The 47,918-nt window shown below is 65.6% G+C and carries 43 protein-coding genes and 1 tRNA gene (1 of these 44 only partly in view); 30 read left to right on the top strand and 14 right to left on the bottom strand.

What is annotated here, in order from left to right:
- The first annotated feature begins 455 nt into the window (after positions 1 to 455).
- From CXX84_RS14000 to xerD, 9 genes are all read left to right on the top strand, one after another.
- Positions 456 to 2,330 carry a hypothetical protein gene (locus tag CXX84_RS14000; RefSeq protein ID WP_102977322.1) on the top strand — a complete coding sequence of 625 codons (1,875 nt, stop codon included), beginning with the start codon at positions 456 to 458 and terminating at the stop codon, positions 2,328 to 2,330.
- Between the two features lie 3 nt (positions 2,331 to 2,333).
- On the top strand, positions 2,334 to 3,323 hold the full coding sequence (locus CXX84_RS13995; RefSeq protein ID WP_102977321.1) for an HAD-IIA family hydrolase: 990 nt from the start codon (positions 2,334 to 2,336) through the stop codon (positions 3,321 to 3,323).
- Positions 3,324 to 3,332: 9 nt separating this feature from the next.
- Positions 3,333 to 3,632: a hypothetical protein gene (locus tag CXX84_RS13990; protein WP_102977320.1), complete on the top strand. Its 300-nt coding sequence runs from the start codon at positions 3,333 to 3,335 to the stop codon at positions 3,630 to 3,632.
- Positions 3,632 to 4,447, top strand: a complete 816-nt coding sequence (locus CXX84_RS13985; RefSeq protein ID WP_102977319.1) for a TlyA family RNA methyltransferase — start codon at positions 3,632 to 3,634, stop codon at positions 4,445 to 4,447. Before CXX84_RS13990 ends, CXX84_RS13985 begins: the two co-directional genes overlap by 1 nt.
- Positions 4,448 to 4,460: 13 nt before the next feature.
- Positions 4,461 to 5,486: an NAD kinase gene (locus tag CXX84_RS13980; RefSeq protein ID WP_102977318.1), complete on the top strand. Its 1,026-nt coding sequence runs from the start codon at positions 4,461 to 4,463 to the stop codon at positions 5,484 to 5,486.
- Positions 5,487 to 5,490: 4 nt separating this feature from the next.
- Positions 5,491 to 7,230: a DNA repair protein RecN gene (recN, locus tag CXX84_RS13975; RefSeq protein ID WP_102977317.1), complete on the top strand. Its 1,740-nt coding sequence runs from the start codon at positions 5,491 to 5,493 to the stop codon at positions 7,228 to 7,230.
- Between the two features lie 110 nt (positions 7,231 to 7,340).
- On the top strand, positions 7,341 to 9,110 hold the full coding sequence (locus CXX84_RS13970) for a CTP synthase (RefSeq protein ID WP_102977316.1): 1,770 nt from the start codon (positions 7,341 to 7,343) through the stop codon (positions 9,108 to 9,110).
- 22 nt (positions 9,111 to 9,132) lie between these two features.
- Positions 9,133 to 9,795, top strand: a complete 663-nt coding sequence (locus CXX84_RS13965; RefSeq protein WP_102977315.1) for an NUDIX domain-containing protein — start codon at positions 9,133 to 9,135, stop codon at positions 9,793 to 9,795.
- Positions 9,795 to 10,817 carry a site-specific tyrosine recombinase XerD gene (gene xerD / locus CXX84_RS13960; protein ID WP_189337597.1) on the top strand — a complete coding sequence of 341 codons (1,023 nt, stop codon included), beginning with the start codon at positions 9,795 to 9,797 and terminating at the stop codon, positions 10,815 to 10,817. Before CXX84_RS13965 ends, xerD begins: the two co-directional genes overlap by 1 nt.
- A 48-nt stretch (positions 10,818 to 10,865) precedes the next feature.
- Here the strand turns inward: xerD and CXX84_RS19160 are convergent, their stop codons facing one another.
- Complete coding sequence (locus CXX84_RS19160; protein WP_189337600.1) at positions 10,866 to 11,024, bottom strand: hypothetical protein; 159 nt, start codon at positions 11,022 to 11,024, stop codon at positions 10,866 to 10,868.
- Positions 11,025 to 11,099: 75 nt separating this feature from the next.
- Here CXX84_RS19160 and CXX84_RS13955 point away from each other — a divergent pair, with 75 nt between their 5' ends.
- Positions 11,100 to 11,588: an 8-oxo-dGTP diphosphatase gene (locus CXX84_RS13955; RefSeq protein WP_102977313.1), complete on the top strand. Its 489-nt coding sequence runs from the start codon at positions 11,100 to 11,102 to the stop codon at positions 11,586 to 11,588.
- 110 nt (positions 11,589 to 11,698) lie between these two features.
- On the opposite strand, the gene CXX84_RS13950 is transcribed toward CXX84_RS13955, so the two are convergent.
- Genes CXX84_RS13950 through CXX84_RS13935 form a run of 4 tightly spaced genes read right to left on the bottom strand, consistent with a single transcriptional unit; the run spans position 11,699 to position 15,975 of the window.
- Positions 11,699 to 12,838, bottom strand: coding sequence for a bifunctional 2-methylcitrate synthase/citrate synthase (locus CXX84_RS13950; protein WP_102977312.1), 1,140 nt, complete (start codon positions 12,836 to 12,838; stop codon positions 11,699 to 11,701).
- A 59-nt stretch (positions 12,839 to 12,897) separates the two neighbouring features.
- Entirely contained in the window at positions 12,898 to 13,803 is a 906-nt protein-coding gene (gene prpB / locus CXX84_RS13945; protein WP_102977311.1) for a methylisocitrate lyase, read from the bottom strand.
- Complete coding sequence (locus CXX84_RS13940; protein WP_102977310.1) at positions 13,803 to 15,323, bottom strand: MmgE/PrpD family protein; 1,521 nt, start codon at positions 15,321 to 15,323, stop codon at positions 13,803 to 13,805. Before CXX84_RS13940 ends, prpB begins: the two co-directional genes overlap by 1 nt.
- Positions 15,316 to 15,975, bottom strand: a complete 660-nt coding sequence (locus tag CXX84_RS13935) for a GntR family transcriptional regulator (RefSeq protein WP_102977309.1) — start codon at positions 15,973 to 15,975, stop codon at positions 15,316 to 15,318. Before CXX84_RS13935 ends, CXX84_RS13940 begins: the two co-directional genes overlap by 8 nt.
- Before the next feature lie 175 nt (positions 15,976 to 16,150).
- Here CXX84_RS13935 and CXX84_RS13930 point away from each other — a divergent pair, with 175 nt between their 5' ends.
- The gene (locus tag CXX84_RS13930; RefSeq protein ID WP_102977308.1) at positions 16,151 to 18,070 is read left to right on the top strand and encodes an AMP-binding protein; all 1,920 of its coding nucleotides are present in this window, start codon (positions 16,151 to 16,153) and stop codon (positions 18,068 to 18,070) included.
- On the opposite strand, the gene CXX84_RS13925 is transcribed toward CXX84_RS13930, so the two are convergent.
- Both CXX84_RS13925 and CXX84_RS13920 read right to left on the bottom strand, forming a co-directional pair.
- The gene (locus CXX84_RS13925) at positions 18,067 to 18,780 is read right to left on the bottom strand and encodes a response regulator (RefSeq protein ID WP_102977307.1); all 714 of its coding nucleotides are present in this window, start codon (positions 18,778 to 18,780) and stop codon (positions 18,067 to 18,069) included. The two genes, CXX84_RS13930 and CXX84_RS13925, sit on opposite strands and share 4 nt — an antisense overlap.
- Positions 18,777 to 20,411 carry an ATP-binding protein gene (locus CXX84_RS13920; protein WP_102977306.1) on the bottom strand — a complete coding sequence of 545 codons (1,635 nt, stop codon included), beginning with the start codon at positions 20,409 to 20,411 and terminating at the stop codon, positions 18,777 to 18,779. Before CXX84_RS13920 ends, CXX84_RS13925 begins: the two co-directional genes overlap by 4 nt.
- Before the next feature lie 182 nt (positions 20,412 to 20,593).
- On the opposite strand from CXX84_RS13920, the gene CXX84_RS13915 reads away from it, so the two are divergent.
- The 10 genes from CXX84_RS13915 to CXX84_RS13870 all read left to right on the top strand — a co-directional run bounded on the left by CXX84_RS13915 (position 20,594) and on the right by CXX84_RS13870 (position 30,171).
- Positions 20,594 to 21,940: a cation:dicarboxylate symporter family transporter gene (locus CXX84_RS13915; protein ID WP_102977305.1), complete on the top strand. Its 1,347-nt coding sequence runs from the start codon at positions 20,594 to 20,596 to the stop codon at positions 21,938 to 21,940.
- A 226-nt stretch (positions 21,941 to 22,166) separates the two neighbouring features.
- On the top strand, positions 22,167 to 23,066 hold the full coding sequence (locus CXX84_RS13910) for a ParA family protein (RefSeq protein ID WP_102977304.1): 900 nt from the start codon (positions 22,167 to 22,169) through the stop codon (positions 23,064 to 23,066).
- A gap of 7 nt (positions 23,067 to 23,073) precedes the next feature.
- Entirely contained in the window at positions 23,074 to 23,886 is an 813-nt protein-coding gene (locus tag CXX84_RS13905; RefSeq protein WP_102977303.1) for a segregation and condensation protein A, read from the top strand.
- Complete coding sequence (gene scpB, locus CXX84_RS13900; RefSeq protein WP_102977302.1) at positions 23,883 to 24,545, top strand: SMC-Scp complex subunit ScpB; 663 nt, start codon at positions 23,883 to 23,885, stop codon at positions 24,543 to 24,545. Before CXX84_RS13905 ends, scpB begins: the two co-directional genes overlap by 4 nt.
- Positions 24,546 to 24,653: 108 nt before the next feature.
- Positions 24,654 to 25,847, top strand: coding sequence for a pseudouridine synthase (locus CXX84_RS13895; RefSeq protein ID WP_102977301.1), 1,194 nt, complete (start codon positions 24,654 to 24,656; stop codon positions 25,845 to 25,847).
- A gap of 3 nt (positions 25,848 to 25,850) precedes the next feature.
- Positions 25,851 to 26,960, top strand: a complete 1,110-nt coding sequence (locus CXX84_RS13890; protein WP_102977300.1) for a prephenate dehydrogenase — start codon at positions 25,851 to 25,853, stop codon at positions 26,958 to 26,960.
- Complete coding sequence (gene cmk / locus CXX84_RS13885; RefSeq protein WP_102977299.1) at positions 26,960 to 27,673, top strand: (d)CMP kinase; 714 nt, start codon at positions 26,960 to 26,962, stop codon at positions 27,671 to 27,673. The genes CXX84_RS13890 and cmk overlap by 1 nt, the downstream gene beginning before the upstream one ends.
- A 31-nt stretch (positions 27,674 to 27,704) precedes the next feature.
- Complete coding sequence (locus tag CXX84_RS13880) at positions 27,705 to 28,385, top strand: lysophospholipid acyltransferase family protein (RefSeq protein ID WP_189337599.1); 681 nt, start codon at positions 27,705 to 27,707, stop codon at positions 28,383 to 28,385.
- Between the two features lie 10 nt (positions 28,386 to 28,395).
- The gene (gene der / locus CXX84_RS13875) at positions 28,396 to 29,946 is read left to right on the top strand and encodes a ribosome biogenesis GTPase Der (RefSeq protein WP_102977298.1); all 1,551 of its coding nucleotides are present in this window, start codon (positions 28,396 to 28,398) and stop codon (positions 29,944 to 29,946) included.
- 148 nt (positions 29,947 to 30,094) lie between these two features.
- Positions 30,095 to 30,171 (top strand) — tRNA-Pro (locus CXX84_RS13870).
- 49 nt (positions 30,172 to 30,220) lie between these two features.
- On the opposite strand, the gene CXX84_RS13865 is transcribed toward CXX84_RS13870, so the two are convergent.
- On the bottom strand, positions 30,221 to 31,090 hold the full coding sequence (locus CXX84_RS13865) for an Fpg/Nei family DNA glycosylase (protein ID WP_102977297.1): 870 nt from the start codon (positions 31,088 to 31,090) through the stop codon (positions 30,221 to 30,223).
- 164 nt (positions 31,091 to 31,254) lie between these two features.
- On the opposite strand from CXX84_RS13865, the gene gcvH reads away from it, so the two are divergent.
- The 5 genes from gcvH (at position 31,255) to CXX84_RS13840 (ending at position 34,340) form a co-directional block, all read left to right on the top strand.
- Positions 31,255 to 31,641 carry a glycine cleavage system protein GcvH gene (gcvH, locus tag CXX84_RS13860; protein WP_102977296.1) on the top strand — a complete coding sequence of 129 codons (387 nt, stop codon included), beginning with the start codon at positions 31,255 to 31,257 and terminating at the stop codon, positions 31,639 to 31,641.
- 153 nt (positions 31,642 to 31,794) lie between these two features.
- Entirely contained in the window at positions 31,795 to 32,271 is a 477-nt protein-coding gene (locus CXX84_RS13855; RefSeq protein WP_102977295.1) for an FHA domain-containing protein, read from the top strand.
- A 23-nt stretch (positions 32,272 to 32,294) separates the two neighbouring features.
- The gene (locus tag CXX84_RS13850) at positions 32,295 to 33,011 is read left to right on the top strand and encodes a MerR family transcriptional regulator (RefSeq protein ID WP_102977294.1); all 717 of its coding nucleotides are present in this window, start codon (positions 32,295 to 32,297) and stop codon (positions 33,009 to 33,011) included.
- Complete coding sequence (locus CXX84_RS13845; protein ID WP_102977293.1) at positions 33,011 to 33,514, top strand: bifunctional nuclease family protein; 504 nt, start codon at positions 33,011 to 33,013, stop codon at positions 33,512 to 33,514. The genes CXX84_RS13850 and CXX84_RS13845 overlap by 1 nt, the downstream gene beginning before the upstream one ends.
- A 232-nt stretch (positions 33,515 to 33,746) precedes the next feature.
- The gene (locus CXX84_RS13840) at positions 33,747 to 34,340 is read left to right on the top strand and encodes a MerR family transcriptional regulator (protein WP_102977332.1); all 594 of its coding nucleotides are present in this window, start codon (positions 33,747 to 33,749) and stop codon (positions 34,338 to 34,340) included.
- Positions 34,341 to 34,415: 75 nt separating this feature from the next.
- On the opposite strand, the gene CXX84_RS13835 is transcribed toward CXX84_RS13840, so the two are convergent.
- Positions 34,416 to 35,234, bottom strand: coding sequence for a ParA family protein (locus CXX84_RS13835; RefSeq protein WP_102977292.1), 819 nt, complete (start codon positions 35,232 to 35,234; stop codon positions 34,416 to 34,418).
- A gap of 293 nt (positions 35,235 to 35,527) precedes the next feature.
- On the opposite strand from CXX84_RS13835, the gene CXX84_RS13830 reads away from it, so the two are divergent.
- Positions 35,528 to 38,926, top strand: coding sequence for a pyruvate carboxylase (locus tag CXX84_RS13830; RefSeq protein WP_102977291.1), 3,399 nt, complete (start codon positions 35,528 to 35,530; stop codon positions 38,924 to 38,926).
- 199 nt (positions 38,927 to 39,125) lie between these two features.
- On the opposite strand, the gene CXX84_RS13825 is transcribed toward CXX84_RS13830, so the two are convergent.
- Positions 39,126 to 40,934: an AMP-dependent synthetase/ligase gene (locus CXX84_RS13825; RefSeq protein WP_102977290.1), complete on the bottom strand. Its 1,809-nt coding sequence runs from the start codon at positions 40,932 to 40,934 to the stop codon at positions 39,126 to 39,128.
- A gap of 188 nt (positions 40,935 to 41,122) precedes the next feature.
- On the opposite strand from CXX84_RS13825, the gene CXX84_RS13820 reads away from it, so the two are divergent.
- Positions 41,123 to 42,217 (top strand): ROK family glucokinase, encoded by a 1,095-nt coding sequence (locus tag CXX84_RS13820; RefSeq protein WP_102977289.1) that lies wholly within the window; start codon positions 41,123 to 41,125, stop codon positions 42,215 to 42,217.
- 102 nt (positions 42,218 to 42,319) lie between these two features.
- On the opposite strand, the gene CXX84_RS13815 is transcribed toward CXX84_RS13820, so the two are convergent.
- The 3 genes from CXX84_RS13815 to CXX84_RS13805 are packed head-to-tail and all read right to left on the bottom strand — an operon-like array spanning position 42,320 to position 44,479.
- Positions 42,320 to 42,883 carry a hypothetical protein gene (locus CXX84_RS13815; protein ID WP_102977288.1) on the bottom strand — a complete coding sequence of 188 codons (564 nt, stop codon included), beginning with the start codon at positions 42,881 to 42,883 and terminating at the stop codon, positions 42,320 to 42,322.
- Entirely contained in the window at positions 42,870 to 43,694 is an 825-nt protein-coding gene (locus CXX84_RS13810) for an alpha/beta hydrolase (RefSeq protein WP_102977287.1), read from the bottom strand. The genes CXX84_RS13815 and CXX84_RS13810 overlap by 14 nt, the downstream gene beginning before the upstream one ends.
- Positions 43,691 to 44,479 (bottom strand): alpha/beta hydrolase, encoded by a 789-nt coding sequence (locus tag CXX84_RS13805; RefSeq protein WP_102977286.1) that lies wholly within the window; start codon positions 44,477 to 44,479, stop codon positions 43,691 to 43,693. Before CXX84_RS13805 ends, CXX84_RS13810 begins: the two co-directional genes overlap by 4 nt.
- A 111-nt stretch (positions 44,480 to 44,590) precedes the next feature.
- Between CXX84_RS13805 and CXX84_RS13800 the strand changes: the two genes are divergently transcribed.
- Together CXX84_RS13800 and CXX84_RS13795 are read left to right on the top strand one after the other, a co-directional pair.
- Positions 44,591 to 45,424 carry a lysophospholipid acyltransferase family protein gene (locus tag CXX84_RS13800; protein ID WP_102977285.1) on the top strand — a complete coding sequence of 278 codons (834 nt, stop codon included), beginning with the start codon at positions 44,591 to 44,593 and terminating at the stop codon, positions 45,422 to 45,424.
- Between the two features lie 76 nt (positions 45,425 to 45,500).
- The gene (locus tag CXX84_RS13795; RefSeq protein WP_189337596.1) at positions 45,501 to 46,892 is read left to right on the top strand and encodes a class II 3-deoxy-7-phosphoheptulonate synthase; all 1,392 of its coding nucleotides are present in this window, start codon (positions 45,501 to 45,503) and stop codon (positions 46,890 to 46,892) included.
- 41 nt (positions 46,893 to 46,933) lie between these two features.
- Here CXX84_RS13795 and CXX84_RS13790 read toward each other — a convergent pair whose 3' ends face one another.
- Positions 46,934 to 47,918, bottom strand: partial view of a Stk1 family PASTA domain-containing Ser/Thr kinase gene (locus CXX84_RS13790; protein WP_102977283.1) — the 3' end only. Its footprint extends 1,184 nt past the window's final position; 985 of the gene's 2,169 nt are visible here — the last part of the coding sequence; its start codon lies beyond the right edge, outside the window — the gene reads right to left on this strand; its stop codon occupies positions 46,934 to 46,936.

The raw sequence follows: 47,918 nt of genomic DNA, 5'->3' as shown, positions 1-47,918 counted from the left end.
CCCGGGAGGGTGTGGGAGAGTAGGTCACCGCCGGACAACCATTAGGTCGAGGCCCCAACCACACGGTTGGGGCCTCCCACATTTAACACCCACCACCACCAAGGACACCCAACGGCCGAAGATACCGGGCCGTTGGGGATCGCCTGCACCCTGCACAACCTCCCGCGGCAGCACCGCCGTCGAACACCCCTCCAAGACGCCGGCCGTCACGCCACAACCCGCAGGAGCTGACGGGGCGTCACGCCCAAACCCGCAGGAGGTGACGGGGCGTTGTGAATATTCCCACGATGCTGCTCCCTGGCCCTGCCCGGTCCTGCCAGGTTGGGCAACTCCACTAGAATTGATGAAGATGTACGGACTTCGAAGCGCTTGATTTCGGGTTGCGTAGGAAACGAAACACGGATACGAGCGGCTGCAGTTGCGCCAGTGGTCAGCTCACAACAGGAGGAATCCACATGGCTGAGCACAACGGGGGCAACCGCGGCGGAAATGACCGCGGCGGGTTCCGCGGCAACAACAATTCCGGCGGCGACCCCCGCGGATTCCGTTCCCGCCCCAACCGCGACAGCGGCGACACCACCGGACGTGGCTCTGGTGGTGGCGAGCGTAAGCCGTTCGGCGACCGGGACAAGAAGCCGTTCGGTGATCGTCCCCGCCGTGATGGTGAAGGCGACCGTCGTAGTTTCGGTGGCGGGGAGCGCAAGCCGTTCGGTGATCGTGAGCGCAAGCCCTACGGTGACCGGGATAAGTCTTTTGGTGACCGGCCGCGCCGTGACGGCGAAGGCGACCGTCGCGGTTTCGGCGGGGGAGAGCGTAAGCCGTTCGGCGAGCGGGACCGGAAGCCCTTTGCTGGTGGCGGAGAGCGCAAGCCCTACGGTGACCGGGATAAGTCCTTTGGTGACCGGCCGCGCCGTGACGGCGAAGGCGACCGTCGCGGTTTCAGCGGGGGAGAGCGTAAGCCTTTCGGCGACCGGGACCGGAAGCCCTTTGCTGGTGGCGGAGAACGCAAGCCGTTCGGTGGCGGAGAGCGCAAGCCCTACGGTGACCGGGATAAGTCTTTTGGTGACCGTCCGCGCCGTGACGGCGAAGGCGACCGTCGCGGTTTCGGCGGGGGAGAAAACCGGAAGCCCTTCGGAGAGCGCAGCGACCGGCCCGCCCGCAGCGACCGCCCGGACCGCGCACCCCGCAGTTTCGACCGTGGCCCCGGCCGTGGCGACGCAGGTCCCCGCACCTTTGGAAGGGACCGCCAGGAAGACCGGCCCGTTCGCGAACCCAACGTCCGCGACCTCCGCAGCGCCAACCGTCCGGACCGCGAGCGGTCGCCGGAGATCGACGAGGACGTCACGGGCAAAGAGCTTGACCGCGCCACCCAGCACCAAATCAAGACCCTGGAAGCAAAGAGCGCGGAGTGGGTCGCACGCCACCTGGTGATGGCCGGCCGGCTGATCGATGAAGAACCGGAACTCGCCTTCCAGCACGCCCTCGCCGCCAGCCGGAGAGGCGGCAGGCTGGCAGCGGTCCGCGAAGCTGTTGGACTCACTGCCTACGCAGCCGGCCATTATGGCGAAGCCCTCCGGGAATTCCGCACATACCGCCGCATCAGCGGCTCGAACGTCCACCTTCCGGTCATGGCTGACTGTGAGCGCGGGCTGGGACGCCCGGACCGCGCCCTGGACGTGGCACGCTCCGAGGAAGCCCAGGACCTGGACGCCCCCGGCAAAGCCGAACTCGCGATTGTGGCAGCAGGCGCCAGGACCGACCTGGGCCAGCTCGACGCTGCAGTAGCCGAACTGGAAATTCCCCAGCTGGACATCAACCGGGCGTTCTCCTACAGCCCCCGGCTGTTCCGCGCCTACGCTGATGCCCTTGCCGGTGTGGGGCGCGAGCCCGAAGCCGAGAAATGGCGGAAGCAGGCCGTGGTTGCCGAAAACGCACTGGGCCAGGGTGTGGATGAAGAGCCTGACATCATCGACCTCGGCTGGGACGAAGAGGAAGAGGCCAGGGAGGAAGCCGAGCGCCGCCGCCTGCTCGAGCGCGCGTCCCAGGCATCCGACACCGCCCCCAAGGCCGCATCGGCTGTCACTGCGGCTGAGGCCGCGCCCCAAGCCGCCCTGGCCACTGAGCCGCAGGACGGCAGCATAGACGACCAGGAAGCCGACTACTTCGTCTCCGATGACGCCGAATCGGACGAGGACTCGGTGGAGCGCGACGAGCTGGAGTCGTCCGACATGGCCGCAGACAGTGCTGAGGGCGAACAGGATGAAGCATTTGACACCGCGGACGCCGCTGACCACCAGGCCGGGGACCAGCAGGACCGCCGGGAAGACTGACGAATGACGGACGTTGCCCTGATCTCCCGGTTCGACGCACTCCTGGCCGATCTGGACGGCGTGGTCTACGCCGGCCCGCATGCCATCCCCGGTGCCATTGAGTCGCTGAAGCGGCTCTCCGGCGCCGGTATTGGGCTGGGCTACGTGACCAATAATGCGTCCCGTTCCCCGGCCCAGGTAGCGGCCCATCTCAGGGAACTCGGGGCACCTGCCGACGACCACCAGGTGGTGAGTTCCTCGCAGGCCGCCGCGGAACTGTTGGCGTCCATGCTGGTGCCCGGCTCCCGGATCCTGATTACCGGCAGCCCGGCCCTGGCCGCGGAGATCGAACTCGTCGGGCTGGTTCCGGTGTACAGCCAGGACCAGGACCCGGTGGCAGTTGTCCAGGGCTTCAACCCCGAAATTGGGTGGAAAGACCTGGCCGAAGCCACCTACGTTGTGAATGCGGGCGCCCTCTGGGTGGCCACAAACACCGACATGTCCATACCCCAGGCCCGCGGCATTGCCCCTGGAAACGGGACCCTGGTGGCAGCTGTCGCGGCTGCAACCGGCAAGACACCCCGCGTGGCCGGCAAACCCGAGGCTCCGCTCTTCCATTCGGCAGCCAAACGGCTTGGCGCGGAACGGCCCCTGGTGGTGGGTGACCGGCTGGACACTGACATCCTGGGCGGCAACAATGCAGGATTCGCCACGGTGGCGGTACTGACCGGCGTGGATACCCGTCAGACCATCCTGGCCGCCCGTGCTGCTGAACGGCCGGACTACATCATCAACGACCTCGCGGAGCTGCACCGGCCGTACCCGGAAGTGAAGCACGACGACGACACGTACGTGTGCGGCGAGGCTACGGCCCGCGTAGCCAACGGCGCGGTGGGCATCATTGGCAGCCAGGACAACCTCGACTCCTGGCGTGCAGCCTGCGCCGCATGGTGGGCCGCTACCCCTGACGCCCCCACGCCCCAGGCTCCCAAACTGGTATGGCTGGATCACTAGACTGGTCGAATGACTGAGCTGAGCCACCCCGACGAGTCCGCACCAGCCCAGCTTTCCCCGGACTGGCCTGACACCACGGATACGGGAGTCACAGACCCCGTGGTGTTGCATGCCCTGGCGCGGCTGGACGCCTTGCCGAAGGTTCCCGTAAGTGACCACGAAAGTGCCTACAACCGACTCCACGATGAACTGCTGGCCGCACTGAACAGTGTTCCCGCAGACAGTGTTCCCGCAGACAGTGATCCCGCAGACAGTCACCCCACTACTGCTGCCCGCACCGTCAGCAACCCGGCGGGCGGCGCTGCCTGATGCCGGCACGCCTCGACCAGGCCCTTGTTGCCCGCGGCCTCGCAAGGTCCCGCACGCACGCGGCCGCCCTGGTCGCCGAGGGCAAGGTCAGCTCCGCAGGGCAGGTCCTCGCCAAAGCGTCACTCCAGGTGGACGAGGACAGGCCCCTGGAAGTCGACCACGACGAACGGGACACCTACGTAAGCCGGGCAGGGCACAAACTGGCCGGCGCGCTTGACGCCTTCCCGGAGATCACACCGGATGGTAAAAGGTGCCTCGACGCCGGCGCCTCCACCGGCGGCTTCACCGACGTGCTGCTGAGGCGCGGCGCCGCGCAGGTGGTGGCGGTCGACGTCGGACACGGCCAGCTGGTGCCCCAGCTCCGGGACGATCCCCGCGTGGAAGTCCACGAGGGAGTGAACGTCCGCTACATGTCGCCAGCAGATATCGGCGGCACGGCGGAGCTCACCGTGGCTGACCTGTCCTTCATCTCCCTCACCCTGGTGGTCCAGCCGCTGGCACAGTGCACTGAGCCGGGAGGGGACCTGGTGCTGATGGTGAAGCCGCAGTTCGAGATCGGCAAGGACCGCCTGGGCCGCACCGGAGTGGTCACATCGGAGCGGGAACGCCGGATGGCAGTGGAGAAAGTAGCCAGGGCAGCGCTCGACGCCGGGCTGGACCTGTGCGGCCTGGCGGTCAGCCCCCTGCCCGGCCAGGACGGAAACGTTGAATACTTCCTGTGGATAAAACGCAGTATGAGCAAAGACTTGCCTAAGATCGAAGAGCGGGAGGCAGCAGCCGCTGCCTTGCTCGGACGTATCTGGCCGAACCACTAGAGAGCGGAACCTGATGAGCAGGCGTGTACTGGTCCTTGCCCATACCGGCCGCGAGGACTCGCTGAAGGCCGCCTGGGAAGCGTGCGCCCTCCTGCACGCCTCAGGCATCGTGCCGGTGATGCAGGAGTCCGAACTCGACGACATGGAACGGTTTTTCGGACACCTCGCCCAGCCCGTGGAAGTCCTCCACGACCATGTCCAGCTCCCCGACGTGGAACTGGTGATGGTCCTCGGCGGCGACGGAACCATCCTGCGCGCGGCCGAGCTGGTCCGGGAAGTGGACGTGCCGCTGCTGGGCGTCAACCTTGGCCATGTGGGCTTCCTTGCCGAAAGCGAGCGGGCAGACCTGGCACAGACCGTCGATTGGATCGCCAGCCGCGAGTACACCGTGGAAGAGCGCATGACCATCGATGTCCAGGTGTGGGTCCGCGGCCAGAAGATCTGGCACACGTGGGCGCTGAACGAGGCCGCCATCGAGAAGGCCAACCGGGAACGCATGCTCGAAGTGGTCACCGAAGTGGACGAACGACCCCTCACCTCCTTTGGCTGTGACGGCATCGTCCTTGCCACCCCTACAGGTTCCACTGCCTACGGCTTCTCTGCCGGTGGACCTGTCGTCTGGCCTGAGGTGGAGGCGCTGGTAATAGTCCCCATCAGCGCCCATGCGCTCTTCGCCAAACCGCTGGTGGTCTCGCCCCGTTCCCGGCTCGCGGTGGAGGTCCTGAGCCGGACAGAGGCGCAGGGCGTCCTGTGGTGTGACGGCCGGCGGTCCGTGGACCTGCCGCCGGGCGCCAGGGTGGAAGTCACCAAATCCGCCACGCCCGTGCGGCTGGCGCGCACGCACCAGACGCCGTTCTCAGCCCGGCTGGTCCGCAAGTTCGAGCTGCCGATCCACGGCTGGCGCGGCCCCGTGCCCAAGGCAGAAGCTGTCCACACCGGCCCCATACCCATCGTCAGGACACCGCGGCCCATGCCCCCGCTGCAGGTGCCGCCCCCGGGCCGGCCCGAAGCCGATACCGATCCGTCCACCGCAAAGTGAAGCCATGCTTGAAGAACTGAGAATCCGCGACCTTGGCGTCATCACCGACGCAACGCTGCCGCTTGGGCCGGGCCTGAGTGTGGTGACCGGTGAGACCGGTGCCGGCAAGACGATGGTGGTCACCGCCGTCGGACTCCTCCTGGGCGCGCGCTCGGACGCCGGAGCAGTCAGGAGCGGCGCGAAGAGCGCCGCGGCCGAGGCAGTCCTCAGGCTCGACGCCGGCCACCCCGCCATCGCCCGCGCCCTGGAGGCCGGCGCAGAGGCGGAAGAGTTCGACGGCGGAGCAGAGCTGATCCTGGCCCGCCGCCTCGGGTCGGACGGGCGCAGCCGTGCCTACCTGGGCGGCAGGGCAGCGCCCGTGGGAGTCCTCGCCGAAATCGGCGAGACGCTGGTGGTGGTCCACGGCCAGTCGGATCAGATCCGGCTCAAGGGAGCCGCAGCCCAGCGGGGTGCCCTGGACAAGTTCGCCGGGGAGGCGCTTGCCGGTCCGCTTGACGCCTACCAGGATCTTTACAGCCACTGGAAAGCCAGCCAGTCCGAGCTCGATGCACTCCGCAACGCTGCCCGTGACAGGCTGCGGGAAGCGGAATCCCTGCAGACGGCCCTGGCGGAAATCTATGAGGTGGACCCGCAGCCGGGGGAGGACGAACTGCTCAAGGCTGAAGCGGTGAAGCTGGCCAACGTGGAGGAGCTTCGCATCGCCGCCACCACAGCACACCAGGCCCTGATTGCCGAGGACTTTGGCGAAGCCGGGGACGCCACCACCCTTGTGGATGCCGCGAAGCGGACGCTGGAGCATGTTGCCGAACACGACGCGGAACTGGGGTCTGCTGCTTCGCGCCTGGCCGAGGTGGGCTTCCTGCTGAACGATATCGCCACGGAACTGGCAAGCTACCAGGCAGGCCTGGACACCGAAGGGCCGGAACGGCTCGCGGAAATCGAGGACCGGAGGGCGGCCCTGGCAAAGCTCGTCCGCAAGTATGCCCCCACCATCGACGAGGTTCTGGTCTGGGCGGAAAACGCCCGCGTTCGCTTTGACGAACTGCAGGACGACTCAACCCGGATTGAAACGCTGGACGCCGAGGTAGTCCGCGCCGAAGCGGACCTGAAAAAGCAGGCTGCCGCCATCAGCAAGATCAGGGCCAAGGCCGCCAAGGACCTTTCCGCCCGCGTCAGCGCGGAGCTCAAGGCCCTGGCCATGGCTGATGCCACCTTGGTCATCAACCTCGAATCGGGCGGCCAGCTGGGACCGCACGGCGCGGACGACATCAGTTTCCTCCTGCAGCCGCACTCCGGCGCACCCGCCCGGCCGCTGGGCAAAGGTGCCTCCGGCGGCGAGCTCTCCCGCGTCATGCTCGCCATCGAGGTGGTGCTGGCAGCGGTGGATCCCGTTCCCACGTTCGTCTTCGATGAGGTGGACGCGGGCGTGGGCGGCCGCGCCGCCGTCGAGATCGGGCGCAGGCTCGCCATGCTGGCCCGCCACGTCCAGGTGCTGGTGGTGACGCACCTGCCCCAGGTGGCCGCCTTCGCGGACCAGCACATCACCGTGACCAAGACCTCCGTCAGGGGAGCCGACGGCGGAACCGCCACCGGGTTCACCTCGAGTGACGTCCGCCTCCTGGACGGTCCGGAACGGGTCCGGGAACTGGCCCGCATGCTGGCCGGCCAGGAGGACTCCGAGTCGGCGCAGGCCCACGCGCAGGAACTGCTGGACGACGCGAAACTGCTGCCGCAGCGGGCCTGAGAGCCGGCAGGGCGCGGCCTCTTGCCGCATGCGCCCTTGCCCGGCAGGCAGCCGAAGGGCAGACTTGACGGTTTGGGAAGCCAATCAGCGATCCGGGGAAGGCTCAAATGATGATAAGCTCGAATTCCGTGGTGCAGCGATCAAATTCCCGTGTAAATTCCCGGTTCCCGGGCTCATCCAAGACGACCAAACACATCTTCGTAACCGGTGGTGTGGCGTCCTCGCTCGGTAAGGGACTGACGGCTTCAAGCCTCGGTCATCTGCTGCGTGCACGCGGCCTGTCTGTAACTATGCAGAAGCTCGATCCGTACCTGAACGTGGATCCGGGCACCATGAACCCCTTCCAGCACGGCGAAGTCTTCGTCACCGACGACGGCGCTGAGACGGACCTGGACATCGGGCACTACGAGCGCTTCCTGGACGAAAACCTCGAGGGCTCGGCGAACGTGACCACCGGCCAGGTGTACTCCACCGTGATAGCCAAGGAACGTCGCGGCGAGTACCTCGGCGACACAGTCCAGGTCATCCCGCACATCACCGATGAGATCAAGCGCCGCATGCGGCTGCCCGCCGAGGTCAAGAACGCCCCGGACGTCATCATCACCGAAATCGGCGGCACCGTAGGTGACATCGAGTCCCAGCCGTTCCTCGAATCGGCCCGCCAGGTGCGCCAGGACATCGGCCGCACCAACGTCTTCTTCCTGCACGTCTCGCTGGTGCCCTACATCGGACCGTCCCAGGAGCTGAAGACCAAGCCCACCCAGCACTCCGTTGCTGCCCTGCGTTCCATCGGTATCCAGCCCGAAGCGATCGTCATCCGCTCGGACCGCGAAGTACCCGATGCGATGCGCGAAAAGATCGGCCGTATGTGCGACGTCGACATCGATGCCGTGGTCAACGCCGCCGATGCTCCCAGCATCTACGACATCCCCAAGACCCTCCACACCCAGGGCCTGGACTCGTACATCGTCCGCGCCCTTGACCTTCCCTTCAAGGACGTGGACTGGACCAGCTGGGACAAGCTGCTCGAAGCCGTGCACAACCCCAAGCACCACGTGGAGATCGCACTGGTAGGCAAGTACATCGACCTGCCCGACGCCTACCTGTCGGTGACTGAGGCCCTGCGCGCGGGCGGCTTCGCCAACGACACCAAGGTCAAGATCCGCTGGGTTCCGTCCGATGAATGCGAAACCCGTGAGGGCGCCATCAAGGCCCTCGACGGTGTCAACGCCATCTGCGTCCCCGGCGGCTTCGGCATCCGCGGCCTCGAGGGCAAACTCGGTGCGCTGAAGTTCGCCCGCGAAACCAAGCTGCCTGTCCTGGGACTCTGCCTGGGCCTGCAATGCATGGTGATCGAATACGCCCGCAACGTGGTGGGACTTGAAGGCGCTTCATCCAGCGAGTTCGAACCGGATTCCAAGTATCCGGTTATTGCCACCATGGAAGAGCAGCTGGAGTTCGTCGAAGGCCGCGGCGACCTGGGCGGCACCATGCGCCTGGGCCTCTACGAAGCCAAGCTCGACGAAGGCTCGGTCATCGCCGGAACCTACGGCAAGACCACCGTCAGTGAACGCCACCGCCACCGCTACGAGGTCAACAACAAATACCGCGAGCAGATCGCAGCCGAAGGACTGGTCTTCTCCGGCACGTCCCCGGACGGCAAGCTCGTGGAGTTCGTTGAGCTTCCCGCCGCTGTCCACCCGTACTACGTGGCCACCCAGGCGCACCCCGAATTGAGCTCGCGCCCCACCCGCCCGCACCCGCTGTTCGCAGGCCTGGTCAAGGCGGCGCTGAACCACCAGGAGGCCTCCGACACGGCCGCCTCCCTGGACGCCGGCGCACCGGACACAGAGCAGTCCGGTACGGTAGCCGCTAAGTAGTTCAACAGAAAAGGACGGCGCGATGCCCGGTACACCTGAAACCACGCCTGCTGTGAAGCAGGTTTCGGATGCACCGAGCCCGCGCCGTCTTTTGTCTACTGAGAAGGTCTACGAAGGCCGGATCTGGGACGTGGTCAGCGACAGCTTCCAGCTGCAGGAAACGGGCGGGGCCCTGACCCGCGACTACATTGACCACCCCGGGGCAGTCGCCGTCCTGCCCATGAATGACGACGGCGAGATCCTCCTCCTCAAGCAGTACCGGCACCCCGTGGGCATGGACCTTTGGGAAATTCCTGCCGGGCTGCTCGATATTGAAGGCGAAGACTTCGTGGTAGGGGCAGCGCGCGAACTGGCCGAAGAAGCCGATCTTGCCGCGGGCACCTGGAACGTCCTGGCCGACTTCTTCAACTCGCCAGGTTCCTCCAGCGAGGCCATCAGGATCTACCTGGCCCGGGACCTGACCGACGTCCCGCACCATGAACGCCATGAGCGGACGGACGAGGAGGCCGAGATCGAGTTCCATTGGATCAAGCTCGACGACGCCGTGGAGTCGGTGCTTGCCGGACGGCTCCACAACCCGTCCGCCGTCGTCGGGATCCTGGCAGCCGCGGCCGCACGTGCGGCCGGGTATGAAGGGCTTCGTCCCGCGGACGCGCCCTGGCCGGCACACCCCAGCCAGCGCTGATGGTTCCATCTCCCTCCGCAGAACCCGTTGCAGTGCAACCGGCTCCCGGCGCTCCGGCCCCGGACTCCGCGCCCCCTGTTTCTCCGCCCACGGCCGTTGACCGCGGGATAACCGACTACCTCCAGCACATGGGCGTGGAACGCGGGCTGGCCGCCAATACCCTGGCTGCCTACCGGCGCGATCTCACCCGTTACGCGCGGTACCTTGCAGCGTCCGGCTGCGGGCGCCCCGAGGACATCACCCGCCACCACGTCACCGGATACGTCCGGGCGCTTGCCGACGGGTCCGACGGCGGTTCTTCCCTGGGCGTGAGGTCCGCCGCCAGGACAGTCGTGGCAGTCCGCGGACTCCACAAGTTCTGGGCCTTGGAGGGTTTCACCCCTACAGATCCCGCCAGTGAAGTCCACCCGCCCATGGCCGGGAAGCGGCTGCCGAAGGCCATCAGCGTGGACGAAGTCACCAGGATCCTCGAAGCAGCAGGAACAGACACCGCCACGGGGCTGCGGGACCGTGCCCTCCTCGAATTCCTGTACTCCACGGGGGCCCGGATCAGTGAGGCAGTGGGCCTGGACGTGGACGACATTTCCCTCGATCCCGCCGAATCCGGTCCGGCCATTGTGCGGCTCTTCGGCAAGGGGTCCAAGGAACGGCTGGTGCCCCTTGGTTCTTACGGTGCCAGGGCGCTGGAAGCCTACCTGGTGCGCGGCAGGCCCCTGCTCGCGGCCAAGGGAAAGGGTACCCCGGCCCTGTTCCTGAACGCCCGTGGCGGCCGGATCAGCCGCCAGAGTGCCTGGACCATCCTGAAGGCCGCAGCCGGGAAAGCGAACATCACCAAGGACGTCTCGCCGCACACCCTCCGGCATTCCTTCGCAACCCACCTGCTGGAAGGCGGGGCCGACGTTCGCGTGGTCCAGGAGCTGCTGGGCCATGCCTCGGTGACCACCACCCAGGTCTATACCCTGGTCACGGCCGACACCCTGCGCGAGATCTATGCGGCAGCCCACCCGCGGGCACTCGGCTGAGGTCTGCCTGACACTGCCTTGGATCGACTGGAGACGCGGCCCGCAGTGCTAAAGCAGCGCTTCGATGGTGAGTTCCACCGGCCCCAGCAGGAAAGCGAGCACTGAAGTGCCCATCCCGGCGAGCAGCATCAGTCCCGGATGTGCCAGGCGGGCGTCAATGGCCGAGACACGGGCCGGCCGCATTTCTGGTGCAGTTTCGGGAGCCACACCTGGAGCTTGGCACAGTCAGCGAGCCTTGGCGCTTCCTCGCGGACAACTGATGGACCCCCTAGGCTTGAGCGCATGACTGCAGCAAGGGTTACTCTCTGCTTCCTGCTCCGCGACGGGGATTCCGGGCCGGAGGTGCTGCTCGGGCTGAAAAAAACCGGCTTTGGCCGGGGAAAGATTGTCGGCATCGGAGGCCATGTGGAAGCGGGGGAGAGCGATGCGGACGCGGCGATCCGGGAAGTGCGTGAAGAAGCCGATGTGGTGCTGCGGCTCGAGGACCTCAGGGATGCGGGCGTGGTGCGGTTCGTGTTTCCCGCCAAGCCCGAGTGGAACATGGACACCCGGCTGTTCACAGCGGCGCGGTGGGACGGCGAACCGGCCGAAAGCATGGAGATCGCCCCCGCCTGGTTCAGTACCGCCACCCTCCCTGTGGACCGGATGTGGCAGGACGCGGACCATTGGCTGCCGGTGGTCCTTGAAGGTGGGAAGGTCAACATCGTGGTGACCATGGACGACGACAACGAAGCCGTCGCCTCCTCCGAAAGCGTTCTCTTCCAGCAGTAATTCCCGGGAAGAGCGACGGCGGCCAGGTCACTTGGGTGACCTGGCCGCCGCCGGAATCTTCGCCGTCGCGCCTTCCATCAGGAAGGGGCAGCCCAGCCGGGACGTGAGGCCTACGGCAGGTGCCGTTCCTCTTCCCCGTTGTACTCGCTCAAAGGCCGGATCAGCGAGTTCGAGTCCAGCTGCTCCATGATGTGCGCCGTCCAGCCCGTAATGCGGCTGGCGACGAACAGGGGAGTAAACGTCTGGGTGTCGAAGCCCATGAGGTGGTAGGTCGGTCCTGCCGGGTAGTCAAGGTTGGGCTTAATGGCCTTGGCCTCGTCCATGGCAGTCTCGAGCCCCTGGTAGAGGCCCAGCAGTTCCGGCCGGCCGTAGTGCGCGATCATCTTGTCCAGGGCGGCCTTCATGGTGGGCACCCTCGAATCGCCGTGCTTGTAGACGCGGTGGCCAAACCCCATCACCTTCTTCTTTTGGGCGAGGGCGTTCTCCATCCAGGCCTTGGCGCGCGCTGCCGCTTCTTCCAGGGATTCCTCCGGCCGGATGCCGATCTCGTCGAAGGTGTGCATGACGGCCTCGTTGGCACCGCCGTGCAGCGGACCTTTCAGCGCACCGATGGCACCGGTGACCGCCGAATGCAGGTCCGAGAGCGTTGAGGTGATCACCCGCGCGGTGAAGGTCGAGGCGTTGAAGCTGTGCTCGGCGTACAGGATCATGGAGACGTTGAAGGCGTCCACGACTTCCGGTACCTGTTCCTCGCCAAAGGCCATCCACAGGAAGTTGGCGGAGTAGCCCAGGTCCTCACGGGGCTCCACCACGGTTTGGCCGTGCCTGCGCCGCTGGTCATAGGCCACAACAGCCGGCATCGCCGCGAACAGGTCCACCGCCTTTGCCACGTTGGCTTCGCGCGAGGAGTCCTCGGCCAGCGGGTGCCTGGCTCCCAGCACTGACGCTGCCGTCCGGCAGACATCCATGGGATGCGAGCTGGTGGGCAGCGCGTCGATGACCTGCTTGACCACGGGGTCCAGGGCACGCCCCGCCCGCTCCCTTGCCGTGAACTCCGAGAGCTGGTCCCCACTGGGCAGTTCGCCGTTCCAAAGCAGGTACGCGACTTCCTCAAAGCTGCACCGTGCCGCGAGCTCCTGGACCGGGTAGCCGCGGTACAGCAGTGAGTTGGTGTCCGGGTTGACCTTCGAAACGGACGTGTAATCCACTACGACGCCGGCGAGACCTTTTTTGATGTCCTGTTCAGCCATGCTGAAACTCCCTTGTTCCTGTCGCCTTTCGGATGCCGGCCGCGGCCGGCGGTGGTCCTTTAGTGCTTGCCCGGGACCTGGAAATTGAAGACCCCGGTGTCGAAACGGTTGTAGGCCTCGTAATCGACGAGATCGTACAACCGCGCACGGGTCAGCATGCTGCCAACCTGTGCCTCCTGCGTTCCCTCAGCCTTGATCGAGTCCAGCGTACGCTCAGCAGCGCCCATGGCACTACGGAGCAGGGTGACCGGATAAATCACCATGTTCACCCCCACTGCTGCCAGCTGGTCCACCGTAAAGAGATCGCTCTTCCCGAACTCCGTCATGTTGGCCAGGATGGGCACGTCCACGGCGTCACGGATGGCCTGGAACTCGTCCAGGGTGGCCATCGCCTCGGGGAAAATTGCATCAGCGCCGGCCTGCACGAGTGCTTTGGCCCGTTCCTGCGCCGCTGCCAGTCCGTCTGTTGCCCGGATATCGGTACGGGCCATGATCAGGAAGTTGGGATCCCGGCGGGCATCCGCAGCAGCACGGATACGCTTCGTGGCTGTCTCCAGGTCCACCACGTTTTTCCCGTCCAGGTGACCGCAGCGCTTGGGGTTGAACTGGTCCTCAATGTGCAGGCCGGCCAGGCCGGCATTCTCGATCTCCTGGACGGTACGGGCCACGTTCATGGGTTCACCGAAGCCCGTGTCGGCATCAACGATGGCGGGCAGGTCCGTCATTCTGGCGATCTGCCCGGCGCGGGTGGCTACCTCCGTGAGGGTGGTCAGGCCGATGTCCGGCAGCCCGAGGTCGTTGGCGAGGACTGCGCCGGAGATGTACACCCCCGCGAAGCCCTTTTCCTCGATGAGCCGGGCCGAGAGCGGGCTGAAGGCACCGGGAAACTGCTGGATGGTGCCGGATGCCAGAAGCTCCCGGAAGCGAAGCCGCTTCTGCTCGGGGGTGGTCTTGGAATACAGCATCAGAACAGGCCCTTCGGTGCGGCGGCCGGATCGATGACGCCGGGGGCGGCAGCGATGTTCAGCTGGTCAAGTTCGCCGGCCGCCAGTTCGGGGAGGCGTTCGACGGCGGCCAGGAACCTTTCGATTTCAGCTTCCTCCACGAGGCCTGCGGCCAGGGTCCGGAATTTGTTGATGTATTCAGCGCGTGCGAAGGGACGGGCGCCGAGGGGATGGGCGTCAGCGACGGCGATTTCGTCCGTAATGACGGTGCCGTCGGTAAGGACGATCTCCACGGAACCGCCGAAGGCCTTCTCGGAGATGTCCAGCGAGTGGTAACGGCGGGTCCACTCGGGGTCTTCCTCGGTGCTGACCTTCTGCCACAGGTCCACGGTGTCCGGCCGTCCGGCGCGCTCCGGGGAGTAGGAGTCAACGTGGTGCCAGGCACCGTCCTGCAGGGCGACCGTGAAGATGTACGGGATGGAGTGGTCCAGGGTTTCCCGGCTGGCCTTCGGATCGTACTTCTGGGGATCGTTGGCCCCGGAACCGATGACGTAGTGGGTGTGGTGGCTCGTCCTGATCAGGACGGACTTCACGTTGGCCGCGTCCGTGGCTTCGGGGTGCTCACGGTTGAGTTTCCGGGCCAGGTCAATCCAGGCCTGTGCCTGGTACTCGGCGGAATGTTCCTTCGTGTAGGTGTCCAGGATGGCGCGCTTGGCTTCCCCGGCCTCGGGCAGCGGGACCAGGTAGGAGGCCTCCGGACCATCCAGCAGCCAGGCGATGACGCCGTCCTCACCTTCATAGATGGGCACGGGGGAGGTCTGTCCCCGCATTGCACGGTCGGCTGCTTCCACGGCCATCTTGCCCGCGAACGCCGGCGCGTGCGCCTTCCACGTGGAGATCTCGCCCTTGCGGGACTGCCTGGTTGCGGTGGTGGTGTGCAGGCCCTGGCCGACCGACTGGAAGATAGTCTCGACGTCGAGCCCCAGCAGGGTGCCGATGCCCGCCGCTGCAGACGGGCCAAGATGCGCCACATGGTCAATCTTGTGCTTGTGCAGGCAGATGGCCTTGACCAGGTTTACCTGGATCTCGTACCCGGTGGCGATGCCGCGGATGAGGTCCTGCCCGCTGGACCCTGCATGCTGCGCGACAGCAAGGATCGGCGGGATGTTGTCTCCCGGGTGTGAGTAGTCGGCCGCGAGGAAGGTGTCATGGTAATCCAGTTCCCGTACCGCCACCCCGTTGGCCCATGCCGCCCACTCGGGTGAAACGCGCTCGCCGATGCCAAACACGTTGGCGCCTTTGCCACCGGTGCTGGGTCCGTGGGCCAGGGCCTGGGCACGGGCTGCCACAATCGGGCCACGGTTCAGGGACGCAATGGCCACCGAGGCGTTGTCGATAATCCGGTTGATCACCATGTCGGTGACCTCTGCCGTGACCGCGACGGGATCGGTGGCGACCATCGCGATCTTGTAAGCAAGCTGCTCCTCGCGGGGCAGGTTTTCCTCGCTCTTGTAAACCCGGACGTGGTGTTCCTTAACCATGGTGCTCCTTGTCATGAGGTGTGTGCGTGTTTTTGACGTGCGAAAGGCTTCGGTGCAGGTGGAGGATAGTGGCGGCCTCCGCCAGGCGCGGATTGCGGGCAGCAATAGCTTCGGCGATCGCTGCGTGCTCGGCTGCAGCGGACGTGAGCCGTTGCGCGTCGTCTGCTGCCAGCCGGCGCACGCGGACCAGGTGCACGCGAAGCCCGCGCATGGCCTGGGCCAGGTATGAGTTGGACACGGCGGCGTCGATGGCGGCGTCGAGGCGTCCCGCGAGATCGTAGTAGGCGTGCCGTCCCGGGTCGTTGCTGTCAATCAGGGCCGGAGCTTCAAGGAGTTCCTTATGCAGCTGCAGGAAGACGGCTGCATCGCCACGTTCGGCGGCAAGGGCTGCGGCTTTGCACTCCAGTGTTTCCCGAAGCTCGAATAGTTCATCGATGTCATCGAGCGAAACGTCGGTGACCACGACGCCGCGGCCGCCGGCCGTCGTCGTCAGTCCTTCCGCCGTGAGCCTGCTGAGCGCCTCCCGCAGCGGAGTGCGGGAGACACCAAGGCGTTCTGACTGTTCCACTTCCGCCAGCACCGTGCCTGGCAGGAGGCGCCACTCGGTGATGTCGTCACGTAAGGCGGCATAAGCCCTGTCACTGGCGCGCATCGTTGCCTCCCTTCGGTATTCGACCCCTTCAGTGTATACACAACCGGCAGAAAAAGCAGTAGAAAGAACGACGGAAAGCACTTTTAAGCGCTTCATGTATACAGACCTCTTGTGACAGCTCACCGTCACCGGCTAGCATGGCGTCAACACAACGTCGTGGACGGGATGCATTTTCATGGTTACCGATAGCTATCGAAACACCTACGAACAAAGCCTTGCGGAGCCCGGGGAGTTTTGGCTCAAGGCAGCCTCACAGCTTTCCTGGACCAGGCCGCCGGGCATTGCGCTGGATTCAGGCAGGGCTCCACTGTACGGCTGGTTTCCGGACGGCACCCTCAATACCTCGTACAACGCCCTGGACCGCCACGTGGAGGCAGGCCGGGGAGAGCAGGATGCGCTCATTTACGATTCCGCAATGCTTGGCACCCGGGAACGCTTCAGCTACGCGGAACTCACCGGGCTGGTCGCACGCTTCGCGGGTGCCCTCCGCCGCCGGGGGGTGGGCAAAGGGGACCGGGTGGTGATCTATATGCCGATGATTCCCGAGGCTGCCATCGCCATGCTGGCAACGGCACGGCTTGGAGCGGTCCACTCAGTGGTATTCGGCGGATTCGCACCCAAGGAACTCGCGGCGCGCATCCGGGACGCTGCTCCTGCTGTTGTGGTCACAGCTTCCGGCGGAATCGAACCGTCACGCCGGATTGAATACCTCCCCGCGGTCGCCGAAGCCCTCAGCCTCGCCGGCATGCCGGACCTCCCCGTGATCGTCAAGGAGCGGGAAGGCTTTGCAGCCTCGGCGGGCGATCACGGCTGGCTGGACTGGAACTCCGAACTTGCAGCTGCGGAACCGGCAGCCCCGGTGGATGTCGCCGCCACGGACCCGCTGTACATCCTCTACACCTCAGGTACCACGGGGACCCCTAAGGGAGTGGTGCGCGACAACGGAGGGCACGCCGTCGCGCTCAGCTGGACCATGGAAAACATCTACGACGTCGGCCCCGGCGACGTGATGTGGACCGCCTCCGATGTCGGCTGGGTGGTGGGGCACTCGTACATCGTCTACGGCCCGCTGCTGGCCGGTGCCACCACCGTCCTCTACGAAGGAAAACCGGTCGGAACGCCGGATGCAGGCGCCTTTTGGCGTGTGGTCCAGGACCACGGCGTCAACGTGCTGTTTACTGCGCCTACGGCACTGCGGGCCATCCGGAAGGCGGACCCGGAAGCAGGCCTACTGCGGAACTACGACATCTCCAGCCTGCGCACCCTCTTTACCGCCGGTGAGCGGCTGGATACGGACACGTTCCACTGGGCCTCCCGAACAGTGGGCGTTCCCGTGGTGGACCACTGGTGGCAGACCGAAACGGGCTGGGCCATCTGCGCCAATCCACGGGGACTGGAAAAACTGCCCGTCAAGGCAGGCTCACCCAGCGTTCCCATGCCCGGATTCAGGCTGACCATCGTGGACGGCCTGGGGGAAGAGGTGGAAAACGGCACCGAAGGCAACATCGTGCTCGGACTGCCACTGCCGCCCGGCACGCTGGCCACGTTGTGGGGCGACGACGAAAGGTACATCTCCTCCTACCTGCAGGCATTTGAGGGGTATTACGCCACGGGGGACTCCGGTTACCGGGACGGGGACGGCTACGTGTTCGTGATGGGACGAACGGATGACGTCATCAATGTTGCGGGGCACCGGCTGTCCACTGGCGCCATGGAACAGGTCATCGGGCAGCATCCGGCCGTGGCTGAGTGCGCGGTGATTGGCCTGGCAGATCCCCTGAAGGGCCAGCGCCCCAGCGGCTACGTAGTGCTGAAGTCAGGGGTTGAGGTGTCCGAAGATGTCCTGGTCAGGGATCTGATCGCGCTGGTCCGCAGGGACATTGGCGCTGTTGCAGACTTCAAGCATGTGACCGTTGTGGACGCCCTGCCCAAGACCCGGTCAGGGAAAATCCTGCGCAAAACCATGCGCCAGATTGCCGACGGCGAGGAGTACACAGTGCCGTCCACGATCGAGGACGCCGGGGTGATTGACCAGCTGATCGGCAGCCTCCGCCCTGGCGTCCACAGGGACCAGCAGCGCGGCGGCACGGGCTAGCGTCCGCTCCAGCGGTACTCGTTTTCCGGCCTGCCCGGGGTTCCGTAGCGGGCAGTCCTGGAAACAGCCCCCGCATCTGCCAGGTACTCCAGGTAACGGCGGGCAGTAACGCGGGACATGCCCAGGGCGTCCATCACTTCCGTGGCGGAGACAGCATCGCGCTGCTGCTTGACGAAATCCTGGACCGAGCCAAGGGTCGACACCGAGAGTCCCTTGGGCAGAGGCAGCTCCGACGGTGCCCGCAGGCTGGCGAATGCCTGGTCCACATCGCTTTGGGACGCACCTGCCTTCCCTGTCCCGGCGTTGGTGCCTGCAAGCTGCTGCCGGAACTGGCGGTAGCTTTCCAGCTTGTCCGCGAACGTTGCGAACGTAAAGGGCTTGATCAGGTACTGCACCACGCCGATGGCCACGGCGCTCCGTACGATCGCCAGCTCCCGGACGGCCGTGATGGCAATGATGTCCGCCAGGATGCCGGACGCACGCATCCGCCGGGCGATGTCCAGGCCGTGGAGATCCGGCAGGTTCATGTCCAGGAGGACCAGCTCCACAGGGTTGCCTGCCGCCGACAGTTCAGTGAGCAGCCGAAGGGCAGACTGGCCGTCCGGGGCGCGTCCAGCGAGCTCGAAACCCGGCAACCGGCCAATGTAGGCTGCATGGGCTGCCGCGGCGATGGCCTCGTCCTCAACAACGAGGACCCGGATGTTGCTCACGGTGACTGCTCCTTCTGCGGTGACGCCGTTGCGGGAAGAAAGACTTCGAACTTCGCTCCGCGCCGTCCATTAACGGTCAGGGTCCCTCCCAGCCGTTGCACGGCCTGCCGGACCAGCGCCAGCCCGATTCCGCGCCCGCCGGGCCCCGAAGGCTTGGTGCTGAAACCGTGACGGAAGATCGTGTCGGCGGACCTGGCATCCAGGACAGCACCGGAATCGTGGACCGCGATGTCCAGCCCTTCCTCGTCCGACTCCACTGTCAGCTCCACACGCCGCGGTGGAGGCGCATCTGCCGCCGCGTCAATCGCGTTGTCCAGCAGGTTTCCCAGGATCGTGACGAGGTCCTGCACAGCTACCCCCGCTACAGTACCGGAACCGAGCGTGGAAACATCGAGCTGGACCCCGCGTTCGTGGGCCTCAGCCACCTTTCCCATGACCAGGGCTCCCAGGACAGGCTCATCGACTGAGCTGACCATGTCATCGGTCAGCTGCTGGCTCAGTTCCAGGTCGCGGGTGGCGAAGTCCAGGGCTTCCTGCGTGCGGCCAAGTTCCAGGAGCGAGACCATGGTGTGAAGCCTGTTGGCGTGTTCGTGGGTCTGGGCCCGGAGCGCGCCCGAAAGCGTCCGCATGGTTTCCAGTTCGTTGCCCAGTGCTTCAATTTCGGTCCGGTCCCGCAGCGTGGCCACCGTGCCGTAAACCTGTGCCTTACCCCGGGACCCGGGAGACCCGGGTGCCCTTGCCGGTCCCTGGTTAACCACCAGGACGCGGGAACCATAGAGGATGATCTCGTCCTTGGCGATCCGCCCGGACTCAAACAGGTCCCGGAGCTCCTCCTCAACCGGAAGTTCCGCGAGCGACGGCGGCCGTGTGGGGTCCTTGCTCCCGGCGCCTTCGAGGCCCAGCAGTTCCGCGGCCTGGTCGTTGTACATCACCACCCTGCCCTTGGTGTCAATGAGGATCAAACCTTCCCGCACGGAGTGCAGGACCGATTCATAGTAGGCGAACAGCTGCGACAGTTGCTCCGGGCCCCAGCCCCGGGTCACCCGGCGGAGATACCGTCCCAGCAGCCACGAGGCCAGTGATCCCCCCACCAGCAGGGCAAGGCCAATCGACAGCAGCGCAGGCAGCCGTCCGGCGAAGGCAACGTCAACTGTGCGTACCGTGACGCCCGCTGCCACCAGTGCCCTGACGTCACCTGCGGCATCCTTGACCGGGACGATGGTCCGCACCGACGGGCCCAGGGTTCCCGCCGTCACTTCCGTGAACTGCTCACCCCGCAGGGCGGCATCAATGGAGCCAATATACGGCCGGCCAATTTCCTCATCGCGCGGATGTGTCCACCGGGTCCTGTCCGGCGCCATGATGGTGACAAAGTCGGCGTCGGCTGCTGCCATGACGTCCCTGGCATAGGGCTGCAGTGACGCCGTGGGGTCAGGTCCGGCGGCTGCCTCCAGTACCAGCGGGCTGGACGCGATAGCGGCAGCGATCCCCGCCATCCGCCGGCCCGCCTCGTCATAGGTCCGGTCACGGGCGTCAACGAAAGTGGCCGAACCGGCGACGGCGATAAACACCACCACGATCAACAGGTTCGCGACGAAGAGCCGGCGGGCGATACTCCAGGGGTGGATCATCTGTACCTCCCGGCGACCTTTCCAGGCGCCATTCCTAAGAAAAGCGTGAGCGCCGCGACCAATATGAACGCAACGGTGAGCTGGGTCACGGCGTACCCAATGATGGATATCACACCGGAGGACGTGTAGAGCCCAGAGACTGTGCCGCAGCGTCTATCAGATTATCCATAAGGAGACACATCATGGCTTCTCAACGAGGAGAGTCGCTTGACACCGTGAAGACGCGGCGCAAGGGCATCGACAAGTCCCATTACCTCTATATTGCGGTCATCGCCGCCGTCATTCTCGGCGCCGTGGTAGGCCTCATGTTCCCCGAGGTCGGTAAATCACTCAAACCGCTCGGTGACGGATTCATCAAGCTGATCAAGATGATGATCGCGCCCATCATTTTCTGCACCATCGTCCTCGGCATCGGGTCCATCGCCAAGGCTGCCACCGTGGGCAAGGTGGGCGGGCTGGCGCTCGGCTACTTCGTCCTTATGTCGACGTTTGCGCTCGCAATCGGCCTGGTTGTGGGCAACCTGATCCACCCGGGTGAGGGACTGAAGCTCGCTCCCTACGACCCCACGAAGAAAGCGGAAGTCGACAGCACCGTCGCCTTCCTCCTGGGAATCATCCCCGGCGACATTCCGGTTCTGCCGACGCTCTTTGCAGCCCTCCTGGTAGGTTTCGCACTGCAGAAGATGGGCCCCCAGGGCGCTCCCATCCTCAAGGCCATCGGCCACGGACAGGTTCTCGTCTTCCGCATCCTGATCATGATCATGTGGCTGGCACCCGTCGGTGCCTTCGGTGCCATCGCAGCCGTCGTCGGCGCTACCGGTTTCCAGGCCATCGTCAGCATGTTCACCCTGATGGCTGCCTTCTACATCACCTGCGCCCTGTTCATCGTGATCATCCTGGGCGGTCTGCTCAAGGTGGTCACCGGTGTCAACATCTTCAAGCTGATGAAGTACCTGGGCCGCGAATACCTGCTCATCTTCTCCACTTCCTCCTCCGAGGCAGCACTGCCCCGCCTCATCGCCAAGATGGAACACCTTGGTGTCTCCAAGCCCGTTGTCGGCGTCACGGTACCCACCGGCTACTCCTTCAACCTGGACGGCACAGCGATCTACCTGACCATGGCATCCCTGTTCGTAGCCAACGCCATGGGCACACCGCTGGATCTTGGCGCACAGGTCTCCCTGCTGATCTTCATGATCATTGCCTCCAAGGGTGCAGCCGGCGTCACCGGCGCAGGCCTCGCCACGCTGGCTGCCGGCCTCCAGGCCCACAAGCCGGAACTGCTGGGCGGCGTGGGCATGATCGTGGGCATCGACCGCTTCATGTCAGAAGCCCGCGCCCTGACCAACTTCACCGGCAACGCTGTCGCCACCGTCCTGATCGGCACATGGGTCAAGGAGATCGACGGCACCCAGGTCAACCAGGTGCTCTCCGGTGAACTGCCCTTCGACGAGCAGACCATGATCGCCGGACACGGCGCCCCGGCCGCCGAGGAAACCGAGGCACGGCCCGTACCGGCCACCGTCTAGCCACCCCCGCATCAATGCGACAGCCCCCGCAGCCTCCGCTGCGGGGGCTGTCGCATGCGCGGATAATCCGAACCTTCGACCTCAGCTAGAGGGTCAAGGCTCAACATTCGAGGAAAGTCAAGTTGCCTCGAATACCGTGTCGGCCGCTGTAACCTTGGGAAGAAGAAGGAACGGCGCTGGCATCCAGCGGCAGGAAATCACCGTCATCGAAAGTGTGGATAGATACGTGAGCAGCGAACAGGGTTCAGCAACTCTGGAGGGCACGGAATTTGACCTGGACAACGCGGTGATGGGCCCTACGGGACGCCCATACCGAGAGTTCCCGGAACCTGCGCCGCTGTCCTCCCACGGTCCGGCGCGCGTCATCGCCATGGTGAACCAAAAGGGCGGCGTAGGAAAAACCACCTCCACCATCAACCTCGCGGCAGCCCTGGCGGAGTACGGCCGCCGCGTGCTCCTCGTCGATTTCGACCCCCAGGGTGCGCTGTCGGCAGGACTCGGCGTCAATCCGCATGAACTGGACCTCACGGTCTACAACGTGCTGATGGACCGCAAAGTGAACATCCGTGACGCCATCCACCAGACCGGCGTCGAGAATGTCGACCTGCTGCCGGCCAACATCGACCTGTCCGCTGCGGAAGTCCAGCTCGTTAACGAGGTTGCGCGGGAGCAGGTCCTGGACCGGGCCCTCAAAAAAGTGGAGGACGATTACGACGTCGTCCTCATCGACTGCCAGCCCTCCCTTGGCCTCCTCACCGTCAACGCACTCACGGCCGCGCACGGCGTGATCATCCCGCTGATCTGCGAGTTCTTCGCCCTGCGCGCCGTTGCCCTGCTGGTTGAAACCATTGACAAGGTGCAGGACCGGCTCAACCCGCGCCTGCAGGTGGACGGCGTGCTCGCCACGATGTACGACGCCCGGACCCTGCACAGCCGTGAAGTCATCACCCGCCTGGTGGAGGCTTTCGGAGACAAGGTGTTCGAGACCGTCATTAAGCGTTCCATCAAGTTTGCCGACGCTACGGTGGCCGCCGAGCCGATCACCAGTTATGCCGGCAACCACGTGGGCGCAGACGCGTACCGCCGGCTGGCCAAAGAGCTGATCTCGCGCGGCGGCGCACCCTAGCCACGACGTGGCCGAATCCAAGCCCGGCTTCGAGGTGCGGCTGGCCAACTTCACCGGTCCGTTCGACCTCCTGCTGGGGCTGATCGCCAAGCACCAGCTGGACATTACCGAGGTGGCCATCGCCACCGTCACGGACGAGTTCATCAAGTACATCCGGAACCTGCAGAAGCAGGGCGGGGAATGGGCGCTCGATGAAGCCAGCGAGTTCCTGGTGATCGCCGCGACGCTGCTGGACCTCAAAGCTGCAAGGCTCCTTCCGGCGGGCGAAGTCGACGACGACGAGGACATGGCTTTGCTGGAAGCCAGGGACCTGTTGTTTGCCCGGCTTCTGCAGTACAAAGCCTTCAAGCACGTGGCCGGCCTCATGGGGGAAACCCTGCACCAGGAAGCCCTGCGCTTTCCCCGGCAGGTTGCGCTCGAGGAGCACTTCGCCGCCATGCTCCCTGAACTCGTCTGGAAACACACGCCGGCACAGTTCGCCGCCTTGGCGGAAGCGGCGCTCCGTCCCAAGGCGCCAAAACCCGCCGAAGTAGGCCTGGCCCATCTCCACGGCGGCAACGTCAGCGTCAAGGAGCAGGCAGAAATTGTGGGGCTGCGGCTGCAACGGGAATCGCCGATGACCTTCCGCGCCATCATCGCCGATGCCGAATCCACGCTGGTGGTGGTTGCGAGGTTCCTGGCGCTGCTGGAGCTGTTCCGCGACAAAGCGGTTTCATTCGACCAGCTCTCACCGCTCGCCGACCTTGCCGTCCACTGGACCGCCGGCAGCCGGCAGTGGTCCGCGGAAAACCTGAGCGAAGAGTTTGAGGAGCAGCTGTGACCAAGCAAACCACGGAAGATACGCGGGTGGGGGAGGCGGACCTCAAAAGCCTTCCCGGCGGAGCGAAAGCCGCCGTCGAAGCCGTGCTGATGGTCATCGACCAGCCGGCCACAGAGGAAGAACTGGCTGCCGGGCTTGACCTGACCGTTGAAACGGTCCGGGTCCTGCTCGCCGAACTTCAGCGCGAGTATAACGGCTATACTGTTAAAGCCCCGGATATGGATCAAGCCAGTGCCACTGGTTTTGGCTCCAGCCCCCGGGGTTTCGAATTGCGGAACATTGCCGGTGGCTGGCGGATCTACTCCCGGGCGGACTTCGCCGACATTGTCGGTAAGTACGTACTGGAAGGCCAAACAGCCCGGCTTACCCAGGCAGCTTTGGAGACGCTCGCGGTCATTGCGTACCGCCAGCCCGTTTCCAGGGCCAGGGTATCCGCAATTCGCGGCGTCAACGTTGACTCTGTGGTACGGACACTTGCCCAGCGCGGGTTGATCGAGGATGCGGGAACGGATCCGGAGTCCGGTGCCATCCTCTACCGGACTACCTCGTACTTCCTTGAACGGATGGGAATCGGTTCGGTGGCCGAGTTGCCGCAGCTGTCGCCGCATCTTCCCGGCCTGGACGGCATCGCGGAGTACTACGACGCCGAAGGGATCTAGGCAGGTTCGCCATGCCTGCAAAAGTATTTATCAGGGCAGATTATTTCTGCACAGCTGGTTAGGGTTGTCTGTGGACACCTTGCCGGCCAAACATTTGAAGGACGGGTCATGACACAGGCGGGACGCCAGGGTTCACCACGTAACAGCTCGGGACGCAACACTTCCCAGCGCAACACCTCCCAGGGCGGCAATTTTGCGGGCGGGTTCCGCAGCGGCGCCCCCAAGCGGGGCGGCGGGTTCGGCAGCGACCGCCCGCAGCGCGCAGCCAAGCCGCGCGAGGAGCGCTTCATCGATCCTGATGAAGCCGGCTCCCAGCAGGGACGCGGCGCCTCTGACGCCAAGTCTGCCAAGCCCTCGTCCCGGAAGCCGGCAGCGCGCAAGCCCGGAGCCGGGAAAACGCCGGGCACCCCCGGGGCGCTTAAGCCCAAGCCGCGCACCGGCGCCCCCGGTGCAGCTGCATCGCGTGCTTTCGGCAGCGAACGCTTCGGGCAGAACCTGGGACCGGTCCGCCGGCCTTCACGGAAGAGGGGCCCGCGCGGTGACGTCCCCCAATCTGAACTTCACGACGCCGACGGCGTGCGGCTGCAGAAGGTCATGGCCTCGGCCGGCGTTGCCTCCCGGCGGGTCTGCGAAGAGATGATTGCCGAGGGCCGCGTGGAAGTGGACGGGCAGGTGGTCACCGAACTCGGTGTCCGCGTGGACCCCAAGACCGCCGTCATCCACGTGGACGGCCTGCGGATCCAGCTGGACGAGAACCTGGTGTACATGGTGTTCAACAAGCCCAAGGGTGTTGTTTCCACCATGGAGGATCCCGAAGGCCGTCCCTGCATCAGTGACTTCCTCAAGAACAACAAGAACAAGGGCGAGAGGCTCTTCCACGTTGGCCGCCTCGACGTTGCCACCGAGGGCCTGCTCCTGCTGACTAACGACGGCGAACTCGCCAACCGGCTGACGCACCCTTCCTACGAAGTGCCCAAGACCTACCTGGTGCAGGTGCGTGGTCCCTTCCCGCAGGGGATCGGCGCCCAGCTCAAGGAAGGCGTGGAGCTGGAGGACGGCTTCGCCTCCGTGGACTCCTTCCGGCTCGTTGACTCGACGCCCGGCCACGTCCTGATCGAGGTAGTGCTGCACTCGGGCAAGAACCGCATTGTCCGCCGCCTCTTCGATGCCGTCGGCTTCCCGGTCCTGCGGCTGGTGCGGGTCAAGGTCGGCCCCATCGGCCTGGGCGACCAGCGCCAGGGCAGCATCCGCAACCTCGGCAAGCAGGAAGTCGGGCATCTGCTCGCATCCGTAGGGCTCTGAGGCATGTCCGCCTTCCACAGCCAGGGCCGCGGGCACCTGGATGGCCCGGTGGTGGTCCTGGGGACCGGGCTGCTCGGCACCAGCATCGGGCTGGGCCTGCGCGGGCGGGGCGTTCCGGTGTTCCTGTCCGATCCGTCACCCACCAACCAGGCTGTAGCCGTGGACATTGGTGCGGGCAGGCCCCTCGCGGAACTGGGCAGCGCTGCACCGCAGCTTGTGGTGGTTGCCGCGCCGCCGGATGTAACCACCGACGTCGTGGCGCAGGCGCTGTCCGACTACCCCGGCTCCGTGGTGGTGGACATAGCCAGCGTGAAGGCGGACATCCTGGACAGGCTGCGCCGCCGTGGCGTTGACCTGTCCCGCTATGTGGGCACGCATCCGATGGCCGGACGGGAAAAGTCCGGGCCGGTCGCAGCCCGCGGGGAGCTGTTCACGTCGATGCCGTGGGTGGTATGCCCCTCCGAGGAGACCTCGGGCGCAGCCCTCCAGATGGCCTGCTCGCTGGCGACGGACCTGGGGGCGGTGGTATCGCGGTTCACAGCGGACGAACACGACGAAGCAGTTGCCCTGGTATCCCACCTGCCCCAGGTCATGTCCTCACTGCTGGCCAGCCGGCTGCAGGGGACGCCGCTGCATGCGCTGTCCCTTGCCGGCAACGGCCTGCGCGATGTCACCCGGATTGCCGCCAGCGATCCGTCCCTCTGGGTGCAGATCCTGGGCGGCAACGCGGGAAAAGTCGTTGAGATCCTTTACGGCGTCCGTGAAGACCTCAACCGGCTGATCGCTACGCTGGAAAAGCCAACGGCTCCCGGGGCGAGGCTGGACCTGGCGCAGCTGATCAGCGAAGGCAACGCCGGCCAGGCCCGCATTCCCGGCAAGCATGGCGGACCACCGCAGGCATACTCCTGGCTGACGGTCCTGGTGGACGACAAGCCCGGACAGATTGCCCGGCTTTTAACGGAGATCGGGGAGATCGGCGTAAACCTCGAGGACCTCCGGCTTGACCACTCCTCCGGCCAAAACGTAGGTATGGTGGAAATCTCCGTGTTGCCGAACAAGCATGACCACCTGATCGAAGCTCTCAACGACCGCGGATGGCGGGTACTCCAGTAATGACACAGGAACTTCTCGATACCATGCCTGCGCTGCGTATTGGCCGGCCGCTCGTGGTTGCCATTGATGGCCCCTCCGGATCCGGCAAGTCCAGCGTCAGCAAGGAAGTGGCCCGCAGGCTCAGGCTCGCCTACCTGGACACCGGCGCGATGTACCGCGCGCTCACCTGGTACTGCGTCACCAAAGGGATCGATCTCGACGACTCCGCCGCGGTGGAGCAGGCATCCCGGGACCTGGTCCTGGAACTGAGCACCAGCCCGCTCGAGGAATACGTGCGGGTGGACGGCATTGACGTCACCGACGCCATCCGCGAGCCGGCTATTTCCTCCGCCGTCAGCGCAGTTGCAACCACCCTGGGCGCCAGGACCGAGCTCATTCGCCGGCAGCGGGAACTGATCGAAAAGCACCACCGCCGCATGGTGGTGGAAGGCAGGGACATTACCACCGTCGTCGCGCCCGGCGCGGAAGTCCGGATGCTGTTGACTGCTAGCGAGGAAGCCCGGCTGCGCCGGCGTGGCATCCAGCTGGGCGGAACCCAGAACGCCGAGCAGCTGGCGGCGCAGGTGACCCACCGGGATGCCAAGGATTCCGCCGTCGTGAATTTCACGAAAGCTGCCTCCGGCGTCGTAACTTTGGACTCGTCGGACCTCGATTTCGACCAGACCGTCACCGCCGCCCTGGTCATTGTGACAAAGGTCCTGAACCGTGACTGACGGCGGGCCGGGCATTCCCCCGGGCTTGACCATGGCGTGGAGCAGGCCGGTGGGCTGGCTCCTTGACCACGCTGTGTACCGGACCACCGTCAGGGGCCGGCATAACGTGCCCACCGGAGGACCCGTCATTTTCGCGGGGAACCACATCAGTTTCCTGGACGGCCCGGTCATGTTCGGCGCTTCGCCGCGCCCCATGCACATCCTGGTCAAGCAGGAAATGTTCAAGGGCTTCCTCGGCCGGGTGCTCACGGCCTCCGGCCAGCTGCCGGTGGACAGGAGCGGAGACCGGGCTGCCCTTCAGCGCTGCAAGGAAGTGCTCGACGCCGGCCGTTGCGTCGGGATCCTCCCCGAAGGCACACGGGGGAGCGGGGCCGCGGCGGACATCAATGGCGGCGTGGCCTGGCTGGCGCTCAACTCCGGAGCTCCCGTGGTCCCCGTGGCCATCCTGGGCACCCGGAGGGGAGACGAACACCTCGATTCGGTACCCCGGCCTGGCAGGCGCTTCCACGTCAGCTTCGGAAATGCCCTCACCCTGGCCCGCCGGGCAGGGGAAAGCGGGCGTGCTTCAATGGACAGGGCAGCGCTGGAAATCCGCGCGGCGCTGGCGGGGCACGTCCAGGACTCCATCCAACTCAGCGGGCAGCCCCTGCCATTCGCAGATGCCCCACACGATTTCACAGCAGTAGCCGGGACGCCGGCAGATGACCACTAAGGACAGTGCAATGAGCGATACGACTCAAACTCCCGGCCACTCCGGCGCCGGCGAAGACGACTACACGCCCACGGGCACGGACCAGGTGGCCGAACGGCTGGCTGCCATTGACGACGACGAGGCCGACCTCCGCGCCGCGTCACTCCGGGCGGGCCTGGAGGACTACGACCTCGACGAGGAAGACGCCGCGCTGCTCAGCGGCGAGTACGACGACGAAGACTTCGATGGACCCGTCAAGCTCGATCCCGTGCTGGCCATCATCGGACGGCCCAACGTGGGTAAATCCACCCTGGTGAACCGCATCCTGGGCCGCCGGGAAGCGGTCGTGGAGGACACCCCCGGCGTCACCCGCGACCGTGTCATGTACTCCGCCAGCTGGAACGGCCGCAACTTCACCCTCGTGGACACCGGCGGCTGGGAGCACGACGCCCGCGGCATCCACGCCCGCGTGGCCGAGCAGGCCGAGATGGCCGTGGAACTCGCGGACGCCGTGCTCTTCGTGGTGGACTCCGCCGTCGGGGCGACGGCCACCGATGAGGGCGTCATGAAGATGCTGCGCCGCAGCAAGAAGCCCGTCATCATGGTGGCGAACAAGGTGGACGACTTTGCCCAGGAGGCAGACTCCGCTGCGCTGTGGGGACTCGGATTCGGCGAGCCCTACCCCGTCTCCGCACTGCACGGGCGGGGCGTGGCCGACCTGCTGGACCACGTGATGGACACCCTTCCGGAGTTCTCCACCATCGAGGGCCTGGAACGCTCCGGCGGACCCCGCCGCGTGGCCCTGATCGGGCGCCCCAACGTTGGCAAGTCCTCGCTGCTGAACAAGCTGGCCGGAACTGAACGCGTTGTGGTGGACAACACCGCCGGGACCACCCGCGACCCCGTGGACGAGTTCATCGAACTTGGCGGCCGCACCTGGCGCTTCGTTGACACAGCCGGCATCCGCCGCCGCCAGCACATGGCACAGGGCGCCGACTACTATGCCTCCCTGCGCACGCAGGCCGCGCTCGAAAAGGCGGAGGTCGCCGTCGTGCTCCTTGCTGTGGACGAGGTCCTCAGTGAGCAGGACGTCCGGATCCTGCAGCTGGCCATTGAGTCAGGCCGGGCCCTGGTCCTTGCGTTCAACAAGTGGGACCTGCTCGACGACGAACGCCGGCGTTACCTCGAACGTGAGATTGGGCAGGACCTGGCCCATGTGGAGTGGGCGCCCCGCGTGAACATCTCGGCCAAGACCGGGTGGCACAAGGACCGCCTGGTTCCTGCCCTCGACGTGGCCCTGGAGAACTGGGACAAGCGCATCGCCACCGGCCGCCTGAACGCCTTCCTCGGCGAACTCGTGGCCGCGCACCCGCACCCCGTCCGTGGCGGCAAGCAGCCACGCATCCTCTTCGGCACCCAGGCTTCCAGCCGGCCGCCCAAGTTCGTCCTGTTCACCACCGGGTTCCTGGACCCGGGATACCGGCGCTTCATCACCCGCCGGCTGCGGGAAACGTTCGGCTTTGAGGGTACCCCCATCGAGGTCAGCATGCGCGTGCGGGAAAAGCGCGGCAAGAAGCGTTAATTCCGACACACCGCAGGGAAGAACCCCGGAAAGTGTCACTGGCACCCTCCGGGATCGTGTAAGCTCTTCTAGGTGGTTCGGCCGGACTGCTGGTGGAAATCCTTGGATCTGATCCTGGATGAAGCACAGCGGAGAACGGCGGAACCAGCGGGCTGTAGCGCAGCTTGGTAGCGCACTTGACTGGGGGTCAAGGGGTCGCAGGTTCAAATCCTGTCAGCCCGACCAAAGAGCGGAAGCGCCGGAGACTTCTCCGGCGCTTCCGCTTTTTGTGTTGCTACTTCAGGAACTTCGAAGTCCTGCGGTCCGCCAGGATTTTCCCCTTGGTCTGGCAGGTGGGGCAGTACTGCAGGGCGGTGTCGGCAAAGGAAACCTCCCGGACCGTGTCCCCACAGACAGGGCAGGGCTGCCCGGTCCGGGCGTGGACGCGCATATGGCTCCGTTTGACGTCCTTCAGGTCCTTGGGCGGCTTGCCCCGGGCCTCGGTCATCGCCGTCCCCAGGATGGTATGGATCGCGTCATACAGGACCTGGACCGTTGCGCGGTCCAATGATTTGGCGGTGGCGAACGGCGAAATCCCCGCAGCGTGCAGGATTTCGTCGCTGTAGGCGTTCCCGATGCCCGCTATGACGCTCTGGCTGCGCAGGAGCCCCTTGATCTGCTGGGAGCTGCCGGCGAGGATCTCAGCCAGCATGCCGGCGTCGAACGCTGGAGCAAAGGGATCAGGCCCCAGCGTGGCAATGCCGTGGACTTCCTGGGGATCCCGCACCACATAAACCGCGAGGCTTTTCTTGGTGCCCGCCTCGGTCAGGTCGAAGCCGCGCTGACCGCCAGCTCCGGTGAAGGCGAGGCGCGCCGCGATGTTGCCCTTGCCCATTTTCAGCTGCGCGTCGGTGGGGGAGTCCGTGAAGCGCACCCAGCCCGCCCTGGCGAGGTGGAAGACGAAGGACATCCCGTCCGTATCAATGCTGATGAACTTGCCGAAGCGCCGGACGCCGGTCACGGTCCTGCCCTCAAGGGCGCTGTAGGGCGGATCGGCAGTCTTCAGGACCGCAAAGGAAACAATCTGCACTTTGGACACAACGGTTTCCTGCAGATGGTCGCCCAGGAAGCCTGCAAGGCCGGCCACTTCGGGGAGCTCAGGCATCCGCTACCTGCCGTCTCTGCCGGGGACGCCGACTGTGCGTGCGCTCATGCGTCCCATCTTGTCAGAAACCCCGGCTAACGCCCCGGCAGTTGTGCCTATACTTTCAACGCGGACCGTTTCCGGGCCGCGTTGACATTGGTGTTCGACCCGATGAAAGGCCCCTGATGAGCAACATTCCCGAAGATCTGTCCTACACCGCCGAACACGAGTGGGTTACCGCCCCCAACTCCGACGGCGTGGTCCGGGTAGGCATCACCGACTTTGCCCAGGACGCCCTGGGGGATGTTGTCTACGCCCAGATGCCGGAAGTAGGCACCAGGATTACGGCGAATGAAGTTGTCGGTGAAGTGGAGTCGACCAAGAGCGTCAGTGACATCTACGCACCCGTCAGCGGTGAAGTTGTGGGTCGTAACGAGTCCCTTGACACGGATTCGGCACTCATCAACACCGATCCCTACGGAGACGGCTGGCTGATCGAGGTCAAGCTCGCCGAAGCTGACGCGGTTGAGTCATTGCTCAGTGCATCGGAGTACGAACAACAGGTAGGCTAAAGCTAACCGGTAATTCCGGTCCGGCCCGTTGTGAAGCCAGAATGTCTTCGCATGTCAGGGGCCGGATCGGCGGCCGGTCCGGCCTGCGCTGCAGGTCCGGAGGGCAAATGTTGGTTGCGCGCCTCAGTGCCGCAGCGGAAAGAGGAGGAGTCCATGGCTGGCCACACACAGAACCCTGCCGACGGGGAATACGGCTCGGGTGCGGCCAGGGCGTCGGAGACCACCTCCATCCACCTCACCCCCGTGAGGGATGAGCCCACCATCGCACCAAAGCTCTCATCGGACGAGCGAACGTCAGTGGAGGCCCTCCCGGCTGGATCAGCGCTGCTGGTCGCCCACAGCGGCCCCAACGCCGGCGCCCGGTTCCTGCTCGACTCCGACGTCACCACTGCCGGCCGGCACCCGGACGCGGATATTTTCCTCGACGACGTCACGGTTTCCCGCCGCCATGTCGAGTTCCGCCGCACGGCACGGAGCTTCGAGGTAGTGGACAAGAACAGCCTGAACGGCACCTACGTGAACCACGACCGTGTGGACAGCGTGGAACTGAAGTCCGGCAGCGAAGTCCAGATCGGCAAGTTCCGCCTCACCTTCTACCTGAGCCCTGCCAGCGCTGCAGGCCGCGGCTGAACCGGGGACCACTGCCTGTGGCAATGGCACAACCGGAACGCCGGGGACCCCAGGTCCTCAACATAGGGGAAGTCCTCGCCCAGCTCAGCGGGGACTTCCCCGGCATGACTGCGTCCAAAATCAGGTTCCTTGAGGAAAAGGGGCTGATCAACCCCCGCCGCACGCCTGCCGGGTACCGGCAGTATTCCGACGGCGACGTCGAGCGGCTGCGGTTCGTCCTGGCCCTGCAGCGGGACCAGTATCTGCCCCTGAAAGTCATCAAGGACTACCTCGACGCCATCGACAGGGGAGAACGCCCGGAGAACCTACCGCCCGGCGTCGTGGTTTCCCCGCGCATCGTCTCTGATGAGCTGGCGGTGGAACTGCAGAACCGGGGGCGCAAGCTCACTGAGGAACAGCTGCGCACCGAATCCGGCGCCAGCGTGCCGCTGCTGCAGGCGCTGCTGAGCTTCGGCCTGATCAGCCACAGCAACGGACAGTTCGACGAGCATGCCCTCCAGGTGGCCCGGGCATGCGTCCAGCTGGAAAGCCACGGGCTCGAACCCCGTCACCTCCGTCCCTTCCAGGCGGCGGCCGAGCGCGAGTTCGGCCTCGTGGAGCGGGCGGTGGCGCCCCTGGCATCCCGGAAGGACGCCGCGTCACAGGCACGGGCAGCGGAAGCCGCCCGCGAAATCAGCGACCTTTGCCTCACCCTGCACCGGGCCCTGGTGCAGGACCACATCTCACGCATGGACATCTGATGATTGAAGTCGAGATTGTAGGCGTTCGCATCGAACTGCCTTCCAACCAGCCCCTGGTCCTGCTCCGCGAGATGCACGGGGAGCGGCACGTTCCGATCTGGATCGGGACTCCGGAAGCCAGCGCCATCGCCCTGGCCCAGCAGGGCGTGGTCCCGCCGCGCCCCATGACGCATGACCTCCTGGTGGACGTGGTGGAATCGCTGGGGCATTCGGTGGTAAGCGTCAACATCGTGGCGGTGGAGGACAACATCTTCTACGGGCAGCTCCAGTTCGAAAACGGCACCACGGTCAGTTCGAGGGCTTCGGATGCACTCGCTGTGGCGCTGCGCGCGAAGTGCAGGATCTGGTGCGCCGACTCCGTCATGGATGAGGCAGGGGTCCGCATCACGGAGCACGATGAGGGCGAAGATGCAGAACCTGGTCCCACCGTTGACGAAGAGCGCGAACTGCGCCGTTTCCGGGAGTTCCTGGACGACGTGGAGCCCGAGGATTTCGACGGCTAAGGTCACGTTAAGGTTAAAGTTGAGGATGAATCTTTCGACACGGCTCGTGAAACCGTTCAGGGTCTTTGACCTTGCAGTCCGGCGGGCCTAACGTCGAAGTATCAAGTTCCCATTGCTTACCGCAGCCTCGCAAGTCACACTGGAAAGTGCGCCCCGCGAAAATTACATGCATGGTCTTCATGCGCCACTGCTGCAGGAGTTTCCCGGGAGCGGTATGACGAGGAGGATCCAGGTGAGTCCCAAAGGCGAAGCAGGCGGGCTGAAACAGCCCACGGCTGGTGTTGCTGTGCCCGCGAGCGGTGCCCAGGGCCTCCTGTTTACCGAGGACCTTCCTGTCCTGGACGAGGACGCAGGCTACCGAGGCCCCACGGCCTGCAAGGCCGCCGGAATCACGTACCGTCAGCTCGACTACTGGGCCCGCACCGGCCTGGTGGAGCCCGCAGTCCGCGGCGCGGCCGGCTCCGGATCCCAGCGTCTTTACGGCTTCCGCGACATCCTCGTCCTCAAGGTGGTCAAGCGACTGCTGGACACGGGGGTGTCACTGCAGCAGATCCGCACCGCGGTGGAGCACCTTCGGGAGCGCGGCGTGGAGGACCTGGCCCAGATTACGCTGATGAGCGACGGCGCGAGTGTCTACGAATGCACCTCCGCCGATGAGGTCATCGACCTCGTCCAGGGCGGGCAGGGAGTGTTCGGCATCGCCGTTGGGCGGGTCTGGCGTGAAGTGGAGGGCAGCCTCGCATCCCTTCCCAGCGAACATGCCGCAGAGCAGCCCTTTCCGGACGACGAACTGAGCAAGCGGCGCGCAGCGCGCAAAATCAGCTGAACAGGCACACAACAGGGGCCGCTCTCCATATGTGGGGAGCGGCCCCTGTTCGTGAGGTTGGTCCTTCAGCGTGCCCTACCGGGCGCGGCTGCGCAGGCCGCTTCCCACCGCCATCAGGTTTGCCAGCAGGTCATCAAAGAGTCCAGCAGCGGCCTTGGCTGAATCGCCGGGCCAGTGGTGGACCGGGTGGGCGGCGCCCTGGATCTGCTGCCAGTTGGCCTGTTCAGGGATGCGGGGGCTGAGGAGGAGGTCTCCGAACATGGATTCCATTTCAGCGAGCCTGTAGGTGTGCTCGGAGGACCCGGAGCGCACCCGGTTGGCCACGATGCCCGCCGGAGAAAGGTTGGGTGCGAACTCCCGGCGGAAAAGCTGGATGGCCCGCATGGTCCGCTCAGTACCTGCAACTGAGAACAGGCCGGGCTCCGCAACCAGCGCCACCTTGTCGCTGGCGGTCCAGGCCATCCGCGTGAGGCCGTTCAGCGACGGCGGGCAGTCGACAAGGACCAGCTGGTAAGTATCTGCTGTGGCAAGCACCGAGGAGAGCCTGCGCAGGTCGCGGCGGCCCAGGTCCGGCCGGTCATAGATCCCGGTGTAGGCGGAGCCAACGGCAACGTCCAGGATGGCAGGGCCTGAGCCCTTGGCCTGTGCCCGGGCGCTCCAGCTGCTGCGGACCACGTTTTCGGCCAGTTTTGCGCGCCGGGGGCTCTTGAGCATCCTGCCGATATCCAACTGGTCTCCGGGCTGGACGCCCAATGCAGTGGTGGCATCTGCGTGGGGATCGAGGTCCACCACCAGCGTGCTGATGCCTGCGGCCAGCGCCGCAGACGCCAATCCTGTGGTGACGGAAGTCTTACCGACTCCACCCTTGAGGCTGCTGATGCTGACTACTTGCACTTGAGAGACCAAAACCTAACGCCGGATGCCGTGTTTGGGGGTAATGTTTGCTCCGGCAGTGCCGAAGCCGGACGGTCCTGCCGCCCTACTCATCATATGTTGATGCGTCGGCGAATCCTGCTTTATCGGGCATCGGCACGGCACCGGTGGTGCGGCAGCTGCCCCGGCCGGCAGAAGGCTCCGGGACATGACGGAGAAATCTGTGACGGTGGCCACAAAGATTTGTGTTTGCCCTTGCAGGTCCTAGACACTGTGACCACTCACCGATCCACCCGCAACGATGCAGGAGAAGTATGTTTTCCAAAGTTCTGGTGGCCAACCGCGGCGAAATCGCGATCAGGGCCTTCCGCGCCGGCTACGAGCTGGGCGCAAAGACCGTAGCAGTCTTCCCCCACGAGGACAGGAACTCGATCCACCGCCAAAAAGCGGACGAGGCCTACCTGATTGGCGAAGAGGGCCATCCTGTCCGGGCTTACCTCGACGTTGCGGAAGTCGTGCGGGTGGCAAAGGAATCCGGCGCTGACGCCATCTACCCGGGCTACGGGTTCCTCTCGGAAAACCCGGATTTGGCCCGCGCAGCCAAGGCTGCGGGTATTACTTTTGTTGGTCCGCCCGCCGAGGTCCTGGAACTGGCAGGCAATAAGGTGGAAGCCCTCAAAGCCGCCCGTGAGGCCGGCGTGCCTGTCCTGAAATCCAGTGCACCCTCCAAGGACCTGGACGAACTCATTGCGGCTGCCGACGAGATCGGGTTCCCCATCTTCGCCAAGGCCGTCGCCGGCGGCGGCGGCCGCGGCATGCGCCGGGTGGATACCCGGGAAGCACTGCCGGAGGCACTGCAGGCCGCCATGCGCGAAGCCGACGCAGCCTTCGGCGATCCCACCATGTTCCTGGAACAGGCAGTCCTCCGTCCCCGGCACATCGAAGTCCAGATCCTGGCGGACGCCGAGGGCAACGTCATGCACCTCTTCGAACGGGACTGCTCCATCCAGCGGCGCCACCAGAAAGTCATCGAAATCGCCCCGGCCCCCAACCTGGATGAAGGCATCCGGCAGGCTCTCTACCGGGACGCCGTGAAGTTCGCCAAGGCCCTTAACTACGTCAACGCCGGCACAGTGGAGTTCCTTGTGGACACCGTCGGGGAACGCGCCGGCCAGCACGTCTTCATTGAGATGAATCCGCGCATCCAGGTGGAACACACTGTCACCGAGGAAGTCACGGACGTCGACCTGGTACAGGCGCAGATGAGGATTGCCTCCGGTGAGACCCTGGCGGACCTCGGGCTGTCGCAGGAGACTGTGCACCTCAAGGGGGCGGCCCTGCAGAGCCGCATCACCACGGAGGACCCGGCCAACGGCTTCCGCCCCGACGTTGGAAAGATCACCGGTTACCGGTCCGCCGGCGGTGCGGGCGTAAGGCTCGACGGCGGCACGGTGTACTCGGGTGCTGAAATCAGCCCGCACTTCGACTCCATGCTGGTAAAGCTCACCTGCCGCGGCAGGGACTACCCTTCCGCCGTCGCCCGTGCCCGCCGGGCGCTGGCAGAGTTCCGTATCCGCGGTGTCTCCACCAACATCTCCTTCCTGCAGGCGGTGCTGGACGATCCCGACTTCATCGCCGGGGATGTCGCCACCTCCTTTATCGACGAGCGGCCGCAGCTGCTGAAAGCCCGGGTCTCTGCCGATCGCGGCACCAAGCTCCTCACCTGGCTGGCCGAAGTCACGGTCAACAAGCCCAACGGCGAGCTCACTGTGCACTCCAACCCGGCCAGTAAGCTGCCGTCGGTGAAGGACGCGCAGCCTGCACCGGGCTCCCGCCAGAAGCTGCTCGAGCTGGGACCGGAGGGCTTCGCCAGGGCGCTTCGTGAACAGAACGCCGTGGCCGTCACGGACACCACGTTCCGCGATGCACACCAGTCCCTCCTGGCAACCCGGGTGCGGACCAGGGACCTGGTGGCCGCCGGTCCCGCCGTCACCGCGCTGATGCCGGAACTGCTGTCCGTGGAGGCCTGGGGAGGGGCAACCTACGACGTCGCCCTCCGGTTCCTGGGTGAAGACCCCTGGGACCGGCTGGCCGCCCTCCGCCAGGCGCTTCCGAATGTGTGCCTGCAGATGCTTCTCCGCGGCCGCAACACCGTGGGCTACACGCCCTACCCCGAGGAGGTTACCGAGGCGTTCGTCAATGAGGCCGCGGCCACCGGCATCGACATCTTCCGGATCTTCGATGCCCTGAACGATGTGAACCAGATGGCGCCCGCCATCCGGGCTGTCCGGGCAACGGGCACGGCTGTCGCCGAAGTGGCCCTGTGCTACACCGGGGACATGCTGGACCCGGAAGAGAAGCTCTACACGCTGGACTACTACCTGGAACTGGCCCGGAAGATCGTCGACGCCGGCGCCCACATCCTGGCGATCAAGGACATGGCAGGCCTGCTCCGGCCCGCGGCGGCCGCCAAGCTTGTTGCGGCCCTTCGGGAACGCTTCGACCTGCCCGTGCACCTGCACACCCACGACACTGCGGGCGGCCAGCTGGCCACGCTGCTGGCTGCCGTGGACGCCGGGGTTGACGCCGTGGACGTGGCCTCGGCATCGCTGGCCGGAACCACCAGCCAGCCGTCCGCCTCGGCCTTGGTTGCCGCCCTGGCACACACCCCGCGGGACACGGGCCTCAGCCTGGCCGCCGTCAGCTCGCTGGAACCGTACTGGGAAGCAGTCCGCCGGGTCTACGCACCGTTCGAGTCCGGCCTTCCGGGCCCCACCGGCCGGGTGTACCAGCACGAGATTCCCGGCGGCCAGCTCTCCAACCTTCGCCAGCAGGCCATGGCCCTGGGGCTGGGGGAGCGCTTCGAAGCCATCGAGGATATGTACACCGCTGCGGACCGGATCCTGGGCCGCCTGGTCAAGGTCACGCCGTCGTCGAAGGTTGTCGGTGACCTGGCCCTGCACCTGGTGGGCCTGAACGCGGACCCCGCCGACTTCGAAGAGAACCCGCAGAACTACGACATCCCGGATTCAGTCATCGGATTCCTGTCCGGCGATCTCGGCGACCCGCCGGGCGGGTGGCCGGTGCCCTTCCGCACCAAGGCCCTGCAGGGCCGCAGCGTGAAGGTCCGGGACGTGGAGCTCAGCGCCGAGGACAGTGCCGCCCTGAAGGCCGATTCCAAAACCCGCCAGCACACGCTGAACCGGCTGCTTTTTGACGGACCCACCAAGGACTACCTGAAGAGCGTCGAAACCTACGGCAACATCTCCGTCCTGGACACCCGCGACTACCTGTACGGGCTGCAGCGCGGTGCCGAGCACGAGATCCAGCTGGAGAAGGGCGTTCGGCTGATCGCCTCCCTGGAGGCTGTCTCGGAGCCGGACGAGAAGGGCATGCGGACCGTCATGTGCACCCTCAACGGCCAGTCCCGCCCCGTGGTAGTGCGGGACCGGTCCGTGGTGAGCAACGTCAAGGCGGCTGAGAAGGCCGACCCGGCCCAGCCCGGCCACGTCGCGGCGCCGTTCGCCGGTGCGGTGACCGTCACCGTCAAGCAGGGCGACGAGGTCAAGGCCGGCGATACGGTGGCCACCATCGAGGCAATGAAGATGGAAGCGTCCATCACGACGCCGGCAGCCGGCAAAGTTTCCCGGCTCGCCATCTCAACGATTGAGCAGGTCGAAGGCGGGGATCTCCTGCTGGTAGTCGAGCAGTAGCCAGAGCAGCTGAGTAGGACAACGAGAGGGTCCCCCGCCAGGAGGACCCTCTCGTTGCATTGCGGTAGTGGTTGAGGCAGGGCCCGATCCTCTGCGTGCTATTCCCCCCGCCCCGCTGAGGCCGCTTCGCGGCGAGCGGGGGCGCGGGGCCCCTTTTACGCACGCTGCCGGACCGGGCCCTGCCTCTTAGTGTTGCCTGTTACGAACGCGGCGCGGAGTACATCTCTTCGATGACGGTCTCGAAGTCCTTCATGACCTGGGCACGCTTAACCTTCATGGAGGGCGTCAAGTGCCCTGATGCTTCCGTGAAGTCGGCCGGGACTATCCGGAAGGACTTAATGGCTTCGGCCTGTGAGACCGACGCGTTGGCCGCTGTGATGAGGTCCTGGACGGCCGCCTTGACCACGGGGTTGTGCGCGGCGTCGTCCAGGGAGGTGTCCGCGGGGAGGTTGTGGCGCTGCAGCCAGCCGGGCAGGGCTTCCTGGTCCAGGGTGACCAGCGCGCCGATGAACGGCCGGTTGTCGCCGACCACCAGCACCTGCGACACCAGCGCATCGGCCCGGATCTGGTCTTCCAGCAGTGCCGGAATGACATTCTTGCCGCCGGCGGTGACGATGATCTCCTTCTTGCGCCCGGTGATCCATACAAAGCCGTCCTCGTCCAGGCGGCCGATGTCGCCGGTGCGGAACCAGCCGTCGTCGAACGTCTCCTTGGTGAGGTCGGGGCGCTGGTAGTAGCCGCGCATGACGCAGACGCCCTTGGCCAGGATTTCCCCGTCCTCGGCGATCTTGACCGAGTTGCCGGGCAGCGGCTTTCCAACGGATCCGATCTTGATCAGCGACGGCGTGTTCACGGAGATGGGGGCGGTGGTTTCGGTGAGGCCGTAGCCTTCGAGCACCTGCAGCCCGATGCCCTGGAAGAAGTGCCCCAGCCGTTCGCCCAGGGGACCCCCACCGGAGACGGCGTGGGCAACGTGGCCGCCCATCGCGGCCCGCAGCTTGCCGTAGACCAGTTTGTCGAACAAGGCGTGGCGGAGCTTCAGGCCCAGGCCAACGCGGCCTTCCTGCCGGGCCTTGGAGTAGGCGATGGCGGTATCGGCCGCCTTGTGGAAGATCGCTCCCTTTCCGCCGTCCTCCGCCTTGGTCAGCGCAGAGTTGTACACCTTTTCGAATACACGGGGCACGGCCAGGATGAACGTGGGCTCATAGCTCTGCAGGTCTGCCAGGAGGTTCTTGATGTCCGGCGTGTGGGCCACTGTGGTGCCGGCCGCCATGGCCAGCACGGAGATGAAGCGCGCAAAGACGTGTGCCAGGGGCAGGAACATGATCGTCTTGGCGTCCTCGTGGACGATCTCGCCGATGATGGCCAGCGCATTGTCCGAGAGCTCCACGAAGTTTCCGTGCGTGAGTTCGCAGCCCTTGGGCCTGCCGGTGGTGCCGGAGGTATAGATGATGGTGGCGGTATCGCCCAGCCGGGCGGTCTTCCTGCGGGCCTCAAGATCGTCGTCGCTGACGTCCCGGCCGGCCTCACGGAGGGCATCAAGTCCGTTGCCTTCCAGCTGCCACACGTGCTGGAGCGACGTCAGCGCTTCCGCCGTCACCGCCTGGCGGATGACGTCCTCGTGGTGTGCCGCCTCGCCGAAGGCGGCCACAGCGCCTGAGTCGCCCAGGTTCCATGCCACCTGCGAAGGCGAGGACGTTTCGTAGATCGGGACGGAAACGGCTCCGGCGAACCAGATGGCGAAATCCACCAGGGACCATTCATAACGGGTCCGGGACATGATGCCCACACGGTCACCGGCGGCTACACCGCTGGCCATCAGTCCCTTGGCCAGCGCCCTGACGTCGGCGAGGAAATCCGTGGCGGAAATATCCTGCCAGGTTCCGGAAGCATCGAGGCGCGAAAAGAGTGCCGGGTTGCTGGCCTTGGCTGCCTGCCGCAGCACCAGATCGGTGATGTTGGTTTCCGGTGGGACAACAACAAGAGGCGGAACACTGAATTCGCGCACTATAGCTCCTTTGATATCCGAGGTCCCGCACAGGGGTATGCCTAAAGACTAGTACGCCGAATGCGGGCCCATGCAGTATCTAAAGTTACTGGCCGGTAACTTTGCCGTCAACGGGCCTGCGACATGCAGGGGGCATCTCCGCGCCTCGGTACGCCGCAGTGGAATGGGCGCACCTAGAATGGGGGATTATGTACGTACCGCCCCCCGGCGACCAGTCCGGGCCCCTGAGCAGACCTGCGCCGTGGAGGCGGCGGCCCACCTCCCACCGGGCAAGGACACGGCACGACGGCGGGGGCTTTCGTGAGCACCTGCGCCTCGGCCGCAAGGGCCTCGCCATCGGCATCGACATCGGCGGCACCAAGGTGGCTGCCGGAGTGGTGGATGCAGACGGCCGCATCCTCAGCGAGGCGCGGCGGGCCACGCCGGGCAGTGACCCGCGGGCGGTGGAGCGGGTCATCGTCGAGCTCGTGGAGGAACTGGGCAGGGGGCACCGGATCTGGTCCGTGGGTATTGGCGCGGCCGGGTGGATGGACCTCGACGGCGGCACGGTGCTTTTCAGCCCGCACCTCGCCTGGCGCAACGAGCCCCTGAGGGCAAACCTGCAGCAGCTCCTCCGCCGGCCGGTACTCCTTGCCAACGACGCCGACGCCGCGGCATGGGCTGAATGGCGCTTTGGTGCCGGGCAGGGGGAAGACCGGCTGGTCTGTATCACCCTGGGTACCGGCATAGGAGGTGCCATGGTGATGGACGGCAGGGTTGAGCGCGGCCGGTTTGGCGTGGCCGGGGAGTTTGGACACCAGATCATCATGCCTGGCGGGCACCGGTGCGAATGCGGCAACCGCGGCTGCTGGGAGCAGTACGCATCCGGGAATGCCCTGGGACGCGAAGCGCGGATACTGGCGCGGGCGAACTCTCCGGTGGCGCAGGACCTCCTTGCAGCCGTCGGCGGACGCACCGAAGCAATCACAGGTGCCATCGTGACCGAGCTCGCCCTTGCCGGTGACGCAGCCTCGCGGGAGCTGGTCGAAGAAGTGGGGGAGTGGCTGGGACTGGGGCTGGCCAACCTGGCAGCGGCGCTGGATCCCGGGCTTTTCGTCATCGGCGGTGGCCTGTGCTCAGCCGGCGACCTGCTGGTGGAGCCTGCCCGCAAGGCCTTCGCACGCAACCTGACCGGCCGCGGTTTCAGGCCGGCCGCCGGGATCCAGCTGGCCGCGCTGGGACCCAATGCCGGACTTATCGGAGCAGCCGACCTGTCCCGGGTCAGCAGCCGTGCGCGCCGCTGACGAAGCACCATGACGACGCACGCGGTGTCACTGCGCCGCGGTGTCGACGCGCCCGAGGCGGACGCTGGCCGCTGACGCGCAGCTGATGGGGGAGCGGCCGCGCTAAACGCGCGCGCCGTCGTCGTTCTCGTCTTTTTCCTGCGGAAGCTTCATGATCAGGAAGACAGTTCCGAGCACGAACACAGCCACGATTCCCACGATGGCCAGCAGGGGCGCGGAGCGCCAGAACATCACGGACAGCAGCAGCGCCACGGGTCCGCCGACGGCGGCGAGCCAAGCAAGCATGGTCAGTGGATCCGTTCCGGCCAGGCTGGGCGGTTCCTCCGGTACGAACGCGCCGTCGTCCAGGTCCACCTCATAATCGCGGGGCCCGGCAGGGACATCTTGTCCCGCCTCGGGGGCTGCGGCCCCAGCTGAGGCCTGCCGCTCTGCGGCGGACAATTCGGCGGGTGCAGCCCCGGCAAGGCCAAGGGGATCAAAGTCCCGGAAGGCAGGAGGACGGCCGCCGGATCCCGTTGCGTCATGGCGCAGTCCCGTCCCCGGTCGGGTATCAGCGGCAGTGCCGGCAGCGGGCGCATCCGATTCAAGTCTGGCGACCAGGTCCAGCCAGACGGCGTCATCCTGGTTCGCGCCGTGGTCCTGCGAGCCGGAGTCAGGCCTGTTCATGGATCGCAGCCTCCAGGTGTGGTTCCGCACTTGCGGCCCTTGGGCGTTCGGGGCTCATACCGGAGGTCACGCGGTGGATAAATTCCACGGAGCCATGGAAAATCCGGTCGGCGTCGTTGTCCAGGGTGGCCACGTGGTAGCTGTTTTCAAGGGGGACCAGGTCCAGCGGTGCGTGGGTAAGCCCGCGCCGGAGCGCCAGGATGCTGGAGTCCGATACGACGTGGTCAACAGTGGACCGGAAGACCTGCACGGGAGCGGTCACCCTTGGCAGGATCCTGATGGTGTCCTTGAACAGCTTGTTCAGTTCATGGGCGGCCGCCACTGGAGTTCGGGGATATGCTCCTTCGACCATGCCTTCCTTAAGGATGTCGTTGCCGATTGATGGAGTACTTCTCATCACCAGCTTCAGGATGCCGGCGAGGGGTGCGCGGGGATCGTCGATCACCAGGCCCGGGTTCACCAGGACCACCCCGGCCACAGGCCGGGTTGCCGCGATACGCAGGGCGAGCGCTCCTCCCATGCTCAATCCTGCCGAAAAAACGTAGTCGCAGTCAGCATCCAGTTCCAGGTACGCGTCGTCCAGGGCACCGTGCCACTGCTGCCACCGCGTGCGGGCGAGTTCCTGCCAGCTGGTGCCATGTCCGGGCAGCAGCGGCATGCGTACGGCGAAACCGGCGCCGGCCAGGGCCTGCGCCCAGGCACGCAGCCCGTGCGGACTGCCGGTGAACCCATGCGACAGGACCACGCCGATGCGGGCTCCTTCGCCGGTGCAGCCGCTGCTGAAGGGGCTGTGGTCCAGGCTGGAGGTCATGGAGTCTCCAATGCGGTGTTCTGGCGGGCGAGGGCGTGGAAGAAATCACTGGACTTCGCAAAGATCTCCGGCGCGTCCACGTCCAGCGTAGCGACATGTCCGCTGGCGTGGAGATCAACCACTTCCGTGAGGTGCCTGCCGAGGCCTTTCCGGAGCAGCGCCAGGGACGTCGGCGGAACCACGGAGTCGGTGCGCGATTTGAAGACCTGGACAGGTGCCGTGACCTTGGTCAGGCCGCGGGCGGCAGCACCAAAGAGCTTCTTGAGCTCATGCACAGCCGAGAGGGGAGTCCGTGAATAATCCCCATCATTGGTGACTGCTGCCGTGGCCTGCTCCTCTTCAAGAGGGAGGGTTGTCTGTTGGAAGTACTTCAGCAGGCCAATCACCCGGACCCTCCGGTCGTAGAAGCTCAGGCCAGGATTGACCACCGACACCCCGGCGACGTTGTGCCTGGACGCTGTCAGCAGCGCGATGGCGCCGCCCATTGAGAGGCCTGCCACAAAGCACGTCTCCGTGCTCCTCCCAAGCTCCAGGTAGGCGTCCTCGAAGGTGCGGTACCAGTCGCTCCAGCGCGTCCTGGCCAGATGCCGCCAGTCCGTACCATGACCGGGCAACAAGGGAACAGTGACCGCGTAACCCTGCGAGGCAAGGTGCTCCGCCCATGGCAGCACGCTCAGGGGACTGCCGGTAAAGCCGTGGCAGATTGCCACGCCAATCCTGGCATTCGGCCCGTGGCCCGGATAGCTGAAAGCGGCAGGAGGGGACGGGATGCTGCTTTCGCTCATGCGTCCATCGTGTCACTGTTCCGCACAAATCTCACTAGAGTAGGGTTGCATTGAACTGCCGGCCGGGCCCGATGCCGGGTTTGCAGGCCGCCTTCCGGAGAGGTTTCTCACGTGTTCTATTGGGTCATGAAGCGGATTTTCCTCGGTCCTGTGTTGAAGCTTCTTTTCCGCCCCTGGGTGAAGGGCCTGGACAATATCCCGGCTGAAGGCGCAGCCATTATTGCCTCAAACCACCTCTCGTTCTCCGACTCGATCTTTATGCCGTTGATGGTTCGCAGGCCCGTGGTGTTCCTGGCGAAGTCGGAGTACTTCACCGGTACCGGCATCAAAGGCAGGCTGACGGCCCTGTTTTTTCGCCTGACCAACCAGTTGCCCATGGACCGGTCCGGGGGAGCTGCCTCTGCCGCCTCCTTGACTGCCGGCATGGAGGTCCTCACGCATGGCGGACTGCTGGGTATCTATCCTGAGGGCACGCGGAGTCCGGACGCCAGGCTGTACCGGGGCAAAGTGGGCGTAGCCAGGCTTGCCCTGCAGGCTGGAGTCCCGGTGATACCTGTTGCCATGATCGGCACAGACAAGGTGCAGCCCATCGGTAAGCGGATGCCGAACATCCGGAGGATCGGCATGATTTTTGGCGAGCCGCTGGACTTCAGCCACTACCGTGACCAGGCGGAGGACCGTGACGTCCAACGGAAGGTCACGGACCAGATCATGTTCGAGCTGATGCGGCTCTCCGGGCAGGAATACGTGGACGAATACGCCGCCGTGGTCAAGCTTCGGCTCGCAGGCAAGGGCGCCGTGCCGGCGGAAGCTGCCGGGCCGGTAGCGTCTCCGGTGCCTGACGAGGGGCCTGCCAAGGATCCGCTGCCCGGTGCAGGATCGGGCGGGCGCGAGGGCACCGCGGCGAAAGTGGAGGACGACGGCGGGATAGCCGCGGCAGGCTGAACGGGTTATGACGCGGCAGGCAGGATGCGTGACGGTGCGGTGTCCCCGGGAGCGGCGCGACCGCTAGTCTTAGATAGTGACTGAGCTATCTGCAAAACCCGCCTTCTCGCTGTCCAGCACCGCCCAGAGCGGAGCAGCCGACTATCCCGGACTTGATGACTGGCGGGACCTCCCCATCTCCCAGCAGCCAAGCTGGCAGGACCGGGACGTGTTTGATGCATCGGTGAAGGAGCTTTCTGTTCTTCCTCCGCTGGTGTTCGCCGGTGAGGTGGACATCCTGCGCGAGCGGCTGGCCGCCGCTGCCCAGGGCAAGGCCTTCCTGCTGCAGGGCGGTGACTGTGCCGAGACCTTCGAGGCCGCCACGGCGGACAAGATCAGCGCCCGCGTCAAGACCATCCTCCAGATGGCCGTGGTGCTCACCTACGGTGCTGCAATGCCCGTCATCAAGATGGGCCGGATGGCGGGACAGTTCGCCAAGCCCCGCTCGTCAAACGACGAGACGCGGGACGGTGTCACCCTGCCTGCCTACCGCGGCGACATCGTCAACGGTTACGACTTCACTCCCGAGTCCCGCGGCCACGACGCCGCCCGCATGCTCCGTGCCTATCACACGTCCGCGTCAACACTGAACCTGATCCGTGCCTTTACCCAGGGCGGATTCGCGGACCTGCGCTCCGTGCACCAGTGGAACAAGGGCTTCACCGAGAACCCGGCCCATGCACGCTATGAGTCCCTGGCCCGTGACATCGACCGTGCCATCCAGTTCATGGCTTCCTGCGGCGCCGACTTCGAGGCCCTGAAGCGCGTTGAATTTTTCGCCAGCCACGAGGCCCTGCTGCTGGACTACGAACGCGCCCTGACCCGCATCGATTCGCGCACCGGCTTCCCGTACGACACTTCGGCCCACTTCCTCTGGATCGGGGAGCGGACCCGGGAGCTGGACCACGCACACGTCGACTTCCTGTCGCGGGTGCGGAACCCCATTGGCGTCAAGCTCGGACCCTCCACTACCGGTGACGACGCACTCCGCCTGATCGACAAGCTGGACCCGGAGCGGGAGCCCGGCCGGTTGACCTTTATCACCCGCATGGGTGCAGGGAACATCCGCGAGAAGCTGCCCGCCGTCGTCGAAAAGGTCACCGCTTCCGGCGCGCAGGTGCTGTGGGTAACAGACCCTATGCATGGGAACACCGTGACGTCGCCCAACGGCTACAAGACGCGCAATTTCGACGACGTCATCGACGAAGTGCGCGGCTTCTTCGAAGTTCACCACGCACTGGGGACAGTACCGGGCGGGCTGCACGTGGAAATGACCGGAGACGACGTTGCCGAGTGCCTGGGCGGCGCTGATCCCGTTGACCAGGACGCCTTCCTGGACCGCTACGAGTCCGTGTGCGACCCCCGGCTGAACCACATGCAGTCCCTGGAAATGGCCTTCCTGGTGGCAGGCGCCCTGGCCCGCCGCTGATCCCGGAAATAAGGCCCGCAGTGGTGTAGGCGGACGCCCGCTTACACCACTGTCAGGGTGATCACCGAGCCTTCGGGAACCTCCCTGTTGACCGGATCCTGGTCCCGGACCGTTCCGAAGAAGCCGCCCAGGATGTTGTTCACCCGAACCTGGAAGCCCAGGCTTTCCAACGCTTTCCGCGCGTCCGCAGCCTGTTTGCCGATGTAGCTGGGGACCTCCACCATCCGGGGTCCCTTGGAGATGGTCAGCGTGACGGTGTCGCCACGGATGAGTGTCCCGGTTGCCGGCGCCTGGCCTGCCACCGCACCCTTCGGAACATCCCTGCTGAAGACTTCTTCGCGTGCCACCTCCGCCAGGAAGCCGGCGGCCTCGATGGCGTCAACAGCGTCATCCCTGTCCTGGCCCACCACGGACGGAACGGGAATGGGCTCCGGGCCCTTGGACACTGCCAGGCTGACGGGTGTGCCGTGCCGGACGGCTGTGCCGGCGGCCGGGTCCTGGGACAGGACCGTGCCGGCAGGTGCCTCTTCGTCAAACTGTTCCGTTACGGTGCCCAGGGCCATCTCAGCAGCGTTAAGGCTGTTCTTGGCCTCTGCCAGGGTGCCGCCGGCCAACTCCGGCAAAGGAAAAAGCTGGGGACCCTTGGACACAAAAAGGGACACGGGCTGGAACTTGCGGACTTCGGTGCCGGATGCGGGCTCGCTGCCCACCACCAGGCCGGACGGGACGTCATCGTCGAACACATCGCTGGTGACGGACCGGAAACCGGCCTCATCGAGCAGCTGCTGCGCCTGTGCCACTGTCTTGTTCGCTACGGAGGGAATGGCGGCAGCGGCGCCTGGGCCCATACCGAAGAACCACCCTGCGCCTGTTGCCAGCAGGGCCGCAAGAATAAGGACGATCACCCACAGGATGCCGCGGCGCCGGGGATTACCTTCATGCAGCGTCCGGGCCGGGGTGGCGGCAGCGCGGACCCGCGCCCGTTCGTCTTCCTTGTCCGCCTTGCGCTGTGCGCGCTTACCCAGG

It is taken from the genome of Arthrobacter sp. AFG7.2 (assembly GCF_002892835.1).
Taxonomy (GTDB): Bacteria; Actinomycetota; Actinomycetes; order Actinomycetales; family Micrococcaceae; genus Arthrobacter.
Note: the sequence above shows the minus strand (reverse complement) of the source record. Positions and strands in the feature narration are given on the sequence as shown.

Bases quoted from the DNA above. Each gene is read 5' to 3' on its own strand.
- CXX84_RS14000 (WP_102977322.1), top strand. From the start codon at position 456: ATGGCTGAGCACAACGGGGGCAACCGCGGCGGAAATGACCGCGGCGGG.
- CXX84_RS13995 (WP_102977321.1), top strand. From the start codon at position 2,334: ATGACGGACGTTGCCCTGATCTCCCGGTTCGACGCACTCCTGGCCGAT.
- CXX84_RS13990 (WP_102977320.1), top strand. From the start codon at position 3,333: ATGACTGAGCTGAGCCACCCCGACGAGTCCGCACCAGCCCAGCTTTCC.
- CXX84_RS13985 (WP_102977319.1), top strand. From the start codon at position 3,632: ATGCCGGCACGCCTCGACCAGGCCCTTGTTGCCCGCGGCCTCGCAAGG.
- CXX84_RS13980 (WP_102977318.1), top strand. From the start codon at position 4,461: ATGAGCAGGCGTGTACTGGTCCTTGCCCATACCGGCCGCGAGGACTCG.
- recN (WP_102977317.1), top strand. From the start codon at position 5,491: ATGCTTGAAGAACTGAGAATCCGCGACCTTGGCGTCATCACCGACGCA.
- CXX84_RS13970 (WP_102977316.1), top strand. From the start codon at position 7,341: ATGATAAGCTCGAATTCCGTGGTGCAGCGATCAAATTCCCGTGTAAAT.
- CXX84_RS13965 (WP_102977315.1), top strand. From the start codon at position 9,133: ATGCCCGGTACACCTGAAACCACGCCTGCTGTGAAGCAGGTTTCGGAT.
- xerD (WP_189337597.1), top strand. From the start codon at position 9,795: ATGGTTCCATCTCCCTCCGCAGAACCCGTTGCAGTGCAACCGGCTCCC.
- CXX84_RS13955 (WP_102977313.1), top strand. From the start codon at position 11,100: ATGACTGCAGCAAGGGTTACTCTCTGCTTCCTGCTCCGCGACGGGGAT.
- CXX84_RS13950 (WP_102977312.1), bottom strand. From the start codon at position 12,838: ATGGCTGAACAGGACATCAAAAAAGGTCTCGCCGGCGTCGTAGTGGAT.
- prpB (WP_102977311.1), bottom strand. From the start codon at position 13,803: ATGCTGTATTCCAAGACCACCCCCGAGCAGAAGCGGCTTCGCTTCCGG.
- CXX84_RS13940 (WP_102977310.1), bottom strand. From the start codon at position 15,323: ATGGTTAAGGAACACCACGTCCGGGTTTACAAGAGCGAGGAAAACCTG.
- CXX84_RS13935 (WP_102977309.1), bottom strand. From the start codon at position 15,975: ATGCGCGCCAGTGACAGGGCTTATGCCGCCTTACGTGACGACATCACC.
- CXX84_RS13930 (WP_102977308.1), top strand. From the start codon at position 16,151: ATGGTTACCGATAGCTATCGAAACACCTACGAACAAAGCCTTGCGGAG.
- CXX84_RS13920 (WP_102977306.1), bottom strand. From the start codon at position 20,411: ATGATCCACCCCTGGAGTATCGCCCGCCGGCTCTTCGTCGCGAACCTG.
- CXX84_RS13915 (WP_102977305.1), top strand. From the start codon at position 20,594: ATGGCTTCTCAACGAGGAGAGTCGCTTGACACCGTGAAGACGCGGCGC.
- CXX84_RS13895 (WP_102977301.1), top strand. From the start codon at position 24,654: ATGACACAGGCGGGACGCCAGGGTTCACCACGTAACAGCTCGGGACGC.
- CXX84_RS13890 (WP_102977300.1), top strand. From the start codon at position 25,851: ATGTCCGCCTTCCACAGCCAGGGCCGCGGGCACCTGGATGGCCCGGTG.
- cmk (WP_102977299.1), top strand. From the start codon at position 26,960: ATGACACAGGAACTTCTCGATACCATGCCTGCGCTGCGTATTGGCCGG.
- CXX84_RS13880 (WP_189337599.1), top strand. From the start codon at position 27,705: ATGGCGTGGAGCAGGCCGGTGGGCTGGCTCCTTGACCACGCTGTGTAC.
- der (WP_102977298.1), top strand. From the start codon at position 28,396: ATGAGCGATACGACTCAAACTCCCGGCCACTCCGGCGCCGGCGAAGAC.
- CXX84_RS13865 (WP_102977297.1), bottom strand. From the start codon at position 31,090: ATGCCTGAGCTCCCCGAAGTGGCCGGCCTTGCAGGCTTCCTGGGCGAC.
- gcvH (WP_102977296.1), top strand. From the start codon at position 31,255: ATGAGCAACATTCCCGAAGATCTGTCCTACACCGCCGAACACGAGTGG.
- CXX84_RS13855 (WP_102977295.1), top strand. From the start codon at position 31,795: ATGGCTGGCCACACACAGAACCCTGCCGACGGGGAATACGGCTCGGGT.
- CXX84_RS13850 (WP_102977294.1), top strand. From the start codon at position 32,295: ATGGCACAACCGGAACGCCGGGGACCCCAGGTCCTCAACATAGGGGAA.
- CXX84_RS13845 (WP_102977293.1), top strand. From the start codon at position 33,011: ATGATTGAAGTCGAGATTGTAGGCGTTCGCATCGAACTGCCTTCCAAC.
- CXX84_RS13830 (WP_102977291.1), top strand. From the start codon at position 35,528: ATGTTTTCCAAAGTTCTGGTGGCCAACCGCGGCGAAATCGCGATCAGG.
- CXX84_RS13820 (WP_102977289.1), top strand. From the start codon at position 41,123: ATGTACGTACCGCCCCCCGGCGACCAGTCCGGGCCCCTGAGCAGACCT.
- CXX84_RS13815 (WP_102977288.1), bottom strand. From the start codon at position 42,883: ATGAACAGGCCTGACTCCGGCTCGCAGGACCACGGCGCGAACCAGGAT.
- CXX84_RS13810 (WP_102977287.1), bottom strand. From the start codon at position 43,694: ATGACCTCCAGCCTGGACCACAGCCCCTTCAGCAGCGGCTGCACCGGC.
- CXX84_RS13805 (WP_102977286.1), bottom strand. From the start codon at position 44,479: ATGAGCGAAAGCAGCATCCCGTCCCCTCCTGCCGCTTTCAGCTATCCG.